Source organism: Rhodococcus sp. 15-2388-1-1a (assembly GCF_002259145.1).
Classification (GTDB): Bacteria; Actinomycetota; Actinomycetes; order Mycobacteriales; family Mycobacteriaceae; genus Rhodococcoides.
In genome coordinates this window covers 57,672-115,342 of the sequence record NZ_NPFP01000020.1, presented here as the reverse complement: position 1 = coordinate 115,342, position 57,671 = coordinate 57,672, and the positions used below count along the sequence as shown (strand labels likewise).

The following is a 57,671-nucleotide window of genomic DNA, read 5'->3' as shown; positions in this document are numbered from 1 at the left end:
GGCAACAGGTTGCAGCTTTCCTCGGAGATGTACCGAGACGTAGTTCCAGGTCGGTGCTACAGAATCGCGTTGGTAGACACTTGGGGTGACATACCCATGAGGCCCGGTGAAAATAAGTTGGGCATCCGCACCGTCGACGAGCGAGTCCCAGTGGGGATTGGCCCGGTTCATGTGCCCAAACAGTGTCGATCCTTCTAAGTCCTCGCTCTCTGAAGGGGCGCAGGGAGCACAGATGACTGGCAAATGGGTGGCGTACGGGGCCTTGGGGCCGTTTGAGATCAGAGCCGCAAAAGGGTACTGCGCAACCACGCGGCGCAGCCATGTCCGATCACTTGCCTTGTAGATCCGGGGGACGTACATGGTCATCTCCTGAGAATGGATTGGGCGATTTCACCGGATCTGACTGCAGTGTTGGACAGGAGACCAGCAGAAAGTCCATGGCTGTGTTCGGTACTGGCACCGTGCACATAGATACCGGCGCGCACCGCATCCGACGTCGTCACTCGGTAGTCGCGTCCCACGCTGAGCCGTCCCTGCTCGTCGTGCTTACATTCGCGCATCAGGCCCTGGAGTAGCGGTGCCGGGTCACTTGGCCGGTAGCCGGTGGCGTAGACGATCACGTCTGCTTCGATGGTATGGGTCAGACCGGTGGCCGAGGATGTGACCTCGACCCGTACGCCGTCTGTGTCCTCGTCGACGGATGTGACGCGCGAGGTGTTGATCATCCGTAACCGCTGTTTGCCCAGGACCTTCTCCTGGTAGCTCTTGAGATACAGCGACTGTGAAATATCGAGATCGACCACTGAGTAATTGGTGTTGGCGTGGTATTCGAGGAGCCTCTGCTTCTCGTCGGTCGGAGCGGAGAAGAACCGGTCAACTCCCTCCGGATCGAAAATTCCATTCGCATACGGGCTGTCATCGGCGACGCTGTAGCCGTAGCGGGACAGGACGGTGTGCACATTGGCGCGAGGGAAAGTCCGATGAAGGTAGTCAGCAACTTCGGCGGCACTTTGGCCAGAGCCCACGACGACAAAATTTTGAGGGACGTATGTAACTGCGGCTGCTCTGCCCAGCAGTTGGGAGCTGTGCCAGATCCGCTCAGATCTGTTGACACCATCGGGAAGTCGAGGCGTCAAACCCATTCCGATCACGATGTTCCGCGCCCGCTGAACAACGTCATCTGGGCCGACTACATCGACGTACTCCACCACGCCATTCTCGACTACTGGTCGGATGTCTTTGATCTCGGACCCGTACGAGACGTTTGACTGAAATTGGCTAGCTGCCCACTCCAGGTAGTCATGAAACTCCACCCGCAGTGGGTAGAGAGTTTTGCTGTTGATGAACTCAGCAATTCTCTCTTTCTCTCGGAGGTAGGACACAAACGTATACCGACTCATCGGATTGCGCATGGTGGCAAGGTCTTTGAGAAAAGAGACCTGCATGGTCGCATCCTCCATGAGCATCCCACGGTGCCAGCCGAAACGAGGCTGGAGCTCGTAGAACTTCATGCTGAACTTTGCCGGCACCGGTCCGGGCTGGATGGACTCTTGAAGAGCTATCGCGAGAGCGAGGTTGGAGGGTCCAAAACCGACCCCAACAACGTCCGCGACGGACGAGCCTGACTGTGCTCCCATCGAGCTACGACCTAATTTCGTTGTGGTAGGCATCGGCTGGGATGCCCTCAACCGAATTGGTCGTTCCCGGCCGCATAGTTGGTCCGACATTAGTTGTCTGGCTGCGGTTTTCGGCCTGAGCAATGGCGAGTGACTTGGGGCGCAAATCGGTCCAGTGGGTGTCGACGTACTCCAGACAAGCAGTCCGCTTGGCCTCGCCGAACACTCTTGACCAACCGGCCGGGACGTCGATAAAGACCGGCCAGAGAGAGTGCTGCCCCTCCTCGTTGGTGAGAACGAAATAGCTGCCGTCTTCATCGTCGAACGGATTGCTCATGGTCCTCGCTTACTCGGAGAGTTGCAGTACGCCTGCTGTGCATTTCGGTACCAGTCGAGTCTGCCTAGCAGCGAATACGTTGGTCCCCTTTGTGGCACGAAGGGAGTAGGTAATACCTCAGAAAACTACAACTTTGGATGTAGTTTTAGCGAAGACAAGTCCGGGCAGAAACCTTCGTGCACTGCGACAGCTAGGCTCCGGCTGTGTCAGATGGGTGGTCGTATCGGTGTGAGTCGGTCAAGCACGGCACACAGGTAGGTCGTCCTGGGGGCGCGTCGAGTCCCGCAAGAAATGCATGGTTGTGCTTCGTGGAGGCCAGACCGCAGGTCCAAGGTGTCTATCTGCTTCGATTCGCGGTTGGAATTGCCGGCGTATCAGCGACTGCAGGGCCTGTCGGTGTCGGACAATTAGCGGCCGGCGCGTTGACCTGGTGGGCCGTCGTGATATCGACGTACTTGTTCAATGGTGTGACTGACGTCCTTGAGGATGTGGCAAACGCGTCGCAGCGACCGATTGCGCGGGGGGAACTGGCAGTCCGTACAGCCCGGTGGGTCAGCGTGGCTACGGCGATCACAGCCCTGCTGATGGCTGCAGTTGCGGGGCGCGAGATGTGGTGCTGGACCTTCGCCTTCCTGACGCTTGGGTGGGTGTACTCGGCACCGCCACTGGCTGCCAAGCGTTGGAGTTTGTCTTCTTCTGTAGTGATATTCGGCCTCGGCTGGGCAAGTTATGCTGCCGGAGCGGCCGCCGGCGGCGGAGGATTTGGGCGTACGGAACAAGTCTTCTGCGCATCGATGGCAACATGGATGGCGTTGGTGGGAGCGGTCGTGAAGGACCTATCCGATGCCCACGGGGACGCCATTGGTGGGAGGCGCACTCTGGCAGCGCAACGTGGACTCAGCTCTGCACGGCGGCTGGCCATATTCGGAACGACTGTCGTTGGAGTATGCGCACCGATCGCCTCACTGCTATGGGCACCGCTCGCACTGTTCGGAACATTGCCGTTGACTGCTGGAGCTCTCTGGGTGATGGCGCTATGCGCGCGGGCGAACGACTATGACCTGAAGGCACGGCGCTGCGGGTACCGCGCTTTCATGGCCACCCAGTACGCAGCAAACCTCGCGATGCTCGGCACCCTCCTGGTGCGCGCGGTATGAAATTGCGGGCCGCTAGATGCGGCTGCCGAATAGCCTGTGCAACGCGTCCATACGGGACGACGCCCCAAGTTTCAGATAGGCGTTGGACAGATGCCGCTTGACTGTGAGCTCTGAAATATTCAGAGTGCGAGCGATCTGCCGGTTGGTCATCGCGAACGCCACAGCCTCCAACACTTCAAGCTCCCGGTTGGTCAAAGATGCGTCTGACGCGGCCTCAAGCACTCGAAGTTGCCTGTCCCTCAAATGGCCTCGGGTCTCCTCGTAGCTGAGCATGCCCGTGTGAAGGCGGCCACCGGCAGCAAGGCGAAAAGCGGCGTTGATGCGTCTCCAGACCCCAGGTCGGTGTGTCAAGGGTGCCTCTTTGGCGGCCAGCTCTATTGCAGGCTCAAGGGATGACCACAGAATCTCCACAGCTCGCACGGACTCCGAAGCCGGTATTGCCTGTAGGGCTCGATGCGAGCCGAGCAACCGGGTGTACTCGTCTGGAATCGCCGACCGAGTAGTCGAAGACGTGGGAAGGCCTAATGCATCTACGCACTCGTTGAGGATTGCCAGTGCTTGGCGGCGGCACTGTGACCACACCCCCGGATTGATCCCGAGGGGACTATTCTCGCGTAGCAAAGTGGTTCTGTACGCCGTCACTACCTCTGGAATCGCGGCCCGTAGCGACGCCGCAGCCATTGCGTAAGGCATATGTTCCCCGAACTCCTGTTCCCTAGCCCAGGATACAAGACCATATGGTCCGTTGCCGTGCAATAGCGAGCCATGGATGCGTTGAGGGTTCGACCTACTGTTTCGTGTAGATGAATGTCAGGCTTCGTGAAGGTCTTGACGTCACCGGGTGGGTAGGCGGAGCAGAGCGGTCACTGCTTCCGGAGCAGAATCTATCGTGTTGGCCAATCGTTGCTGTACTGCTCAGAGACCGTCTCGTGGTCACGATAGAGCTGTTTACGTTTGCGCTTCGAGAGGCGGTCGCCGAAAACGATACCGTTGATGTGATCGGTTTCGTGTTGGAAACAACGCCCGAGCGTGCCGCCTGCGTTGAGTTCGATCTGGTTACCGTACTGGTCCTGTCCTCGACAGATAGAGAACTCTGGCCGTGCGAGGTCGGTGTATGCGCCGGGGAGGGACAAGCATCCTTCACCGAAATCGATGAGGTGTCGATCGTTTCCTTCGGCGAGTTCGACTACCGGATTGCAGACGACACCAGTTCGCCGTGTCCCGGTCTCGTCACTGCAATCGTAGATGAACACCGCAAGGTCGATGCCTACCTGCTGAGCGGCGAGGCCGGCACCGTCCGCAGCAGTATTGGTCGCGAACATATCGGCAAGCAGACTTTGCAGATCAGGACCGAAGTCGGTCACCGGTCGAGCCGATGTGTGCAGGACAGGGTCGCCCCATCGGACGATTGGTCGAGCATTGCCGAGGCGCAGAAGTTCAGAGACAGGCATGACTCGTATGCTCCACCCTGGCTACGTTAGAAGCAACCGATGAGGTTTGTTTTGGGCGCGTATCACGTTTTGTGGCCGTCATCATGGTGCGGAGTGGCTCGACGAGAGCATCCGATCGCGCAGGGCCCATGACAAGTGACCGTCTCTATTCCGATTCTTCGCCGGTGTCGATGGCTCCGTCGATGGGTCCGGTCTGGGGGTCTTCGGCTTGGACGGCGCGAAAGTCGGCGCGCGGCATGATGTCTGGATGAAATTGCCATGGTGCGCGGCGTTCTCGTCGGTGTGGTGGCGGTGAGGCCTTTTCGGTGGGCATGTCTGTTTGTTCCTTTCGCTGATGGTCAGTCCGTGTCGATGTCTTCGAGTTGCACGACGAGCCTTTCCCTGACCCTCTGACCTGGTCGCTCGTAGGGGACGAAGTGCGAGTTGACGACTCGGTAGCGGGTGCCCCGTGGGAGGAGGTGGCTCGTGTCGTCGCCCTTGTCCGATGCTCCGAGGTACAGCCCTCGTGTTGTTTGGATCTCGAATACGGCGTCCGTCGGATGGCTGTGTGCGTCGAGTTCGTGGATCGAGTGGCGGGCGCCGGTGAAGCGGTCGAAAGCTATGACCGAGCCGGGTGAGAGGGTCTCGGGTAGCTCGGATGGATGGATGACGGCGTGGGGCAAGCTCACAACGGTGTAGACCAGGTGTCCACGTCCGGACTCACGCTCGTATCGCTGGATTGCGCGGTCGACTCTCTGGATGTGGCGGCGCTGGTCGTCGTCGAGCCGAACTGCATCACCGTTGACATCGGACAATGCGTCGTTGGTGCGTTTCCAATTTTCTGGATCTCCGATCAGTGTGCTCATCGCACGGTGCTGGGCTCGGGGAACGCTCTGCTCGACAGTCCTTTTGGTGGCTGATCGCGCATTGCGCTGGCGGGCGCTGAGGCTTCGACGGAGTTCGATCGCGGCCGGCAGCGAACGTCTTTTTCGTTCGTTCGTGATCGGCGCGGCGGTGTTGCGGGGGAAGGCGCGTTCGAGGTCGCGGCGCGCGCGTGTCAGACCGGGCAGTCCTTCGATGTCGGTATCGAGGCCGCGGGCATGCTCGCGATTCGCGGCTCGGTCGGCGAAGGATGCGTGCGGGAGCACCACCCCTTGCTTCTTCTCCAGCTCTCCGCTGGATCCTCGATCGGGGTCGAACGCGCCCCCGTCTGGGGTGACGCGGTTACGACTACGGCGCGCGGAGGACATCGGACCTCACCCGGAGGGGGTCTTGCGGTCCCGGATACAGAGTCGGTACTGCGGCCCCGCGGGGGGCGGCGGTACCGACTCGACCTGCAGCGCCGCCGAAGTATTCGACAGCGCTGCAGCAAGTGCACGCTCGGCGGACGCCTCCACCGAGCAGTGCGACAGCTTGGGTCATCGTCCCGGCCGGCCGGGCAGGTCGGTTCCGGTTCCTATCGTCCATGCGACATCGACGACGTCGGACAGGGTCCGGCTCAGGTGGCCACAACTCGTGCATACGCCGGGCAGCTTCTGTGAAATCAGATCGAAGAAGTGCTCGTCGCACGCGAGGTGGGCCATGAGCTGTCCGCCGGCGCAGCAATCTTTCATGGCCACCGCCCACCATGCGCCCCGCGGTCCCGCTCCCCCGTCCCGGGGTTCCAGCGCGCAGACGTCGCAGGCCAGCTCGATATGGGTGATCGCGTCGGTTCGGTCGGTGCTCATCGCACAGCCCCCTCTGGTTGTCGACGGGATGTCATGTCAGCTCGCCATGGCGTCGTGCTCGCCGTGCTCGTTGTGGTGATCACTCCGGTGTTCCTCCGACGCCGGTGCGGCATGGTTCTGCTGCCCACTGTCGTGCCCGTGGGGTTCGCCGCCGGTGGCGGCGGTTTCTGCCGGCGGGGTCTGCGTGGGTTCTTTCTTGCTGGTGGCCGGTTTTGCGACTCCCTTCAGTGATGGCCGGACGTAGCCGCCCTTCTTCAGTTGGGCGGTGGTGAAGCCTGCAGCTTTGGCGGCGTCGTAGGCCACGATGAATTCGGCGGTCGAGTCGACATGTTCGGCCTGCGCTTTGGCGACTGCTTCGGCCTTCTGCCGGCTGTTCTCGGCTGCTTCGACAAGGTTGCGCATTGCGGTGAACTGCGGGCCGAGGATCTCGCGGGTGGTTGCATCGGCCTGGTCGGCGGTCTTGGGCATGAGATTCCTTCTTTCATGTTGTGTGCGAGGGACTTTCATTTCCTCTTGGGGAGGAGATTTGTGTGGCCGATCGTGTGGTCAGTTCGCCGGTTCGGTCTCGCCCGCAGTTGTCACCGCGGTGTTGCCGAGACCGCAGAGTTGCGTGGCCGCGACAGCATCACCGCGGGTGATGGGCAAGGCGTATGTCTGCGCCACACGAAGATATTTCGCCGCAAATGCACATGCGAGGTCGTCGTTGCTCGGATGCCACTGAGAAAGCCCACGTTGGGCTCGATGTTCAACTGCCTGCGCGCTGGCGACGATGATGTTGGTCTGTACGTCGCTGACAAAGCGTTGCTGCTGTTCGGGTGCCCATGCAGCAGCACCCAACGCCCACGCCGCGTCCAGCGGGTAGACGTAATCGCTTGCTGCAGCATCTTTCTCAGATGCTGCATCGAATTCGACGGTGACACCGGTGTATGGATCATTCAACACGCCCTGTGCCACAACGCAATTGTCCGTTCCGGCAGCGAATGTGACGGCCTCGAGCTCCGCTGCCAATGCGATGTTCCTGGTGTCGCATCCGTGATCGCTGCCTGGCGGCCGCACGAGAAGTTCCGCCAAGCGCTGACCGTCGGGCCACCTGGCCGTGCTGTCGATATCGTCGACGACGGGCAGGGCGTCGAGAAGGCTCGCAACGGTGATGACGTCGTGGAAGACCTGGGGTGGTGGTGGCGCAGTGTCGGCCTCGTGGTGATCCGTCGTGATCACCACGGCAGCCGCGGCCGCCACAGCGACCATCACGGCTGCGGCAATGGCTGTCCATGCGGTCTGATGTGTCTTCGCCATGATGGCAATCACCTCTTCGGGAGCTGTCGAGTTCGGGGAGGGAAGAAAAAGCAGGACGCAACTGCGCGCAGGCGGATCAGGATGCGACGAGAGTGAGCGCGGTGCCGAGTGCGAGGTACGGGCCCAGCGCGATATGCGACCGTGCAGGCTCGGATCTGATCGCTCGAAGGACCCGCACGACTATCACTCCGACGAAAGCCGTCAGGATCGAGAACACCAGCGCCGCACCGAGGGATGTCCAGCCGACGTAGCCTAGGACCATCGCGAGTGAGACCACCAGTCGCGCATCGCCGATACCGATTCCGCCGCGCAGAAGCACTGCAAGCGCGAAGAACAATATGCCGGCGGCCAGGCCGGCCAGAAGGGCGCGACCGACCGCGCCCCAGGTGCCGTGAACGACACCGGTGAGCAAGATCATTGCTGCAGTTCCGCTGGCGGCCAGATACGCAAGAGCAGTCGGAATCCGTTGCACGCGTTGGTCGATCCACGCAATCCAGGGCACTACCAGAGCCAAGAACAGCATTGCCGCCGGCGGCGCACTCGTCGGAGTACTGACGAAAGCGGAGATGACGCCCCACACGACACCGGAGACGATGACGGGAATTTTCGTCCCCAGCGCCGCCTCGTCGACGGAGATCTCGACCCGTGCACACACCGCGATGACGGTGGTCCGCAGCGCGGCCGACAGAGCTACCCCGACGATCACTGCTATCGCGACAATCGAGACGCGGCCGACAGTCGCAGCAGTTGATGCCTGAGTGCTGGCCCAGGATGCCGACGACGCCGCGATCAAGGCCCATAGGACGCCTGCCGCCAGAGCGACCACGACACTTCTGACGTAGTCGCTACGCAACATCGGCTTCTCGTTCACCATCGGAGCGAGCGGCGTGCACGGCCATCCGGGCACGGTAGCGGACCTTCTTTTTCACCGCTGAGTCGAGATCGATTCCGAGTACGTCGGCCAGGTGCTCGGTTGACCACCGCCGACGGAGCGAAATTCCTACGATCTCGGCTTGCTCTGCAAGAGTGAGCGGCAGTCTCCATTCGCCGCACAGGCGACGGTAGACGGCCGCCTCGTCCACGCCGCGGATGCCTCGGGGCGAATGTGGACGTGCTCGGGGGTCGTCGATTTCGTCATCGTCCCAAGCAAGAGGCGTCGCCCATCCCTGCTCACGGGCTGCATTCCGGACCTGCTCGTCGGGGCCGGGTGTCATGGAGATCTGGTCGTAGACGTCGTTGATGACGGACCAGAGTTCACTGGGGACAACTTGATCCGATGGCAACGTCGAAAGCTTGGGCACCGACAGCCCGGTCAGTTCGGACAGCGCTTGCACCGAGTAGCCCATCGCGACGAGGGCCCGGATCCGTCGCTGAGCTCCGACACCTAAGGTCATCGCCCGTCCCCGGGTGGGGTGGAAGGTGACGTCGAGAATAGCTTTCGAGATGCTTGCGGTGGTCTCGAAGCATTTGTGGTTGGCGACTGTCTCCACATCACTGAGGCTGAGCTTCGTGAGATCGAGGATCATTTGGTCGGGCATACCGCCGAGCCGCAACGACAGCAGGTGGCGGCGGGCGGGTCCGGAGGGTACCGACGAGGCACTCCCGCGGCGGGATGTTCTGTTAGATCCCGCCGCGGGAGTGGAGCGACGTCGCGCACGCGCAGCGTCACTGCCGTCGCTCGTCGGGCCGAAGGAACCACCCCTCGGCGTCGTCGAGCGACTCCATGAACCGGTATTCCGGTCAGGATTCATTGTATTGCTATCGGGCACTGCATCACACAGTGCGGGGGAAAGATTGTTTTGCGTACGCGAAACCACGTCGACGTCAGTCATGGTGCATCCCTTTTCAGTTGATGCGGTTGGTCAGACCGCACATCAGATGTTGGGGACACTACCTCGCGGGAGTGCATCGCGTCCAGACCGTCGGGTCGTTTTTCTTCGGTGATGAGAGTTCCTCGGTCGTACAGTCCGCCTGCCGCGACGCCGGTATAGCTATCTGCCTCGGCTCTTGTGCGGCATGCGACGAAGGCCGCGAGCGGGCAGGTCTCGCACGATTCGAGGAGATGCGCTGCAGCGACGGTTGCTTTCCGGCGCCGTTCGAGACGTGGGATCCGTGACTGCAGCAGCTCTGCGACCGCCGTTTCGCGGGCGGCCCAGTTGCTGTCTCGGACACACTGACCGAGCGGCATCGTGAACGATTCTCTGCTCGCGATCGCGCGTAGTTCTGCGCGGCGACCACTGGTGGCTTTCGTTCTCATCCCCGGTCTCCTCGGTGCAGTCGAGCCTGTCGGGCTGAGTAGGCCGAGCGGCCGGCGCTGATCGCGACGGCACCGAGGGCGACGACGACGGCGAGAGCGATGATCAGTCGTCGACCGTCGAGCCCGGCACCGTCCGATGCTGGGATCTGCACCATCGGGGATGCCTCGCTGGCGATCAGAATGGAGTGCTCGACCAGCCAGGCGATTGCCGTCGACCACCACAGGCCTGCGGATCCGAGAGCCATGGTGGCTGCGAGTGGGGCGATCCAGATCAGCGCCATCTGATCGTCGTCGGAGAGGGCTTTGCTGTTGTTGCCGTGTTGGGACATGTGGTTGTTCCTCTTCTGATCGTGTGTGTCGCAGAGTGATTCAGGTGGCGAGGGCAAGGGGGCGACGAACTTGAACAGTCGCGTCGAGAGGAATGTCGAGCACCCCCTCGTCGTCGCCGTCGCCACGCCAGGTCAGCCCGACCATGTCGTCACCCGACTCGTCTCCGTAGATGTCGGGTTCGTTGTCGACGACGACCCAGATCCCGGCGTCCTCGTCGAGGAGAACTAGGTCGCCGGCAACGAGGTCGACCGGAGCAGTGTCTTCGGATTCGCCGTAGCCCTCCCAGTCGTCGACGTCGGTACCGGCGTCGGGGACCACCTGCAGGTGCGGGCGGTCCTTGTGCATCGGAGAGCCCGGGACGCCGGACACGGCTTTTTCTTTCGGCGTCTGCGCGTCGGGCTTGGGCTGGCGAACGGTGGGGGTGTCGAGATTGAGCATTGCCATCGGCGACGATGCGCGACGAGCTGAATCACTGTCCGCGCGCGTCTTTCGCCTGGCGACGGGATCGAGATTGGGATGGTCCGACGCGCGCGCCCAGGGCGCGCCGGAGACGTGATGGAAACGGATCTCTTCGTCGCCGTCCACGGTGCCGCCGGGATCCGGGTCGAGGATCACCAACCGCTCGTGCCGCACTTCGAGAGGACGCAGGCGGTCCAGCACCGCTGCGTCGTCGGCCCCGGGCTCAGTCTTGCGGGGGTCGGGAGTGAAGTAGGTCTGAATTTCGACCGCTTGGTTGTGGTCGTTGACACTGGTCGCCCGCCCACGACATCCGCGCGGGATACCGACTCCAGTGGTTGCCGATTCCCACATCATCAACGCGCCCTGCGGACTCAGACGGCCCATCGATACGCGCTGGCGAAAGTTGTCTCGCATGTCGCCGCCGAAGTACTCGGCATCGGGTCGCTGCGTTCCCAGCACCATGTGGCACTTCGCTGTGCGGCCTTTTCGTCCGATCGACGCCACTTCCTGGAGGGTCTTCGGCTTGGTGGGATCACCCTTACCTTTGATGCTCGAGTACCAGTTGAGCAGGTTGCCTCGGAAGTCGGCGTACTCGTCGATGAACAGAACGACGGGCTCAAAGTCGGCCTCGGTAGCTTCTCCGTTGACGATCAGCGAGTACCGGGTTTCCATGAGATTCCAGAACCGATAGATGACCGCGACCTGGTGCTCCATGTGGCTGGCGACGATCTGTACATTCGGCCAGTCCTGGAAGCCCAAGAACTCGACCCCTTTTCCGTCGACGACCCATACCGGCCAACCGTGCGCGGTGAGCTGTGTCAGCAGGGTGTGTGCGGTGACGGTCTTTCCGGTTCCGGATGCACCGACGAGCATGAAGTGTGGGTCGATCGCCGGCCGCCACACCATGGGGTTGCCGTCCTCGTCCTCGCCGTACGAAATCGCGACCGAGTCGTAGTCGGAGTGCGCGAGGTCGCCGAGATCGGTCGTGGATTCCGCGTCGCCGAGGCCGGCCGGGTTGTAGAGCTTCTTCGGAAAGGTCGGGCGCACCTCGAAACGCACCCAGTCCGTTTCGAGGTTCCAGCGAGCACGCCACCGACCGGGCAGATTGACGCTCACTACTCGTTGTACTCGGGCCCGATAGCCCTCGGACTCGAGTCGATGTCCGACCTCATGGGTGGCTTCGACAGCTACAAGATCCCCGGTGCTCGGGTCCGTCTCGTGTCTGGTGATCTTTCCGGTCGGCCCTAGCAGCGCGAGAATCGTGCGCGTGGCTTTGACGAGTTCGGGCGAGACATGCGTCTCGGAGACGGACCGTGTGTCCGGGACGAGAACGAGACGGCGTTTGCGTGTGTTGTGCTTCTGGATCCGGTACCGGCCCCAGCTCTGCTGGGAGAGCAATTCGACGACGCGGGGCTCCCACTGTTCGTCGAGAAGGAGCGCGGCCGACTGGTAGCGGACGGTGATTCTGCCCGGACGGCCGGGCCACTGGCCGCTCCACCGAGTCGCCGTCAGGACATCACGGGTCGGCGGTGACGCGGTCAGCCGGCAGAGCTGCTCGATCGCACGATCGGTCTCTTCGGCTCGGATCGTGGCGCGATAGCCGTTGTAGCTGACGGCCGCGCCCGCGCCGACGCCGAGTGCTGCTCCACCCCATGCGATCGCTGTGTCGAGGTTCAGGATCGGGCCCAGTGCTGCCGACACGACTCCACCGGCAACGTAGAGCACACAGTTGCGGATCCACGGATTGTTCTGGGGGTCGAGCGAGGGTGCATCACGTAGCGACCGGTATCCGTCGAGGGGTGCCTGAGTCGGGTTGGGTAGCGCGCACATCATGCATCCCGGGTGATCGTGATCAGGATCCCGTCACCGGAAGTTGGGCGCATCGTTGCGGTCAAGGCCACGCTGCGTCGGCCGACTTCGTTGTTGAGATGGGTCGGGTTGTAGTCGAGGGTGAAACGGCACGCGGCGTGAGGCTGGCAGTGCGCAGCGCGGAGAGCCGCATCGACAAGTCTGATCAATCGTTCGTCTTCGGTGTCGACGAGCAGGTTGCTCGAATTCCACTCGACGACGAGCGACCAGACCTCGTCGGTGGTTGCGAGGGTCACGATCCGGTTGGTGGGATCGTCGAGCCTGAGGGTCTCGATCCGAGCGAAGTTCGGCAGCGCTCCTCGATCGATGACAGGACTCAGGGGGCCGGCCGTAGATCGACTGCTCCTCGAACGTGCCCTCGCTACGTGTAGTCGTGTCGGTGCGCTCATGGGGACTCCCTGTCTCGTCGTGCCTTCTCGAGAACAGGTAGATCCAGGTGCGTCGACTTCTGTGACAGCCGCGGTGAATCTTTTTCCGACAACCTTTCATCTCGCGCTGCAGCGCATGCGTTCATGGCCCCATCAGTGGCGCACCGATCGGTCACCAGTGCTCTATCGGTGAGGGTGCGATTGGGGACGGGCAAGTCGCGTTCCGTGTTGCGACTGACCGTCGCGGGAACAGCTATGTGCGCTCGACACCCCTTGACATGGGGGGTACGCTGCAAACGGCGATGCGAAGCGAGTAAGGCTTGCAGCGACCTTCCCACATCCGGGGCATATAACCACCAATTCGCGGCAGCATCGGCGCCTCATCAACTGCTCATCGGATGCGGTTCGATTCCTCTCTTACGCACCCTCGGGCAACGTCCATCCGCCAACCCCAGCGTCGGCGTGACTGCCACGAGATTCGGTATACGCAAGCCACCCCGACCGGCCTGGGGTGGGGCTCCTCCTCGCGGATCCGCGAGCTAAGGGCCGACGGAAGCCGGTTGTCACGTAGCGCGACAGGGCTATGAACGGCGGCACCGATCACGGGAAATAGTGCGTTCCATGTTGCCTGTACAGGGCGATCGGTTCAGTGGCCGGCGACCCTCTCCGGGTCATGTGCGGCGAGGGTCAGAAATCGAGAGTGTCCACACTCCACCCGGCTGCGGTCGGCACTGCCGATACCCACACGGTCGTGGTGGAGTCGACGGGGACCGTGGCATCCGAGGTGACGGCCGATTGCGTTATCTCCGCGACTCGATAGATGCGCTCGGCGGTATCTGCCGGGCATCCGGAGCAGCCGATCGAGACGGTTGCGGTGATTTCGGCGTCTTCTTTCTTCCACTGTTCCCACTGGGCACCGGGGCCTCGCTCGGTCGTTGCAGGGGTGGAGAGTTTTGCAGCGAGGTTGTCGGTGAACCATCGGCGGGCGCGTAGAAACGCGTCGGTCGAGCTCGTGTCGGTGCTGGGGTACCAGGTGAAGGCGGTCGTCAGTGCTTGACGGATTGCGGTCTCCGCGTCTGTGGCGGCGCTGCTGATCGGAGCGGGTACAGCGGTTGTCTCGGTTGGCTGTGTGTTGATTTCGGGTAGCGACGGCGCGGTTGGCGCGCTCGTTGTCTCCGGTGCCGATTCCGGCTCATCGGTGGCGGGTGAGCTGCAGGACCAGGCGATGGTCACCACGGCTACAACGACGAGGAGGACGGCTATAAGACGTCGGCCGGCAAGGGACATCAGATCCTCCGGGCTTTCATTCCAGCCATGAGTGGAGCTTGTTTGACGACGTCTCCGGTGGTGGGGGCGTGGATCATCTGACCGCCGCCGATGTAGATACCGACGTGCCCAGGGCCGTTCGCCTCGAACGATCCGAAGACGAGATCACCGGGCATCGCTTGATCGATCGGGATCTCCGAACCCACTCCCCATTGGGCCTCGGATGTGCGGGGCAGGGTGATGTGCTTGCCCGCGAAGTAGGCGAAACTGGTCAGTCCTGAGCAGTCGAATCCTCCTCGGGAGGGGCCGTTGATATCTCCGCCGCCCCAGACGTAGGGGGTTCCGAGGTACTGGCGTGCAGCCTCGACGACATTGTCTCCGTCAGCTCCGGTCGGCACGAACCGGCCTGTGGAACCTTCGGATGTGTACTGCGCTTGGCCGGCCAGAATCTTCGCCACATAGGGCTGTGTTTGTGTGGTGTAGTCACCGCCGGATGGCATTCCACCGGCTGCGAGCACCGCGGCGGGGCCCGCGTTGTAGGCGGCAATCGTCAGTGCAGTTGGGTCGCCCTTCACTTTTCTCGCGGCGATGGCTGCGGTGATATCTCCGTTGATGGCGCACATGAAGTGGGCTTGTGAGATCACTGCATCTCCGATGGAGTTCGGGTCGGCTCGCCCGTCTCCGTCGTAATCCTTGCCCCACGTTGCCCAGGTTCCCGGCATGAATTGTGCGGGCCCCAACGCTCCGGTGCTCGATACCGGAGCGGACGGGCCGTAGCGGAAACCGTTCTCGGCGGAGAGTTGGGATGCGATCAGGGGAGCACCCACGCCTGGGCACACGGCTCCTGCTTTGCGGATCCACGGCTCGAACTCCGGCGGCACGGATCCGGTTCGGAGATCTCCGCCGGCCGTGCCGAAGCCACAATCGACAGCGGTACCGGCGCCGGTCGGTGAATCAGCGCCGGACGATTGGGGGCTTCCCGCCTGACCGAGTTTGCTCATCGGGTCGATAGCGGTTCCGCCCTGTAAACGGCCGCCTTCCCAGTACTCGAAGTGCAGATGTGGTCCGGTGGAGCCGCCGGCGTTGCCGATGTCGGCGATGTGGTCGCCGACCTTGACCTGTTGTCCCTCCTTGACGAGGACGCCGTTGGGATACATGTGCCCGTACACGGTGGAGACCGGTTTTCCGTCGACGATCGAGTCGAGGACGATCCACATTCCGAAGCCTTGAGCGGGTCCGGCTTTGACCACAGTGCCGTCGAGGGCTGCGTAGATCGGGGTGCCGATCGGGCCCGCGAAGTCGACGCCTTGGTGCATCGTGCCCCACCGCTGCCCGAAGGGGGACGTCATCGTGGTCGTGCCATCGCGGGTCGGCTTGCCGATGGGACCGGACGGGGTCAACGGCGATGCATCATCACCACCGGTACCGGACGAGACCGTGGGGGCACAACCGCTGGAACCTGACGATGTGACGAGTACGACGACCATCAATGGAATGACGACGAGTACACCGAGAGCGGCGATACCGACCGCCAGGGCGAGTTTCCACCATCGACGTGGCGCTTTCGAGTTCGGCGACACCGCTGTCTCAGGCGGGGCCACCAAGGTCATCGCCGTGCGCCTGACGCAGCTCGATGGAGGATTTCCGTCGGATTCGTGGTGGCACCTGGTTGGACGGTCGGTCGGGCACGACGCGGAGCACTCGACGGCCGCGTGGACCGGTCGGGAAGCAGAAGCGGCGAGCCCTCATCGGTGGAGTACTCACGGAATCGTCCGCCTCCAGGGCCGGTCACCGTGGCGCGGCTGGCCCGAACTTCTCGGTTTCCTGGAGTCGACAGTGCGGGAGCGGTGGCCACCGGCCGCTTGATACCGGGTGCGTTCGTTGTCTTGTCGCCGTGAGAGCGGACCGCCGATCGGTCTCCGACGGGGCTGGAGACCGGAGTGTGGGAGTGACCGGAGCCGACGACCGACTGCGTCGGGGGAAGGTCGATGTTGATCGGTTTGCGAAGGCTGGGGTGGGTTTCGGAAGCATTGGTGGTGTCGGTGGCCGCCTGGGTAGCTTTGGCGTCGCTCCGTCGACCGACGACCTTCTTGACGCCCGCGGTTGCAATCTTCCCGGCCGAGTAGACCACGGCAGCAGTTCCAAGTGTGGCTGCGCTGCTGGCGGCTGCCGTCCCGTCGACGAGAGCTTTACTCGCCTTGGCGGTTCGGGCCGTTGCATGGCTGGCTGTCTTGGCCAGTCCCTTTCCACCTTGATAGGCCTGGCGGGCCACTTGTCCGGCGTAGGCAGCTTGGGCGAGGGGGCTGGTCGGTGTCTTGGTCGATATCGCGGTGGGCGCGGCTCCTGGTCTGCTTCCGAGCTTGCGTGCGAGGGCGTCGGAAGCTTTGCGTAGTCCTTTCACTGCGCGGCGGTAGAGAATGATGCCCGCGATCAGAACGATGTCGGTCAGGATGAATTTCATCATCAGCGGAGAGTCGCCGTCTCCTCTGAACAACTGTCCGATCACGATCATGTATCCGACGAGGAACACCACCGCGAAGATAACGATGACCATCGACATCAGCACCGCGGCGAGGGCTTTCCACAATGCTCCGCGGCCGGATCCGGGCAGAATTCCAACGACGGTCACCACAATTCCCTTGACGGCCGATGCGAGGGCGGTGAGTACCGCGAGGATGAGGGTGAACGCCAGAATTGTGGCGAATCCGAGCAGGATGACACCGGCCAGTAGCATCGCGACCCCGGACCCGACCTGTCCCGGTCCGGGGTGATCGGCGAAGTCCTTCATCTGTTTTGCGCCTTCGCCGCCGCAGCCTTTGATGTTGTCTTTGAGGGTGTCTCGTGTGTTGCCGTCTGCTTTTTCGTGGCCGGCGTCCCAGGCTTGAGTGCAACGTTCTCCGTCGGGCGAGCCGTCGATGACTCGGCCGAAGTTCAGCAGTTGGGTGGGTTGCCTGATGAACGTGTCGGCCATCTGTTCCGAGATCTGGTCGATGAGTTCGTCGGAACTCGACGTCGTGTCTCCCTTGTTGGCCAGGCCTGCCGCAAGCTGCACGCCGGCGTCGCGCGCCTGCATGATCAGGCCGTTTTGTCCTGCGACCCGTTCGACTGGATTGGACAGGATCCCCACTGCCGCAGCGGCGATCGCTGCTGCCATCAGGAGTTCGTACACTCCCGTCGTCCACCGTCCGCGAATGACCCACCACGCTCCGATGCCTGCAGCAGCGGTGAGAAGAAGGCCCGTGAGCTGGAACTGATCGGTGACCGTTTGCATGGCATCGCCGATCGAACGGAACGGCGCAGTCAACAATTCGAGCCACTCGAACCGCAAGGCGTAGGTGACGAACCAAATCGCGAAGCCGGTCACCCCGCGGTACACCTCGTACTCGAGCATGATGAAGGTGGAGAACACGGTGTACATCGGGTGCCCGACCGAGCCTTCGTCGATGGACATGAAGTAGTCCCAGACCAGAATTCCGTGAGAGTCACGGACTTCCATCCAGCTGAATGTGCTGTTGGTGGGCAGGGTTTCACCCGGGTCGGCATGAGCCGGTGACGCCAGGGCGATCGCCAGCAGACCGATCATGTGCCAGACAGCGACACCTGTGACGATCGCGCGGCGGATTCGAGATGCCACTACCCACTTGAAGACAGGGCCGAGGAAGCGAGCGAGAACACTGCACCACGACCGCGGGATCCACGACCACAGCACGAGCTCGAGAACCATCTTGACGCCGCCGCCAATCGAACCTGGCCGGCGCACAACTCGTTTCGACATCACCATGTCGCCAACTCCGCAGCGCGCTCGGTAGTCGATTCTTTCGGAGTCGTACTCGCCGCTTGGTATCTCGCTTCCGATGCCGGAAGTAAGACCTTGATGCGGCCGACGTTGCCGGCGGGATCGCGCATGTAGCCCTCTCCGCGGCGATGCGGTGCGACGTATCCGTCTTTGCCTTCGACGGGCGATGTGTTCTCCATCAGCTCTTTGAGCAGTCCGAGATCGTCTTCCCCGACGCCGAGCCACTTCAACGATTTTTGCGCTAGTCGTCGATCCGTCTGCCGGAACACGAGCCGGGTGGGGATGAGCCCTCGCAGCGTCTCGGAGCCGAAGTCTGCTTCGGGGTCGTGCGATCCGAGCATCACCGCGGCGTCGTGTTTGCGGCCGTCTCGAATGAAGTCGATGATGATCTCGACACCTTCGCTCGAGCGCGTCAGGTGATGGCATTCGTCGAGCAGGAAGACCGCGAGGGTGTTGGGGTCCGCGAAGCAAATGCCGCGGGCGATCTGCGCGATGAGGGTGTACATCATTCGCCCTACCCGCTTCTGGAGCGACATCTGCTTGAACAGATGCTCGTTCTCCACTTCTCGCTCCGAGGGCAATTCCAGTGTGTGAGTGCGGAAGACGATGGCTCCTGCGCGTGGATTGAACGGCTCTAGGTCCGGCCGAAACAGCGCTGCTGCATAGGATTTGGTCGCGTAGACCTTCAACTTTCCGGCAAGCTCGGCAGCTCCGTCGAGGGTGCAGTCCTTCTCGAGGTGCGAAACCAGGCCTGGGGTAGTGAAATTGCCGAAGCGAGCGCGGTATTCCGGCTCGAGCACTTGAGACAGCAGTACCCCCAAACGGTCGTCGGGCTGAAGTTGCAACAGCGGCAACAGAATAGACACCGCAACTTCCCCTCCTCGTGCGGGCGAGAACAGCCGAAGAGGGTCCATCGTGACGTCCGGTGCTGCGGTATCGACGACCACCGCGTCGGTGATCGCTTCGGCCCACAGTGCGTATTCGCCCAGAGGGGTCCGGTCGACCACGATGACTTGGCCGCCGCGGTCGACGACCTGGTTACCGGTTGTTTTCAAGTAGCCGGACTTGCCTGATCCCAAGTTGCCACACACTCCCACCGAACCCGAAACGTCACGTGACGCTTTCTTGGCGATGTCGTGGTGCACGACGCCAGTGCGGGCCGAGGAAATGTTGAGTGCGATCAGCGGGCCGTCTCCGTCGCCGAGATCGTTGCGGGTGACCGGTACGTACGCGGCGAAATGTTCGGATGTGGTGATCTGCGCGAACTCGTTGCAGATCGCCGGCGTCGGCACGCCGGGTGTCATTGCCCAGAACAGCTCCTCCTGGAATCCGATCGGTGACTGCAACCTGTAGGTCGAACCCTCGAACTCCTTCGCCAGCTCGCGCTGATATGCGATGGCCGTCTCTTCGTCCGCGGCGGCGACACAGAAGACGGTGGTGGATTGCACTTCCATCTCCATTGCGTCCGCCTCCAGAAGCGCGTTGTATTCCGCGAGGGCGACGGCAGCGTCGTCGAGGACGCTGCCGGTGCTCAATTCGTCTTCTCGCTGGGTGTATTGATCGTTCATCTGCACCAAGGCGCGGCGGTTCTTCTTCAGAACCTCCGATGCAGCGGAGTTCTTGAACCGAATTGCCCAGTCGACATCGACGCCGCCCAGGTTGTCCGCGAGGGTCAGGTACTCCGAGCCTGGAAACAGCGTGCCGCCCGAAGGAGTGGCGGCGAGCACCAGGAAGCACTGATAGCTGGCCGGCGGTGGCGTTACCTCCCACGGCTGGTCGACTTTGAGCACACGCGACAAGGTCGGCGCCTTGGCCCGCCAGCCCGATTCGGGGCGATCGCTTTGAGCCCCTTCGTCGAGCCGCGCGGCAGTGAAGGATCCTCGAGCAGTGCCTGCCGGATGATCTAGAGCGGTGGGCATGTCGGTATCGAGGCCGAGGCCGCGCTGCAGAGCATGTTGGTGCAGCCACACCATCTGGGAGGGGGTTGCGGGGGTCGCATCGTAGAAGGCAGGGATGGCCGCGGCGATCTGCGCGGCCTGAGCTGCGCGGCGTTCTCTCTCCTCGACGGGAATCGACGAGGGCGGCATCCCCAGCAGATCGGCCACCGAGGACCATGCGGCGGACGTTGCGGCCTTGACGGTGTCACCGAAGCCGTGGTTGGCCAGGGGGATGGACAGCCAGTAGATTCGCTGGCCGGGTCGGATCTCCTCCAGGCGGTCGATCGTGGCGTCGCATTCGTCTGCCCACGCGGGATGGAGATCGAGATCGACACCCCGTTCCATGCGCTCGACGATGGTCATTGGGTCCAGACTGACCGCGACACTGAGCAGGAGAGATTCGCCAGGAAGAGCGCGCAGCAACATCTTGTGCATCGCCCGCGCGGTCTGTCGGTCTTCGATCGGCCGGTACCCGTACGGGATTCCGGTCAGGACGTAGTCCGCCCAGACGACTCCGGAGCGGGTCCAGCGCAAGTTCGAGGTGACGAGCCGGTTCGGTTGTTGCATTACGCCTTCTCTCGGGTCGGGGTGGGGGCCGCTGCAGCCATGGCAAGCAGCTGCTGAACGCTGCTCGCCGGTGCCAGGTTGGCGACGCCGAACGCTTCGGCCAGGGCTGGACTCTGCGAGCGCTGGCGTTCGCCGTCCGATCGCGGCCGGGCTGGCGCTGGTGCGATCTTTCGCTCCGGCCGCGGTTGGGTCAGAGGTCTGAATGCTGGTGCGGCCGGCGCTGCGTTGTCGTCGAGCTCCACCGGTGCCGCGGCGTTCTCTACTCGATCGCTGGATGCTCTGATGACTGCTGGTTCACTGATAGCAGCGTCGTGGCTTGGCGGGGTGTCGAGGATGATCACCGACCCCAGTACCGCGTGAGGGCGTTTGATCCGGATCGGCTCGCCATTGATCCTCGACGGTGACATCGCCCCGGTAGCCGCGCGCCCGACACCCCGGACTACTGAGATCGGATTCCGTGCTCCCTGCGGCAGCCTCCCCAACGCCCACAGGGTGCCGCCGGTGACACCGAGGAAGATGACACCGTTGGTGATGACACTGCCCTGCGCCCACAGCGACTGGGTCAGCCACAGCAGTCCGCCTGCAATACCCGCGCCGACGAACTGGGTCAGGGTGTAGGGGCCACCGGGGATCTTTCGGCCGTCTGGCGCTTTGCCGATCAGCTGCGGAAAATTGCGCGCTTTGGTGAACATCTTGACCACGCTCCGCGAGGAGGCCTGCTGTTCGGTCATGGTCGGTCACACTCCTGCGGGGGTCGTTGAATCGAGGTGTTCGTGAGTTGGCCGAGCAGTGTCAGATGAACGCCGCGATCGGATCGGGCACCACGACGACCTCGCTGCTTTGTGGCGAGGCGGAGCCGGGAAGCTCGTCGCCGACACTGTCTTTGACGGCGGTGATGTTCCACATCACCCAGATCAGTGCCCCGCCGACCACGATCGCCACCAGTGTTTTGGCAATGGCGAAGTGACTTTTGAAAGCAATCGCGGCGATGAACCCGGCGACGCCGACGCCCACGAGAGTGCGGATGAGGCCCTGCACCTCCGCACCTTTGTTGTTGGCCCATTCGATGATTCCTTCGGCGACGACGGTCGACGACGGATCGGCCAGGATCGAGGTAATGGTCATTGTTCGTACCTTTCGGATAGGGGGAGCAGAGCGTCAGTTCGGTTGAACGGGCGCTGCGGGAACGGAGGAGGTAGTGCTGGCACCAGTCGAGGTCGGCACCGCAATGGTTGGGGTTGCTGCGCTGAGTCCGGTCGAGTTCGCGAGCAACGGCATCGGGTCGAGCGCGGATACTTCCCACCGGCCACCCCGGGCGATCGCTGTCAGCGGGTATTGCACGGTCGAGGTCTGCGCTCGGTCCGTGGCTGTGACGGTCGCGGTGGCGAGCACCCGTACCGTCGCACCATCTGCCGGGGATCCGGACGCACCCGCCGAGAAGTCGGTGTCCGAGACGAGGTCGGTGATCTGGACACTGGTGTACGGCGCGGGGGTGACGGCACGGATCGGTGTGCCGGGTGAGGTGTAGCGAGAAATTTCTCCGGCACCGGCAACCATTGCCGAGAGGAACTGGCTGATCGACTGGGTGAGCGAGTGATCGAGGCCGACTCGGAATCGGTAGCCGAGTGTGAGGTCACCGCCGGTTGCCGGGGCCGCCACAGCAGCAGGGACTGCTGCAGCCCGCGCGTCGTCTCCCACGAACACGACAGGGACCGAGAAGTATCGACGTTCCGGCTTCGTCGCCGGGTCTGCCCCGATCGGAACCACCGAGACCGACACAACGATCGCGTAGTTCTGGCCGGCCGCCTGTAGCGGTCCTCCTTGCGATGTCGATCCTGTGGGACCCTGATTTCGCGCCGGCGGGTCGATTGCTTTCACGCTCGCGATTCGAGGTTCGGACGCGGTATAGCTCGCCTGAGCCGGAAGCGACATGCCGTCGGTGCGGACGAAGCGCGCGAGGGCTTTCTCGTCTCCTCGCTTGGATTGCAACCACGTCAACACGAAGTCCTGCGCGAGGTCGGTCGCTGCTGCTTCGCGGGCTGTGTCGATGACCGTCTGAGGGTTTGCCTTGCTCTGGATCGGCGTCGTGGACCCGACGCCGGCCAAGACGAGAACCAGTGCCACCACTCCGGAGCCGATCGCCGCGAACAGACCCCACTTCATCGCCTTGGTCGCGACCGCTTGCTTGCCGGCCCACTGATGAAGCTCGGTGGCCGGCGCAGCTTCTGTCGGCTTGTTCGAGCCCTTCTTACGGAGATGGATCTTCATGAGATCTCCTCGTGCCGAGACGGCTCGACCGTGGCGGGTACGAAGCCCTCGTCGACCAATCGCAGAGCGCCTCGACCCCGGGTCGCCATCATCCGTTCGAGCGCTGCCCGCGCCTGCTCGGCCGGCTCACCGAGCACGACCTCGCGGACGCGGCTGGCGATCTCTGCGCTGAGCGGATTGTCGCCGAGTTGCGCCGCGAGGCCGCGGATCTCTTCGGACACCGAGTGCACGCGAGCGGTGTCCGAGAGCAATGCGGCCGACGGATCGTGGTCGTCCATCCGGGGTCCTCCTGTCGGTAGCCCGCCGTGTACGGGCTTCTGAGAACAGGTAGATCCCTTCGCGGGCGGGTCTGTGACAGAGGCGACCGGAAATTTCTCGAACTTTTTTTCACCGCCCCGCTGCGATTCGTCGGGCTGTTATCACCGTCGCCGTGTAACCGCAGGTCACAGCGGTCTATGTCGAACGCGGGGCGCTGCCGTTTTCTGGTTCCGCCGGACCCGGCGGGTATAACAGCTCCGCCTTTTCGAGTAAGAATCCGCAGCTCAGCGGATATAAGGCGCTGTTTGTGTCAGAGGCGATCGAACTTCAGTTGCCTCTATCAGGAGCGCCCCAGTGACCTCGCCGCAGCCTTCCTCGCATTCCTCCACCCCACTCGGATACAGCACATCGCTGTTTACGACGATCAACGCCGAGTGGACCAATCTCTGTGTCGACGCTCTCGCAGGCCGCGAAGTCCGCACGTGGGCCGATCGACACCCCGCATGGTCGTCCGCTCGCTCCGTGGCCGACATCGCTGAGCTTGCCGCTCAGGACAGTGACGCCACCCTGTCCCTTCTGCTCACCGAGCACAGTGCAGGCAGCGCCCTCGCCGGCACAGTTTTGGTCCGGTTGATGCTCCCCAAGCTGGTCCGAATCCATCGCTACGCGCGGCTGGACGGAACCGATCACAGCCGCGAAGAACGTGCCTCGCGTACCATCGCCGCGTTCTACGAGGTGATCGCTTCGCACCGTCCCGGCGGCACTGGGATTGCCGGGGCACTCTCGCTTCGGACGCTGGGTCTGATCACCAAGACCTGCGAATCTGCGGTGGAAACGCCGGCCGAACCCGACCAGCTCCACCGGGTTGCCGACGGATCCGATGACCGCACGACCAGCAATCCGGGGGAGGTATCGGCACGGGAATTGCATTCGGTTCTTGCATGGGCAGTGCAGTCCAAGACCATCACTGCCGACGAGCACTCACTTCTGATCCGTGCATATCTCGTCACCGAAGGTGCCGATCTCGCATCGCTCGCCGTCGAGGAGAACTGCTCACCGGCAGCCCTTCGACAGCGCTTGAGCCGCGCTGTCGCGCGAGTCCGCGACGGAGTAGCAGCACGCACCGGCAACACTCCCTCGCCGGGAAAGCGGACGTTCTTCTACACCCGATCACACCATGAGTCCGCCTTGGCGAGCTGAAGTCCACCTGCACCAACCCCGCTCTCACCTACAAAGGACGCACATCATGACCGCATCTCGTACACGCAAGAGGATCGTTGTCAGCGCAGTCGGGCTCGCCGTCGCTGCCAGCATCGTCGTCATTCCCTCCGCCATTGCCGATCCGCAAGCCGGTGCTCCGGCATGCCCGGACAACATCTTGGTGGCCATACCCGGCACCACGGAAACCAACGAGCAGGCCGATCCGAATGTGCCGGTCGGAATGCTCCGCAACGTCGTGGACCCACTCGACTCCGAGTTCTCATCCCAGGAACTGCAGACATACACAGTTCCCTACGTCGCGACGATCGTGAACGACAAGGCCCAGACCTACGGAACCAGTAAGAAGGAAGCGATCGATCGCGCATCGCAACACATCTCCGAGAAGGCAGCCGAATGCCCGAGCACCAAGTTCGGGCTGACCGGCTTCTCCCAAGGGGCCGACGCCGCGGGAGATCTAGCCAGCAAGATCGGAAACGGCGAGGGCCCGGTGAGCGCCGATCGCATCTTTGCCGTGGGCCTGATGGCCGACCCCGGCCAGAGCCCGACCGCCGGCGTTCAACTCGGAACCAAGACCACCGGCAACGGCTTCGTCGGTGCGCGACCCAAGGGATTCGGAGCTCTCAACAACGTCACCGCCAGCGTGTGCGATCCCGACGACACGTACTGCAACACCCCCGACGACGCCATCGCCACACAGTTCATCGGGCAACTCGGATCGAAGATCGACGCCACCGATCCCGCGTCTTCGGTCGCCGGAGTCGTCACCACGCTTCTCGGTCTCGACGGCCAACCCCTGACCGACACGCTCGGCAAACTGAACACCGCAGTGACCACAGGCAACATGCTCACCGTGCCGCAGCTCGCACTCGACCTCGCCGGCAACGTCTCAACACTGAGCGCAAAGGTCGCAGAAATGACCATCCCCGGGGCAGACATCGCCCCGATGGCCACCACCGTCTCGCAGCTCACCGATGCAATCCACCGCGGTGACATGTTCGCCGTTCCGGCACTGCTGGCGACCCTCACACCCCAAGTCATCAGCTTCGCGAGCCAATTCAGTTCGATGATCGGGACCGTGGTGTCCAAGCTGCCTATCAACGAGTACATCGCGATCGGCACCACCGCAGCGCGGATCTCCACCAACGCCGCGGCCCAGAACTATGTGGCTCTACCGGCCGATCTCGGCAAACTCGTGGGCCAGGTCAACAACGCGGTCCGCAAGACCCTCCGCGCACTCCCCCTCGACGAGTTCCCCCTTTTGAACCGGCTGGCCGATAATCTCACCCCAGGCCGCGTGCTCGACGAGGTGCTCAACTACGCCACCTCGCTCGCCACCGATTCGCACAACTCCTACGCGAACGAACCGATGGCCGACAACGGTCGAACCGGAGCGGACGAGCTCACCAACCTCTTCCGCACCCGCATCACCAACCCCACGGCACAGATTGCTTCGTAGCCGACCCACCTCCCTACTCGAACACAAGGAACCGTCACGATGCTGACAGAGCTGGACGACCCCGACACCGACATCGCTGTCCGCATCGACGTGCACGACGCTGGGGGTACCAAAACGTGGCACCCCCAGCGCGACGGTCATCTCCTCCTGAACGCCGATCCCGCGGCGTCGACGCACCTCGCACACACCCTCGCCGACACCCTCAGCGGCCACTCTCCGCACGTATGGATGATCACTGGCCCGTCCAGAACCCCCACGTTCTCGACCACCGCGGACACCGACCCGGACCCTGTCGACATCATGGATTCCGTTTGGCGATTCACAACCCAACGCAAAACTCTGATCGACAACGGTCAAGCCACAACCCACGACTTCACCCCCGCATACCTCGTCATCGACTCCCTCGAAGGCGTCGTAGACACCCTCCGCCTCACCTGCAACCGCAGTCTCCAACTCCTGTCCGTCCTCGCTCACCGCGGACACCGCGCCAACGTCTACCTCGCCACGATCACCGATCTCAACGCCCCACGCATCTCCGAAGCGTTGCGGAATTTCGCTGAGCCTCGTCTGCGAGACCGGGACTGTCTGAATAACGGTTGATCCGCTGACCTTGCGTGGCGCGGCCTCACGGAACCGGTGCCTGGTCAATCACGCCACGGAACGAAGGTGGGATTCGAGCGTTCTGATCCGTTCCCGGCCTCGGCCGATGTCGTAGCGGGAAGCTCCGTGCGGCAAAGCAAACTCGATGTTCAGTCGACCGCCATACCCATGGACGATGTAAACAGGAAAGGAAAACCCAGCTGGCGCGGGCCGGCAGTCCTCGAGTTTGAGTCCTGCGGGCGATCGCAATGGTGGAACCGTGCCTCCATTGGTGCAACGAACCTCGTTGGGTTCAGGCAACAGCACTGCCATCTTCGCGGCTGTCAGGGCTTCACTTTGGAGGTGGCCGGCGGCGAGATCGATGTGCAATTCCTCATTTAAACTGCGAGCCAGATCCACGATTTCTACGGACTCGGCCGTAGCCCGATAGACGGGGAAGCCGACAATATTTGTTCCCGCGGTGGAATCCACTGCAGGTGTGACGTGAGGCCTGAGGTCCACAATAAAATGGTAGGCGATGTCGGCGAGCCGAACACTTCTCAGATCTGACTCGGTCCGCATGATAGCGGCAGATACTAGGCCGTTTACCGTAACTCCATGGTGACGTCCGAAGTCGATGAGCCCGGTCGTGACTCGCCTGCTCAAACGACAACGCAGTTGGGTCATCGCACGATGTGGCTCGGTATAGCCAGCCGTCGGCGGCCTGTTTAATGCCGACTCTAATGGTTCGTCATTGCCGACATCGGGTGTGTCGATTCCTCTCTCGGAGAACAGCTTTTCCAGCGACTCGGGATAGCCATGAACAACCGCGTCAGGGGTCTTTCCTTCCACAATGTCGGTGTAGAAAGACCACAGATCGCTGAGCAAATCTACAGAATGGCGACCGTCGGCTATGCAGTGGTGGGTTAGTAAAGTCACACTCGCGCAGGCGGAATCGCCGACGACGTGTAGCCCGGAAAGGGCGCGGCCCGCACTGAGGTTCACCCCGCTCAGCGGCTGACCGGGATCCCCTGTGTGCACGCTGAGGCCGGGCAGCGGACCGGATGGTTTGACGATCATATGGTCTCCATCGATCGTCTCCACGTGCGCAGCCAACACAGGATACGAGCGTCGCAATGTCGCAAATGCCGCCGAGAGCCCCGATATGTTCAAATCGCCGCGAGCCCGCACCGAATACCCGATGAAAACTCCCAAGTCGACGTAGAGCGCCTCACTGGGAGCGAGCCCCCGAATAGAGTAATCCACAGTCACCACAAATTCCTGTCACTTAAATTGCTGTTCGATAGGGGACGTGCAGCTCGATGATCACGAGCCCGGCACCACCAGGAGCGTTTCTGATCATGGGATGGCCTCGGGAGATGGCGCGAACGAGCACCAAAACTAGAACTCACGAAGGTTGTCACGTAGATACACCGACGAATATCCCACCCGCGTTCGCCCAATTCGTTGTAAAGCTGGCACGAGGCCGTCGGTAATCTCAGCGATGAATCGGCGGGTGAGCGAGTTCGACCCGGTATAAATCAAGAATCCGTCACCGCCTACCTCGTCGACGATCTCCCCCATGCGCTCCGCTACGTGATCAGGCGTCCCCACCAGTTCGATAGACGGAGCGAGGTAATCAATGGTCAGCTCGCGCAGAGTTTTACCGCTACCGTGCTGCAGGAAGCTCTCCAGTGATGACTGCTCGCCATTGGTTGTCAAGTCTTGCGGAGGTACTTCGTCGAGCGGAAACTGAGAGAAGTCGATGTCGGTGACGAAAGACAGTTGCAAAAGAATGTTTTCGATGGCCCGGTCGCTGGTCATTCTCCGTTTATTCGCGGCCTGAGCCTCATCCATAGTGGCACCGAGTACTGGCATCGCGATGAAGAGAACCTTGATGTCGTCAGGGTCTCGACCGTGTGCCTGCGCCCGGTTACGGACATCGTCACGAAACTCCCGCATCGTCTCCACGGTGTTGACGTTGGCAACAATCGAGTCGGCGTACTTCGCGGCGAAGTCGCGGCCCTTGGGGGATCCGCCAGCTTGGACGAAAACTGGTTGCCCATTGGGTGGGTGCACCGTGTTGAGCGGACCCGCCGAACGGAAATGCTCCCCAGTGTGGTTCACTGCCCGAACAGTGCCGGGCGCAACATAAGTCCCTGACTCGCGGTCACGGACGATGTTGTCTCGATCCCAGGAATTCCATAGATCTCGGACAAGGTCGACGTACTCATGTGCTACCTCGTAGCGCTTGTCGTGCGGCAGCAGACGATCCATGCCGAAGTTGCGCGCGGCCTGATCTTGACCGGTGGTGACGATGTTCCATCCAAAGCGCCCACCAGCGATGTGGTCGACCGTAGAGACAGTGCGTGCCAGCATGTATGGGGGATAGAAGGCCGTCGACATCGTAGCGATTACGCCTATGCGGTCGGTCGCGGCCGCGATCACCGACGCCAACGGCACTGGGTCGTGTTTCGGCACCCACAGGGCGTGTTTCAGGTACGCATCGAAGGATCGCCCGTATGCATCGGGTACCGACACCGTGTCCTCGAACATCATGTAGTCGAATCCTGCGCGCTCTAGCGACTTCGCCATCTCGACATAGAATCGGCCATCCCATGGCTCTTCAGGCGGCGAGAAGTCGCCGGTGAAATCGTTAGCAAAGAAACCGACAAACCAGCCTAGGTGAAATTTTCGTACAGACATCGACGTGCCTCCAAATTTCGTATACGGACGAACTGGGTGGAACGTGAGCGATATAGAATGCACCGAGGACGGAGCAGATCTACCGGCCAGGCAGAAGTCCCACTAATTAGGGTGAGCGAATGGCCGCGATAGCCCCCTCGATGTCTTTGCAGACGATTACGCGAGACCGGGTTGCGGGGGTGATAAATCCTTCGACGGCAGCGTGCTCGATGTAGGAGAGCAAGGGGCGGTAATACTCGTTGTCGTTCAGCAGTACACAGGGTTTATTGTGAAGCCCCAGGTGTGACCACGTAAGGACCTCGAAGAACTCTTCTGCGGTTCCGACACCGCCGGGGAGGGCAATGAATGCGTCACCGAGTTCGGCCATGAGAGCTTTGCGTTGGTGCATGTCATGGACGACGTGTAGTTCTGTCAGTCCATGATGCGCAGCCTCGGGTATCGCAGTGAAGCTCTCAGGGATCACGCCAACGACGGTTCCGCCGGAGTCCAAGGCCGCGTTCGCGAGGGTGCCCATGAGGCCGACTCGGGCGCCACCATAAACGAGGCGCAGCTTCGATCTAGCAATCGCACGCCCCATCCCCTCTGCGAGCTGTCCATATTTGGTCCCGCGCCCTGGCATAGCTCCGCAGAAGACCGTGACGCTCTTGGGGGTCGGGCGGGCCTGTGCCGAGACCGTAGTCGCGGGCATTGGTCGAAGGTTCATCAGTCGAATGACATTCTGTATCCAGGGGCGAGGATCCTGTATGGGTCGAAGCGACGCTTAGCCCGTGCGATGGCCTGCCATCGCGAACCGAAGTGCGTACACCAATCTCCCGGTGACATGGGGACAGCATTGACTGCGTAGGCCACCCCGCCTACATCCCGAGCCTGTTCATAGAGCAGGCGGTTGCTGGCAATCATTCGGGCTTCGGCCCCTGGGGATGCTGTTCGAAGTACGGCCAACATGAAGAATGTGTCGCAGTGAGGAATCGGAATGAACGGTGCGGTGATCGGTGTTGTTGGAATCGGGTAAACCATGATCAGCCCGGAGTTTCCTAGGTCATCCGTCAATGAGGAGCTGGTAGTTTCGATGAACTGCTCGATCTTGTCTGCCGGGATCAGCAGGCTGGCCCATGGATGTGGATAGAACCACTCACCTGTGTGCCGAAGATCAAGCTCCTGATCCGCCATACGGTTGATAAAGTCACCATAATCTACGTCCGAGTTGTATTCGGCGCACGAATCGTATTGGAGCGATGACAACAGCGCATCGTCGTCTGGCCTTCGTGGTGGGGTGAAGTACTTGGCTAGGTCCAGTCGATAACGTAAGTGGCCGTCGGCATCGACACGAATTCGTCCTTGTACATGGTCGAATAGTCTGTTGGACATGGCGCGGAGTTGGTCGCCAAGGAATACGCCGAGGTTGGAATACTGCAATTTGTACTGTCGAACCGACTCGTGAGCAGCGGTCAGACGGATTGTCGCGTTGACGATTACGCCGAATTGACCGAGGCCGCCGCGCACGGCGTCGAAAAGTTCACTGTTCGATACGGCGGAGCATTCCCGAAAATCTCCCGATCCGGTAACTACAGCAAGAGAGTCCACGTTGTCGGTTTGCAAGCCAAAGCCGTGACTCGATCCCCCGAAGCCTCCGACCGAAAGCGTTCCGCCGACGGTGGTCCCGAGATAGTCGGTGAGTACCGGAGGGGCTTGCTGGCGGCTGAGCGTGGCAGCGACCACGTCGCTCCATCGCACACCCGCATCGATCGTGGCCTGCCCCGATCGAACGTCGTGGACGGTGTTGAACCTTTTCATGTCCAGCACGACTCCGCCATCTGCCTGGCATTGCCCGTAAGTCGAGTGTCCGGATCCGCGCACCGCGAGCGATAGGTTCCGCGCCGCGGTGTAGCGCAGGGCTTCCTGCACGTCGGCCACGGTCCGTGGCACGACAACGACGGACGGTTTCGCATGGATGCAGTTTCCGAAATCAGCCCCGGCGGATGTCAGGTGCACGTCGTCGGTGTGCCAGATCCCGCTCATCTGGCGGTCACACCTGGGGCACCGAAGGTTCTTAAAAATATTTCCTGCTGAAGGACGCCGTGCTCGACATACCGGCCACCCATTGATGCCGCCAGTTCGTCGAGCACCTCCGTGGTGAGGTCTCGGTTGGCCAACTCCTCTGGTGTTACGGAATGCGTGGCGCACCAGTCGAGTACACAGTCCAGACCCGCAACCGAGGCTATGAAGTTGTGCTGATCGCCTAGAACCCACGCTTCCGCCAGTTCGGTGAGTAAATTCCTGCCCGTTGAATCTCCCCGTAACATTTGTCGTGCCCTTGCGCACTGCTGGGCAAAGTAGTGTTGCCTATCAGGAATAGGCATAACATTCACGACAGCTGGGAACGGTAGGTTGGATATCGTTTGCGCGAATCGAAGAATGAGCGATATCGAACCGCCCTCCATTACCACCGCTTCGCCGCGATCAACGTACGAGGTCAGTACTTTTATCAGCCGGTCAAAGGCCTCGTCCGGATCGAAGTTGCCCTGATGTATGGTCCGGTTGTCGAGCCAAACGCGGTTGAGCCCTTCCACTTTCGCGTCGAACGCTCGACCACTGGTGACCAGGAGATCGGAGTAACACTGGATACGGTCGGCAACAACAATCGGAGCCGAGTGACTCAATGCCAACTTGCTCGCTTCGGCGCTCTTTCCAATTCCGGTGGCACCGACGATTGCGTATACGCCGGGTTCCCATCGCACCCGATCAAACCTTGCTTGCGTCTGTGCCATGGTTGATTCCTTCATCCCGATTCCTTTCTCTCGCGGGTCGTGCTCAGCCGAGGAAGGAATTGATCGAATTACTCAGGGAACGGGCGTCAAGTCCGTGAATGTGGTCGTGGTCGTCGGGGGTTCCGTAGTGGCGATCTTCCATCTCACGTCGAACGCCCAGGGAGAGCAGCCGATGGGGATGGCTGACGAGACTGGACGAGACTTGGTGCGCCGAGGTGCCTGCCAGATAGGGCTCGACCAACACGACGTTCGGACGGTTCACGGCTTGCACCGCGGCACACAGGCCCGTGGCGTCGAAGGGGCGAATCGTCGCCGCGTAGAGGATGGTTACGTCGAGCATGGAGGTTGCCGACAGCACCGCATCTAAACAGGGCCCGACTGCGAGGACGACTCCGCGGGTGCCGTACTTGATAGGTGTGAACGATGTCCCTCGGACCGCATGGGGGTAACGGTTGACCTGACTCGACAGCCGTAGGTAGACCCGTCCATCGCCTGGTAGCGATTCGAGGAGAAGATCGGCGGCCTCCTGTGGATGGCCTGGCACGTGAACTGTCCAGTTGGGCATCGAATCGATGACGGTGATATCGCCCGGGGTGAAATGGGAGAAGGCGAACTCCGACAAGTCGTAGGAGGCTCCCCAACTGACCAGGACTGCGCCGACATCTTGCTGGGCGAAGTTCAGCTTTATTTGTTCAAGAGGCCGCTCGACGAGAAAGGCGGCGACTGTGTGTACCACGGGTCGCATGCCACACATGGCGAGCCCGCCGGCTACCCCCATCATCAGCTGTTCCCTGATCCCTACGTTGATCACGCGGTTGGGATCTGCGATCGCGGCCGCTTTGAAGAGGTGGGCTCCGATGTCGGCCAGCACAACTACGGCGCGGGGGTCTGTTTCCAATGCACCAGACATGGTCGTTCCGAATGCGGTCCACATGTCAGTGTGGTTGAAGGACTTTGGTTCTTGCGTGTCTGCGGAATTCATGGCGATTCATCTCTGCTGAATGGACGAACGGGCCGATTGCCGAGTAACGGTGGCGACCACCGCGAGCGGTCTGTCGTTGTGATCTCGATTCAGTGCCGCAGCGATCTCCTCATGGTCAGCACCGTTGATGTTGATTGTGTCCCAACCCTCACCGTCGAACCGTTTATCGATTCCATGCGGCCAACCCATACTTGCCGTGCCGTTGTCCAGGACGATGACCGTCAGTTGGTTCAAGCGCGCGCGTCCTGCAAAAGCCATCGCCTCGTGGTTGCTGCCCTCATCGAACTCTCCATCGCCGATGAGCACGAAGACTCTCGGTGCGTGACGATTTTGTATACGGAGTCCCATCGCGACGCCCACTGCGAGCGGCAAGCCATGGCCGAGCGAGCCACCCGACATTTCTACACCCGAGATTTTGGTTCGATCCGGCGCGAAGCCGAGTGGTGAGTTCTTTGTCGCCCAGGTATCGAGGAGCTCTGGTCGGAGGAACCCTTTGGCCGCAAGTACCGCGTAGTAGGCCATCGGGCCGTGACCTTTGGACAGCAAGAAGCGGTCCCTGTCGTCGTCGTCGGGGCTCTCGGGGGATACGTTGAGGATTTCGTCGTAGAGTACCCACAGCACGTCCATCGTCGATGAGGATGAGAACGAGTGCCTTTCGTCTCCCCGCATACGGGAGATCAGAGCAGGCAGATCGTCATAGCTGAATTCGGTTGGCTCTTGTCGCATCGCATTCTCTTCGAAGCGGATAGCAGTAGCTGGGCAGGAACGTGCAGCCGCGCGTACCAGCGAATGGTTGTCTGGGGAAGGTTTGTCCACGAGCAATGTGACTGTGCCGTCGTTACTCTGCTCGAAGACCTCGGGCGCGACGAGCACGCACTGACCGGAGCCGAAACACCTCCGCTCGTTCACGACGACTTTCATGACCGCTCGCTTCTCACCACGTCAGCTGTAGTTCTTCGAGGCCGAGAACAATGCTGGCGGAGCGGAGCCGAACGTCGTGCGAGGGTGAGAGGGCTAGGTCGGGAAAGCGCCTCAGTACCGCCGGCACGGCCGTGCGCAGGGTCATCCGAGCGAGTGAATGCCCAAGACAGAAATGGACGCCATGCCCGAAGGCGAGGTGACCGGCTACTCCCCTGGTGATATCGAGGTCGTCGGGTCTGTCCGTCAGATTGCTGTCGCGATTAGCGGCCAATAGGGACGGGATGACGAAAGATCCTGCCGGAATGGTCACCCCGGCGATTTGCACCTCGGTTACTGCCATGCGCGGTGGCTGCGAATGGGCGACCGACAACCACCGCAATAATTCCTCAATTCCGGAATTGACGCAGTTCGGGTCCTCGATCATCATGGCGGCTTGTTCCGGGTGATGCAAAAGGGCCAGTACACTGAGGCCGATCATGCTTGCTGTGGTCTCGTGTCCACCGAGCATGATCAGACTGATGATGCTGATAAGTTCGTCGGTGCTGAGGTTGTCGCCAATCTTGCGCGCCAGAATTCCCAACAAGTCGTCACCGGGTTGTTCCTGCGCACGGGTAACCAGGGTGGCCATGTATCGACGGTCTTCTCGCTGGGCAACCGCTCGTTGTTCTGCAGATGCCGACAGATCCAGGAGGCGTGCTGTTCGATCTCGCAATTCGTCGCGATCGGCATAGGGCACTCCCAACAGCTCACACAGTACGAGCAAAGAGACTGGTAGCGCGTAACGGTCCATAAGGTCGGCGGGTTGCCCGGCTTGCTCGAGACCATCCAATGCACTGTCCACTATCTCTGCGATGCGCGGCTGCAGGCGACTGAGCCGGTGCACTGAGAACTCCGCAGCAAGGATATGACGCAAGCGGGTGTGGTCGGGGGGATCGAGTCCGATGAGGTTACCGGCGCGCATGGCGGCTAGTTCATCTTCAATCACATCGCCGCCGCTGGGTATTGCGAACATTGGCGTGTGGGCGTTGCTGAACCGGTTTGAGTCTGCGAAGATTCGCCGGACGTCTTCGTAACGGCAGACGAGAAAAGCCGGGGCCCCGTAGAGTTCTCCTACTGGGATAACACCGTCGCGGTCACGGACCTGGGCGAGCTCTTCGGTCGGGTTCAGGCCGTTGCGTCGCATTTCTAAAGGTAAATCAGCCGTTCCGGCCATACCGGAATCCCTTCGATTGTTTGTAGAAGGACGAAGTGGCGCGCCGATGCCGAGGATCGCTGGCGCGTGGATAACTCGGATATCTCAGGCCACCGCTACAGACGCTCGCACGCGATAACCAAGTAGTCGATGCTGCGTTCGCGGAAGCCCTGGAGGAATGGTTCCTCGACACCTGTGCGCAACGCTGCCTGGTTGCGCAGGTCCCAGTACGGGATGGCTTCGTCGGTGTATCGCTGAACGTGATACGGCACCAGACCATTTGCTGCCAGAGTTTGGAAATAAGTACTGCGGGTGTGCATAGCGCACTGATATTCTTCGTCGATCAACCGTGATGCCTCGGAACGCTCAGCAACTACGTCGTTGCGGCACCAGGTGACTGCGACATAGCGGCCGCCGGGGCGCAGCAACCGGGCGAACTCGGTGAACGCCTCCCCTAGGTCGACACACATCGTGGTTTCGTTGGAGACGATGTAATCGAAGGTGTTGTCCTCGAAGGGGGCCTGAACCATGTTTGCGAAGTGGAATTGCACACGGTCCGAGCTCCCGCGTTCACGGGCCAACTTCTCTGCGAACTCGACATGGTGAGCGCAGTAGTTCACCCCGTCTACCCGGCAGCCGAATCGATCAGCGATTGTGAAGGTCGTTCCGCCTCGCCCCGATCCCGCGTCCATGACACGAGAGCTCGGTGAGACCTCCCCTAATGCATCGACGATAAGGTTGATTTCCAGCGACTCCATCCGGTGAAGTTCGCGCAGGATCAGTGACTCCCGCAGCTCCGCAGGTGCAGCGAGTACAGAGTGATCGTAGTCACCGATTCCGTAGTGGTGGTGGTACAAGCCGTCTTCAGTGCCCAGCAGCAGGTTGATATCGTCGGATTTTTTGGCATCCCAGTAGCGGCGCTGCTGTACGTCATGCTGGCCGAGGACTGCCACGTCGAGGTTCGGCATTTCAGGCTCCTTCAAGTTTGTGGTTTCCGGGTGGATGTCTCAGATGCGTTCGGCCGCAATCACTAGGTAGTTCAGTGAACCGTCGCTGTAGCCGCTGAGGAACGCATCCTCAACGCCGGTGCGGAGTTTGCTGTTGTTGCGTAGCTCCCAGTACGGCATAGCTTCGTGTGTGTACTGAGCCACGCGGTACGGAATCAGGCCGTTTGCCGCGAAGGCCTTGAAGTAAGTGCTTCGGCGGTGCATTCGGCATACGTAATGTTCATCGATCTGCCTTGTCGCGTCCGAGCGTGGGTCGACTGCGTCGTTGCGGCACCAGGTGGTCATTACGTAGCGACCGCCCCGTCGCAGTAGGCGGGAGAACTCGGCCATTGCTTCGTACGCGTCGGCGTACATCGTCGTCTCGTTTGAGACCACGAAATCGAAAGTGTGATCAGGAAATGGTGCCTGCAGCATGTTCCCGAGGTGGAATTGAACGCGGCTATCCCAACCGCGTTTGCGTGCGATCTGCTCGGCGAACGCGACGTGATGTTCGCAAAAATTGACGCCGTCGATTCGGCTCTCCGTCGCTCCAGCGAGACGAAAAGATGTTCCCCCGCGACCTGACCCGGCATCCATGCCGCGAGAGTTGGGCGGCAAAGGACCGAGGGCGTCGAGGATCAGTCCGACTTGATCATTCTCCATTCGATGCAACTCTCGCAAAATCGCGTTCTCTCGCTCCTCACCTACGGAATCCAGAATAGAGCGGTCGAAATCGCCAATCGCGTAGTGATGGTGGTAAAGATCATCATCAGCGCCCAGTAGGAGATTGATGTCATCGGTTGTTTTAGCGTCCCAGTGAGCTTTCAACTCACGTTCATAGCTATCGCGCGCATATTGATCTGCCGAGATCATCACAGTCTCCTTCTTCGGTTCTCCCCATCATTTCTGTATCTCAAGTCGACATGTCGAATGAACCATTGCGACCTGCAAGGTCGGCGACTTGATGATGTCTTCGACGCTACTTATCGAAATTAATTGCGGAAATACCTCCACAGCTCTTCGTCGCGAAGCGACAAAACTTTGGCACCGTGCGACAAGTGGGGTCGAAGTCCCCTACGGGGTCCAGTGCAGGTAGGCACCCATCTGCGCCGGCCGTGAGGAGACCATGGAAGCCGCAACCGGCCAACGATCAAGTCCTCGGAGTCGGGCCCTCCAAAGTCGACAACGACTACAGCCACGTCTACCGCGAGAACCCGCAGATCAATCGTCTTATGCCGTGAAGGCGATGCCCCGATCGGCGCGAGTGCGCGCGGACGTGACGGAGTTGCGTGGTAGCTACCGTGGACGGATAGCCGGACCGTCACTACCTCGAGCAAGGTCAAGAATTTTGTCTTGATGAATCCGTCACCCGGTCGTGTACTTGTTGCCCAGCGAGTTCGATCACGTCGACGCGGCGCGCCGGTACGAGAACCTTCGTTCCGGTCTTGACCACTCGGAATTGATCGGTGGATGTGTTCTCGAATTAGCTGGGTTCCGCGTAAAACCTTCTGAATTCCGAAGGCGAGCAACCCTTCAACTCGCGAAATAGCCGAGAAAGTCTCGACTGGTCACTAAGCCCCCACCGCGCACTGATGTCGCCTATCGGTATCTGTTGTAAGCTTGGGTCGATCAAATCGGCAGCGCACCTTTCAATGCGCTCATATGCTATATAAGCGGACAGAGTTCGCTCCTCTCGCTCGAAAGCGCGATGCAGCTGACGAACCGATACATGTAGTTTGCGCGCGAGTAGGTCGGGATTGAGCGTGGGATCAGAAAGATTCTTCTCGATCATCAAGCGCGCCGTCGCTACGAGGCCGGATTGCTGGTCAGGCGGTGCGTGGCCATGGGGCGGGTGCATTCCTTCCCACGCCAGTAATCGAACGGCTGAGATGACATTATGAGCCGTGAACGTGTTCAGCATTCCAATTTCTCTCGAAGTAGAATGTAAAGTATCTGAGAGTATTTTCCCCGTACCTTCAGCGTTTGGCACAACGCGAAGACCTCGACCCGAGGCGGCGTCGAAGTCTTCTCTTGAGCCCACCCTCTGCCGTAACGTGACTACCGCTAAACAGCTGGCACGGGTTACAGTCATTGTATAACTGTAATCGCTATAGTATAGGCCAATGCCTCCACTCTTCAGCGATATTTGGACGCCGTTCTGCGACAGAATTACTTCGCCCGATAAGACGTATTGAATCCTCACGGAGAATCGTGGATCGGCTTCGAGATCAACCTGTCGACGAGTAATTTCTCCTGGTCCGCACCGAATCGACGCTAAGCTGTCCCCATCGACTATTCGCGCAGTGAGTCGTGTCATACACTGTCGTTCAGGCGCGTGACACGCGGTTCCGTACACGGTGTACAGCTCGTGACTACGCTCTTCGCTAGATGCGTGGTCGGAAGTTTTGATCAGAGTTGTGGCATTGCGGTCGTTATGGGCATTGTCTCGGAACCTTTTTGAAGGTTCTCTATCGGTTGCAGCCATTTTCGCCCCCCGGCGCGAATCGTGTTCGGTCTTTAATTTGCTCATGTCCAGAGTCCGGCAGAACCGGCAACATCAACGGCCACAGGCGACGTGCTGTAACGGCTTCGACAGGTCGAGGCGTCGAGGCCGGATGCCCACTCCACGTTACTGCGGCCTGTTGGTGAAGTGATTGGAGTGATCTCTATGTGGTGTAGTCCGCGTTTATTCGAATGTATTCATCGGTGAGGTCGCAACCGAACACTCTCCAGGTGTCGGTGCCGATTCCGAGGTCTACGTTGATCTCGACGGTGGCAGTTGCAAGGTGTTCACGAACCACCTCGACGGTGTCGTGCTGGTCGAGTGACGAGCTCGGATACACATCGATGTCCGCGAATGCGACTCGGATTCTGTCGGGTTCTATGTCCACCTCGTTGCTACATTTTCCGATAGCCATGAGAACTCGACCCCAGTTGGGGTCTTCACCGTGGATCATCGTCTTGACCAAGGGAGAGTTGATGATCGACTTCCCGACCACGCGCGCTTGGCGCTCGCTCGATGCACCCGAGACCGTAGTGACGATCAGCTTGGTCGCACCTTCGCCGTCGCTGGCAATCATTTTCACCAGATCCGTGCACACTTCCTCGAGAGCCTGCTCGAACTCGGTATCGGGTACCGGGCCGGCGGCACCATTGGCGAAGACCGCCGCTGTGTCGCTGGTGGAGGTGTCGGTGTCGATCGAGACCGAGTTGTAGGTGCGGTCGACAACGTCACGAAAGATTCGGTTGAGCGTGTCCTGGGGGACGTCGGCGTCGGTGAAGACAAACGACAGCATGGTCGCCATGTCCGGTTCTATCATCCCGACGCCCTTCGCGATTCCAACGATGGTGCTGGTGCCGACGGCTCGTTCGGAGACCTTGGCGCGGGTGTCGGTGGTCATGATCGCTCGGGCCACCGCGTGCGCGTCGAGTGGTGTTCCCTGGCCGAGCCCGTCGAGTCCGGCGCGGATGGTGTCCATCGGATATTGCACTCCGATGACTCCGGTGGAGGCCATTATCAGGGCATCGGGTTCGATTCCTACGGTTCGTGCGACGGATGCGCGTATCTCGCTGGCGTTGCGGAGCCCTTCCGCGCCGGTCGCGACGTTGGCGTTCTTCGCCAACACGAGGACCCCGCGCGGACTGGTCTGCTCGATCGAGGTCTTGCTCAAGGTGACGCAGGGGCCCGCGAACAGTGACTTCGTGAAAACGACCGACGAGGTGCACGGCCTGTCGGAGATGACCATGGAGAAGTCGTCTTTACCTTCGTCTGCCAGTCCTAAATGGGTTGTCCAGCAGTGAAACCCTTGTGGGGACGCGGCGCTCATGTCTGCCCTTTCTGATCCGTGTGATGTCGAACTCAGGACGCTCTGCACCATGCCAGCAATGCGCGCCGGTCGGGCTTGCCGACAGACGTTTTCGGCCAGTCGGACATCAGAGTGATCTTTCCGATGAGACCGCAGCTGTTCATCACTTCGGTGACGCGAAGGTGGATTCGTCCGAGGTCTGCCCCGGTGGGTGCCAGGCGGCACAGTACTGTCGTCGGTGTGTCTGCTCCTGTGGCCGTTGGGGCGAAGACGACGACCTCGTCGACCTCGTCGAGTGCGGTGATCTCGTCGACCAGGACGCCTGCCGAACAGAGTTGACCGTGGTTGTTTGTCCATACGTCATCGATGCGGCCCAGGACGTTGATGGCACCGTTGTCGTGGACCATCACCGCGTCCCCGCTTCGATACCAGCCGTCCGTGAATGCGCTCTGTGTACGGTCCGGGTGTCCCCAGTAGCCTTCGGCTCGGTGCGCTCGGCGGAATTCGGGCTCGCCCACTCGATAGGTATCTGCGTCGATTCCGTGGATGGGGCGCACTCGCATCTCCACCCCGGGTAGGGGCCGCAGTTCGGCCGCGCTCTGCAACTGTGGCCGCAGATCTGCGCACATGATGCCGCACTCGGTGGCCCCGTAGAGCCTGCGTAGGTGGACCCCGCACCGCTGGTGGATCAGTCGCGCAGTGGTCGGCGTCAGGAGAGCCCCGCCCGTCAGTGCGGTGGTCAGGTGTTCACCCATTCGCTCCGATGCCGCCGGTGACGCTGCGATCGCGTCGTAGTGCGAGGGAAGGGCGCTCATATAGGTACCGTTCCAGTCGCAAATCGCTCTCGCGTGGGCAGAGGCCGGGAGACCGGCGTCGAGGTGCACCGTGGGTGCTCCCGAGAGCAAGCCCGCGAGAACGTGAACGTCCATCCCGTGCGCGAAATCGAGGGGGTGGATGTTGATGATCACATCGTCGGCTGTCAGACCGAGCTGCTGGCACCAGTCGGTGCGGTCGGCGAACAGCGATTCCTCGGTCCAGTACACCCATTTCGGCTCACCACTCGATCCGGATGTTTCGAGGATTCTTCCTCGCACGGTGTCGTGCTCGGTCACGTCGCATTGACGCGTTGGGTTGCAGTATCGGAGCTTTCGGGTTGCTGCATCGAACACGGAGGCCAGTTCGGGCAGGTCGGGGTCGATGTCGTGGTCGGTAATGGCGTGCCAGCGGCGGCCCAGTGCGCTCAGTCGGTCCCATGCTGGATGCCGCGTCCGGCTCGCCAGGTGCACGCCGCCGGCGGCCATCGTTCCCAGTAGTGCTGCAACGAAGTCTGCGGCCCCGGGGTGATGATCGACGACGACCACGTCGCCTTCGTCGATCACCGGTGCCAGTGCATCACGCCATGCCATCGCCGCGGCCGACAGCTCCCCGAACGTCGTATGGCGTCGTCCCTGGTGAAGTGCGTCCTGATCCTGTTGGGGCATGCTGTTCAGTGCGGCGAGGAACCCTCGCGCGTCAGACATTGATCTGTCCTCGGAACAAGTGTCTGACGCTGCCCGGTTCGATCGTTGTCCGCCCGTGCAGAACCTGTTCGTTGTCGAGGACGAGAAGATCACCCGGGGCCCAGTCGTGCGAGTAGAAGCTGGTACTGCCCCGCAGGTAGGAGTCGAGCCGTGCGAAGACGGCCCGGCTGTCTTCTTCGGTCGAGCCCGCCAGACGGACCGACCATCCTGCGGGGGTGGTCCGTTCCTCGGTGAACGGGAGTGCCACGTTCAACCGCGTTGTCCCCGTTGCTGATCGCACTGCAGGTGGAATCGACAGCCAGCGGTGCGCGACGTCGGGAAAGTGGGATTGGTCGGTGACGTAGTACTCCCAATCCACGTCGGTCACCGTGCTCAGGTCCGGTGGGAGTGTTGCATCGAGTAGATCCGATTGCAGACAGAGTTCTGTGCGTCCGGATCCTGTGGGCTGATCGACTGCATTGCAATACAGCGCAATGTATTTGGGACAGGTCCCGACAAGTGTGCCGTCGGTGTGCAGAGGCAGGGCACTGCGCCCGGTGACGACGCGGTCCGGTAGCGGGCTTGCGTCGAGATCGAGCAGACCTGCGCTTCCGGTGCCGAACCGATGTGTGGCGAGAGTCCCGAGCCCCTGCACGAAGACCTCGAAGTCGCTTCTGCCGAAGTCGACGTCGCCGACCAGAGCGAATCCATCCCGGGTGGCCACTGCCGCGAGATCTCCGGGATCGGTGGCCGTCACCGCTGCTCACCGCCGACCGCAACATCGTGGTTTCCCAGAGGGACCTCATCGAGGGTCTGTGCCCGGATTTGGGCACAGACGGCAGCCAGTTGTTCTCCGAGCGCGCCGTCCAACCCTGCTGACAAACCCGCCCCTTGGTGGATTGCGACTTTTCTCCCGAACGCAGTCTCACGGGGCAGTTGGTAGGCCGCGAGCTCGCGGAGGTAGTACTTTTCGATGCCGTCGACGGTCTTCAGCTGAGCGGGGACACTCTGTTGAAGGTGCAGTAGAGCAGGACTCCAGTACGGGTGGTACATGCGCGGCCCTGGGGTGAATTGGCCGGTCACCATCATTCCTGATGCGCTGGCGTCGTCGATACGTTCGTTCAGATCGCCGGCGACTGCGCCCATACCGAAATCGCTTCCGGCGTTGAGCAGATCGCTGCCGAGTCCGGTCACGAGGTCGGCACCACATGCTCGCGCCAACTCGAAGGCCACTGTCACCAGCAGATGCACGGTGATGACTTCTGCATCATCGGATTGAGTGTGCTGCATGCACGGGTAGATCGCCGCTGTCGATTCCTGTGCGGTGACGTCGATGACGTCGAGCGGCAGACCGACGTGGCGCGCTGTTCGAGAGGCACCGTCGATTTCGTCACCCCAGGGTGTGCGGAGGGTCAGTGCACGGACGTCGGCACCGGCCCTCCACAAGTAGGAGGCGAGGAGTCCGGAGTCGACACCACCGGAGAGCAGTAAGCGAATGGGACGACCCGACGATGCGATTTCCGTTGCTGCAGTGCGTAATCCATGGTCGAGCCACCCCATGGCCTGTTCGAGCGAACACCCTGGGACACCGCCCGACGGCGACGATCGGGGGACAGCGCGGTGCACCGACAACTCTCCGTCGGCGGAGCAGACCAGAGTCGTCCCGGGGCGAAGTGCCGTGGTGGTTCCTGCGCGGTGACCGACACTCGCGGCGGTCGCCGCGAATTGCGCTCCCACCGCCCATGTCCGTGCATCATCGGTGCGGGAGAGAAAGACTCGGCATTCGCCGTGCAGCGGCGTCGTGATCATGACTGTTCCGTCGTTGCGGTTCAGAACGGGGCCGGTATGTCCGCCAACACGGCGGATGCGGCCGCTGTGCGAAAAGACGACCCACCCATGATCGGTTGGGGTCATGGGTTGTCTCCGACAATTGTGCGCATCTTCTGTTGGGCCGCATCGCCTGCAGCGAACCCCGCTCGGTGGCCGGCTATTGCTGCAATACGGGCTCGTTCCATGTCGAGCAGCAGATCGTGGTTGACGAACGCCTTGGTGCGGGCAAACGGCACCGATTGGTACTCGGCCAGTGCCTGTGCTCGGGTGCATCCTGCAGCGAGCGGGTCACTATGGGCTGCAACGAGTTCATCGAGGAGGCCGTCGGAGAGTGCGGTGGTACCGAGCCATCGATCGCACCCGATGATCATTCGATTCGCCACGGCAGGCCCTACTCGGCGTTGCAGGAGCGGAGCTCCGAGTATGCAGGAGATACCCAACTTGAGCTCGGGCATACGGAGGTCCGACGTCGACGTTCCGATGCGCCAGTCGGCGCACAGTGCCAACTGAAGACCGATGCCGATGCAGTATTTGTCGATGACTGCCACGGTCGGTTTCGAGATCGACAGAACTGCTCGATACATGTCCACGCAGGCGTCGATCCATCGGTTGACCTCGGAGCCTCCCGTGAAGTCCTTGACTTCGTTGAAGTCACCGCCGACACCGAAGGATCGACCGTCTCCCCCGTACAGAACCAGCCCCTCGACATCCGGGGTGTCCCCTAGCTGCCAGACCAACTCGGTGATGCCGCGCATCTTGTCTGTGGAGAACGTGTTGTGTCCTTCACCGTCGAATTCGATGATCGCCAAGGGGCCGTTGCGAACTGCAGTACCGCCATGGGCTTCGGGCGACCTGGGCCGATCGTGGGGCTCGTGGGTGGCGGAGGGTGAGTGCAGTGTTCTCACGCTTCGACCAGCTCCCCACGCTTTCGGCGGTCTGCGTCGAGGGCGCGGCGTGTGTAGAGACGTTGTCCCCATTGTTCGCTGTGATCGGCGCTGATAGCGGTGCCGTTGCATATTGTGGTGACGATTCGATGGAATTGAGCCAGTGCGGCGGCGGCGGTGCGTTCGCTCAAGCTCGTCTCGGATTCGCCTGGGACGATGTCGAATCGGTCGACTGCGATGATCGGACCGCCATCTACCTTCGGGGTGATGATGTGGCAGGTGGCCCCGAATTGCGTCTGGTTGTCGTCGATCGCGTAGCGATATCCGCCGATCCCTCGGTAGTTCGGGGTCGCCGGGTGGAAGTTCACGGCCAGTTCCCGCACTCGATCGAGTGTGGCCTCGGACAGGATGAAGTCCGATTTGAAGGACAGAAGCAGGTCGCACCCGTGCCACTGATCGAACGATCGAGTTACTGGATCGCCGTAGTCCCAGGCAAACCAGTCGACGTCGGCGAATCTGCGGCGGAGAAAGTCGTGGGCGAGTTCGCCCCACCGTGATCCGTCGGAGATGAGCAGAACAGAGCGGGTGTCTTTCATCGAGTGACAACTCCTTCGGTGAGTGGGAGAGCCCAGCAGTACGCGAATCCGGCACCTGCTTCGTGTAGAAAGGTGTCTGCCTCTTCGTAATCGGCCAGAGCCGAGCTGTATCGGCCGTATTTCGGGGACGTCCGGCCGATGCATCGAGCGGAGCCCTTGTACAGCTCGACGGTCACTGTGCCCGTCACGCGGTGAGCCAGACGGGCGCAGTAAGCATCGAGTGCTGCACGCAGATCGGTGAACCAGTAGCCGTAGTAGACCAACTCTGCGTACTGGTCGGCGATGGACCGCTTGTGGTGGAGCGTCTCTCGGTCCAGTACGAGTGCTTCGAGATCGGTTCGTGCAGCGAGAAGAACTGTTGCAGCGGGTGCTTCGTAGATTCCGCGGCTCTTGAATCCGACGATGCGGCTCTCGAGAATTTCGGTACGCCCGATACCGTTCGCGGCCGCTGTGTCCCCGAGTTCGCTGACCAGGTCGATCAGGTCGAGCTTGCGGCCGTCGAGAGCGACGGGGATGCCTGCTTCGAACTCGATCGTGATCGTTGTTGGACGATCCGGTGCCTGCACCGGCGCGGTCGTGATCTGCCATGCATCGGGCGGTGGAGCGTGGTCGATGAGGTCGAGATCCCCGCACTCGATGCTGGTGCCCCAGATATTGGTGTCGATGCTGTACGGCGTCGTCTTGCTGACACCCACATCGATACCGTGACGATCGGCGTAGGCAATTTCGCTACCGCGGGAGGTCATTTCCCAATCGATGACAGGTGCGAGGATGTCGAGCTCGGGAGCCAACGCCCGCACGGAGGTGTAGAACCGGACCTGATCGTTTCCCTTGCCCGTGGCACCGTGAGCGACTGCGGATGCACCGCGTTCGCGAGCGATGCTGACCAGCCGCTCGGCGATCAACGGTCGAGACAACGGTGCAGCCAGAAGATATTTTCCCTCGTATGCAGCGCCGGCGGCGAGAGCCGGGATTGCATAGTCGTGGAGGAACAGGTCTCGGACGTCTTCGACGATAACTTCCGACGCGCCGGCCGCGGTTGCGCGCTTCGAGACGGCCTCGAGGTCCTCGATTTGGCCGAGGTTCGCGCAGTACGCGATGACCTCGGTCTGATAGCGCTCTTTGAGCCAGTGCACGGCAACGGATGTGTCCAATCCGCCGGAATATGCCAGGACGATGCTCATACCCCGACCTCCATCGCGAGTTCGGGCACGCTCACGCCGCCGACGACGGATCGCGCTGCTCGTAGGCATTCCGCCTTCGCCTCCCAGAGGCGGGTTCTGGCTTGCCGGATTTCGGCGAGTCTGTCGGTCACGTCGGCCAGGCCTTGCTCCTGCTGTTCGGAGACCCGCGTCGGTCCGGTGGATCCGGCAGAGATGTAGCTGCGCAGTGTGTGGAGCGGATCGCATATCTGCTTCATGTCGACCTCACTGATGTCGATGTCGTGTTCCTCGCGGAGGAAAGTGGTGGTGAACGCGACGTTGCGCAGGGTGTGACCGGCTGCGAGGGCGGCGTTGACGAGGTCACCGGTGATGCGGTGGGCTGTGCGGAAAGGAACGTCGAACCGAGAGACCAAGATGTTGGCGATCTCTGTCGCGGTCGAGAAGTTGTCCCAGCACAGGGCTCTGCCGCGAGCACCGTCGAACGCGGTGTGCAGGTTCTGGCGTCGGCACAGGCGAATGGTGTCGAGGTACGTATCGAGGGCGCCCCAGTAAACCGGTTTGTCCTCCTGCAGGTCGCAGCTGTACCCGAGACCGACCGACTTCTCCATCACCAGCAGTTGCACCAGCGCACCCACCGCGCGACCGGACTTCCCTCGCGCCAGTTCTGCAACCACCGGATTCTTCTTCTGCGGCATGATCGAGCTACCGGTCGCGAACGAATCGTGCACTTCGGCGAGAGCGTATTCGTTCGAGCTCCAGGTGACGATCTCTTCCTGCATGCGAGATAGATTCACAGCACCGCTGGCAGCTGCGCCCGCTACTTCGACTGTCCAGTCCCTCGTCGACGTCGCATCGAGCGCATTGACCATCGGTGCATCGAACCCGAGAAGCCGGGAGGTGTAATCGCGGTCCAGGGCGAATGTAGTTCCGGCGAGCGCACACGCGCCGAGCGGATTGATGTTGATGCGCTTCCAGGCATCCATCAGTCGGGAGGCATCACGCAGCAAGGCCTGTGCGTGCGCAGCCTTCCAAAATGCTACCGAAATCGGTTGCGCTGCCTGCGAATGCGTGTAGCCGGGTAGAACTGCTTCTCGTTCCGACTCGGGGCACCCGAGCAGATCCTGCACGAACATGAGCAGTTCTTCGCTGGCATCGAGCAGCCACTCGCGGGTGACCATGCGTGCGTCGGTCTGCACCTGATCGTTTCGGGACCGTGCGGTGTGCATGCGGCCGCCGACGGGTCCGATCCGTTCGATGAGCATGAATTCGGTGTTGAGGTGCACATCTTCTTGTCGGACGTCGAGCTGCAATCCACCGTCGGCTCGGCTGCTCTCCATGTCGAGCAGCCCAGCGAGAAGCGCTTTGGTGTCGGGTTCGGTGTTGATTCCCGCGCGACCGAGCATCAGAACATGAGCGATGTTCTGCCACAGGTCGTGTTCGAGCATTCTGCTGTCTACCGATGCTGTCTCTGTGTAGCGAAGTACATCGTCGGTGATATCGGTGGAGAATCTTCCACCCCAGAGCTTTTCGCTCATTGATCGGTACCCCTCTGTGTGCGTGATGGTTCGGTTTCGGTACAGGAAAGTTCGGGTTAGGGCACGGCAAAGCCAAGACCTGGCGGGATTGGACGGCCCGGGGCGCGGACCCGGGCCAAGGCGTCGTTACACAATCAAGTCAGGTCGGGCTCGGGTCGAGTAGTTGAAAGAGCGAAGGGAGAAGGGCTCGGACGGCGGGGGTGTTTACTCGAAGGCCAGCCGGACGCCGAATCCCACCAGAACAACACCCAGTCCACGCTCGAGCCACGCCCCCAAGCGGCCCTTCTCCAAGAACCGGCGAGCGGACGAGGCAAGAAGTGCGTACGAGGACAGACATATCAGCGCCACCACGAACTCGATCGACATGAGCAGCATGGACCAAACGAAAACGTTCCCGTCGCGCGGAATGAACTGCGGCAGCACCGCCAGGTAGAACGCACCCATTTTCGGATTCAACAGGTCCGCGACGAAACCGGTCATGAACGCTCGCGACCACTTCGGCTGGTGCGCGTTGTAAGTCGCGGCATCGACGTCGGTGAAGCTGCCCTTGCGCTGCCAGATACTCTGAATTCCTAGAAACACCAGGTAGGCGGCACCTGCGATACGTACCGCGTCGAATGCCCCGGGGACGCTGGTGAGCAAGGACGCCAACCCCACGGCCGCAGCGATGCCCCAGGCCATCGACCCCGTCGCCGCACCCAAAGCTACGGCGATGCCGTGACGCACACCGCCGGTAAGCGAGTGCTTGACCGCCAACATGACGTCAGGACCTGGGATTATTCCGAAGACGATAGCGACGGGGAGATAGGCCAGAACGGGGTTGTTCACGGCAAGAACGGTACGACCGCTCCAGCATCGATGCACGTTTCCTAAGTATCGCTGATCTAGGTTTAGTATTTGTGGATGTACAACCACGATCAGCTCGCCACACTTGCCGCGATCTGCGATTCAGGGTCGTTCGAGGGAGCTGCAACGGCGTTGCACATCTCGTCTTCTGCAGTCAGCCAACGCATTACCGCGCTCGAACGAGCGTCGGGGGCCGCGCTGCTACAGCGAACCAGGCCGGTACTACCCACCAGAAACGGGCAAGCCCTGCTCCGACTCGCGCGGCAGATCGAAGTCCTCACCGTCGACGCCGACGCTGAGCTACGCGGCGGCTCAACGACAACGAATACTGCTGCACCGCTGCGCTTTTCACTTGCTATCAATGCCGATTCGGTCTCGACGTGGTTCCAACCGGTGATGAAAGCGATAGCCGTCGACCGACGGATACTGCTGGACCTCCACATCGAAGATCAGGACCATACAGACGCTCTACTGCGTCAAGGCGCGGTCATGGCCGCCGTGACGACCTCACGCACCGCAGCACCTGGCTGTACGGTCGAACCGCTCGGAGCCATGGTCTATTGGCCCGCGTGCGCACCCTCACTCATTCGCGACGCCGACTCCGACGGTTGCGATCCCAGCCGCCTCCCGATGCTGCGATTCGACAAAAAGGACGACCTGCAACACGCCTATCTACGCAAGATCAAGGCGCACCGTGAGCCCCCGATCCACTACCTCCCATCGAACCGCGAATTCCTGACTGCAGCTCGACTCGGACTCGGGTGGGGCGTGCTACCGGAAGGACAAATCGCACGCGACCTCGCCGACGGGACACTCGTTCACCTCGACCCCGACCACAACGTCACCATTCCCCTGTATTGGCAACGATGGCACCTGCCATCCGAAACCCTCGACAGAATCACAGGCTGGGTACGCGATGCTGCACATAACGCATTGATCGACACACCCAAAGAACGAAAAACAGCGAACCGTCCCCCAGGTCATGCGGTGACCGGCGCGGCAACACCGGAACCTGCGTGAGTCCGGCGGTCATCGGTCCAGCTGTGACGGCTAATTGCACACCCTGATTGGACCAAAGTTGCGGCGATGCACGCCGGTCGCATGGTCCGCCGCCGGGTGCGCGCCTAAGGTCGCCGATCGCTGACCGAGCATACGACGCGGGGCGTTGAGCCTCGACCGAATGCTCCACCACGCATCGAAGTATCGATCGGCGCGGATCCCATAGTGTACGAAAAGCAGTGATTGCTGGCAGCACAACTGAAAAACGTCAAAACAGCTACTGCTGCAGCTTTTTTCAGACTGGGAGTACGCACGGCCTGCGGCGGCGCGGGTCTCTGTTCCGTCAGGGTGAGGCGAGTGCCTCGGACAGGTAACGAATCAGTGCCGCCTTGAGCTCGGTCACGAGCTGGTCCTTCTTGTTAGTTTTTTCTGCGGCGATGACGGGCATCATTCCGCGGGTGATCTGCAAGGCCACCAGCGCGTGGAGGTCGATGCGTTCGCTGGACAGGGTCGGTGCGAGTGCGGCCAAGGTCTGGGCGACCCTCTGGGAGAGTTCGCTCTGCAATGGTACGACTGCGGTATACAGGGCAGGCTGGGTATCTGCTCGCGAGAACAGTTGCAGGAAAGCCGGATTGGCCGCATTGAAGGCGACCATATTGTCGACGGCCCGGTCGATGAACTGCGGTAGAGATTCCACGAAGCCGTCCGGTCGCGGATCGACCGCGGCCGATTGGGCGTCGGTCAACTCCACGACGTAGCGTTCCGCCAATGCTGCGGCGATGTCTTCCTTGTTTCTGAAGAACTGGTACAGCGAACCCGGTGACATGCCCGATTTGCTGGCGATAGCGTTCGTGGTCGCTGCGTCGAACCCGACTTCTCCGAACAACTCCTCCGCACCGTCGAGGATCGCAGCGATGCGCTTGAGTCCGCGATCCTGACGCTTGGGTGCAGGAGAGGTAGTTGGCGTCGAGGTATTCGGCATGTGAACTCCAGGCTTTCCGGTAGACAAGACGAGCTTTCGCTCGTATTCTCGCAAATCACGAGCAATCGCTCGTATCCACGGTAGCAGGGGGACCCGCGATGCCCACCCGATTCGCCACAACTCGACCCGGCCTCACCCTCGTAGTGGCCGGCGTCCTCTTCCTCGTGCTCGCAGCAGTCGCTGCCGGTGCGATGAATGCACTGTCCCTGAACAGGTTCGAGGCGACCAACGCCCCGTCTGCGGCAGCCGAGGCGCTGCTCAACGACACCTTTCAGACCGGCACACCCAACATCACCATCCTCGTCACCGCGAAGACCGGCGACGTCGACAGCTCGGCCGTCGCCGCGGACGGGTTACGTCTGACCGAGTTCGTCGACACCTTCCCCGGCATCGACGACACATGGTCCTACTGGACCGAAGAGGTTCCGACCCTCGCCGCCGGGGACGGCAGCTCGGCGCTGATCCAGGCGTGGGCACCGGGCGACGCCACCGAAATCCGGCAACAGGTCCTTCCCGCTCTCGACGAGGCACTCAGCCGGTCGGCTACCTCGAACATCGACATCGCTCTCGGCGGCAGCGACGAGGTGTTCCGCTCCGTCGCAGAACAATCCAGGACCGACTTTCTCCGAGCAGAGCTGATCATCGCCCCGCTGGTGATCGCACTGTTGTGGGCCGTCCTACGGCGGCTCCGTCTCGCCGCAGTGGTCTTCGCAACCGGACTGTTCTCCGTCGTCGGCACCCTGGCCATCATGCGCGTGGTGGCAGCCTTCACCGAAGTATCGACCTTCGCGGCGAACATCGCGCTGGTGATGGGCATTGCACTCGGCGTCGATTACGGACTGTTCCTGATCTACCGCTTCCGAGAGGAAGCCCGCCGCACCGCTGACCTGACGTTGGCCGTGCAGCGAGCAGCGCAGGCAGCCGGACGCACCATCATGTTCTCCGGCGCCACCGTCGCCGCGTCACTGGCCGTTCTGCTGGTCTTCCCGTTCCCGTTCCTGGCCTCGTTCGCCTACGCCGGGATAGCCGTCGTCGCCACCGCCGTGCTCGCCGCTACGGTCGTACTCCCGGCCGCATTGGTGCTGCTCGGGCACCGCGCCTTACGGCGCAAGGAACCGGACACCGACGGAAGTACCGTGTGGCGGCGGATCACCGTGGCCACGACCGGCCGACCTGCAGTGTTCGCGATCGCCGGTGTGGTGATCTTGATACTGCTCGGAGCGCCGGTACTAGGCGTTCGGTTCGGCGCACCGGACGATCGCATCCTGCCGCAGTCGGTTCCGGTCCGCGCCCTGTACGACACCATCCGCGACGACTACGCCAGCGAGGATGCAGACGCAATTCTGCTCGTCGCACCGACCATCGCACCGGACGGCCTCGCTCGGTACGCCTCCGATCTCGCAGCACTGCCCCAGGTGCTACGAGTGGACAGCGCACTGGGCACCGTCGAACCCGACAGGGCGCTCACTGCTCCACCGAACGGCGCCGTCCGTTTCACTCCCGACACCGCAGGCAGCTACCTCTCGGTGGTACCGACTCGCGAATCACTGGACGACAGAGCCGGATTCGTCTCCGCGGTACGGTCGGTGGAGCCTCCCGGCCAGGTACTCGTCGGCGGCTCACCCGCGATGCTCGACGACTACACCGACGGCGTCACCGCCCGGCTCCCGCTCGTGGCCGTGCTCATTGCACTGATCACCTTCGCCATTCTGTTCGTGATGACCGGATCGATCATCGCCCCCATCAAAGCCACCATTCTGAATCTGCTGTCACTGACGGTCATGTTCGGTGTCCTGGTGTGGGGTTTTCAGAACGGCAATCTTGCTGGGCTGCTGGGTTTCACCCCTACCGGTGCCATCGAGCCGAGCATCCCCATCCTGATGTTCTGCATCGCCTACGGCCTGTCGATGGACTACGAAGTCTTCCTGCTCTCGCGCATCAAAGAAGAATTCGACCGTACCGGAGACAATCGCCAATCCATCATCGATGGCATCTCACGCTCCGCACCCGTCGTCACCGCAGCAGCTCTCATCCTGGCCGCATCCTTCGCCACCTACGCCACTTCCGGGGTGACCTTCCTTCAGCAACTCGGAATCGGCATGGCACTGGCGGTCCTGATCGACGCCACCGTCATCCGAGCGATCCTCGTCCCCTCCATCATGGCCCTGACCGGCCGCTGGAACTGGTGGGCACCGCGCCCACTGGCACGCCTGCACCAGCTCATCGGCATCACCGATGCTCCACGCGTCGATACACCTGGTACCGAAGTCGACCCTGGAAGACCCAAAACCCCTGTATGAGCACTGCACTCGCACGCTCCCAGCCACCACATCCCCGCCCCGATCGGAGTACCCCATGCTCGACAGCCGCCATCACCCCCTCTCACGGCTCCTCGCCGCGATTGCGATAACCGTCGCGTCGACCGCCATCTTTCTCGGTGGAACGGCCATCGCCTCCGCGCAGCCGACCCGATCGGACGTGATCGACGTACCGGTGTCCTTCACAGTCCGCAACACCAACGACACAGCCGTCCCGTGCACCGCCGACGGCGGAACCTACACCATCCGTGGCCATCTCACCGCTCCCGCAGAGGGTTTCGGCAACGCCATCACCCTCTACGAACACGGCATCGCAGCCGGCGAATGGTACTGGCGTCTTCCAGTCGAGGGATACCACCACACCTACGAAATGGCCGCTCGCGGACAGACCTCACTGACGATCGACAGACTCGGATACGACACGAGCGACGCTCCGGCAGGCGGGGCCATGTGCGTGGGGTCCCAAGCAACGATGGCCCATCAGATCGTCCAAGCGCTGCGTACCGGCACCTATCAATGGGATGCATCCGGAACGGCCCCCACCTTCGGGCACATCACCCTCGCCGGCCAGTCGAACGGCGGGCAGATCGTCCAGATCGAGGCCTACACCTTCGACGACGTCGACGCTCTCGTCGTCATGGACTGGGCCGATCGCGGACTGACACCCGAGGCCTACGTCAGATTCTTCGCCGCCACACCACGCTGCCTCACCGGAGGCTCGGCATCGGAAAACAATCCCGCCGCCAAGGGCTACACCTTTTACGACCAAGGAACCACTGAATTCGTGACAGGAAACTATGCCGATACCGAACAACAAGTAATCGATACAGCAGCGCCCTATCAGAACCAACACCCGTGCGGCGACATGCTTTCACAAGGCCCCGGAATTCTTCTCGACCTGGCCAAAATGTCGAGCATAGACATTCCAGTTCTCGGCCTCTACGGACAGGACGACGCACGCGTGCAATTCGGTGACGAACATATTGCATCGTTCACCGGAACATCGGACAGAAAGGCGATCACGATTCCTCACGCAGGCCATTACATGGGCCACGCACGGAACGCCGCCATCGTCTTCGACTCGCTCGACCAGTGGCTCGACGCCCGACAACCCCACTGACCGCATCAGATCGGCATCAAATAGCTGAACGCACTATTGCGAGCCTGTGCACTTAACCGTGTGCACAGGCTCACAATAGTGCTCGAATTACTGGCGGTATATCTGCGCTCGAACTGAAATTATATTGTTACGGGAATCACTTTCCGAACATTTGGAATTAACGTGAAAAGAATTGACTTATCGAAAACGTGGCGCTGTACTTGAAACCACGTACCGATCGGTGCGTTTCGCACAAAGCAGAAAATCTGCGACCACCTTCCTGGGGGAAGAAATGACTGTCACCACACCACCGTTCGATATCGCCAGTGAACTGACATTCGATCGCACTGTGCCGCGAAGCCTCGTCCACCGCGCAGCTGTCAGCGAGGTCTTCCTCACCGACGCTGCTGCGACGGGCGAGAACCGATTCGTCGTCGCCGCGCAGCTACCGCGAGGGCATGCCCTCTACAGCGACCGACTCGACGACCGGTACGACCCCATGATCCTCGTGGAGGCATGCAGGCAGGCCTCGATCCTGATCAGTCACCAGTTCTACGGAGTACCCAAGGACTGGGCGTTCGTCTTCCGCAAGGCCTCGGTGTCGGTGACCGACCTCGCTGCCCTCCAGGTCGGGGAAACACCGGGCCGGTTGGTCATCCGAGTCGAATTCGAGAAGCGGTTCCACGTCGAGGGGTACCTGACCGGGGCGGTCGGTAGGTACCAGACCGTTCTCGACGGCGTGCCTGTCGGCGAATTCGTCGGATCCCTGAGCTTCATGCCCAAGCAGATGTTCGCCGAGATGCGCGCGGCCGGGCGGGCAGCGAAGAACACCCCCGATCAGCCGTATACCTCTGCCGCCGTGCCGCTTCCGCCTGCACGCGTTGCCCGGCGGGACTCGAAGAACGTCGTCATCGCCTCCACCGGCACCGAACACCCCGACACGACGTACGAGGTCGTCGTCGACAACAACCACCCGTCGCTCTCCGATCACAAGGTCGACCACGTCTCGGGGATGCTCTTGACCGAAGCGTGCAGGCAGGCATCGGTGTGCGCCGTCCTCGACACCCACTCACTGCCGGAATCGTCGGTCGGTTCCCCGGTGCGCTACGACATCCAGTTCCTCGACTTCGCCGAACACGAGCTTCCTGTCTACTGCCGCTTGATCGACACCGCACCCACCGAGTCCGGGACTGGGATCGTCGCATCTTTCGAACTCGTCCAGGGTGACGTCGTCATCGTCCGCTCGCAGGTCGAGGTGGGATGACGATGTCCGACAACAGTATCGACACCGGTCCCCTCGTTCTCGTCGTCGACTACGGCGGCGTCCTGACCAACCCCATCGCCGACACCATCGCGGCGTTCACCGAGTACATGTCCGTGCAACCGGAGGACCTGATGGGTGCCCTGTTCACCGCGCACGATGACCCGGACGAAACGATCATGGCCCCGCTCGAACGCGGCGAAATCACCGAAGCGGCCTTCCTCGACCGAGTCGGATCGGCACTGGAAACCATGACCGGACGCGCTATCGACCTGTCACAGTTCCGGCCGGCATGGTTCTCCGGCCGGGTCCCCAACTCGGAACTTCTCGACTACTTGCACACGCTGAAATCCGAAGGACGAACTCTGGGACTGTTGACCAACAACGTCCGAGAATGGGAACCCGAGTGGCGAGGAATCGTCCCCACAGGCCTGTTCAGCGTCGAGGTCGTCTCCGCGAACGAAGGTGTCCGCAAACCCGAACCCGAAATCTACCGCCGGACGACCGAACGACTCGGCGTCCCTGCCGCTCGATGCCTGTTCGTCGACGACGACCTACGCAATTGCCAAGCCGCCCGAGCGCACGGAATGCAGATACATCACTTCACCGACACCGCGGGAGCCATCGAGGCAATCGACGCCTGGTTCGGACGCCAGCAGCCGGCCGCGCAACCCACCGCGGACGCGCTCCTCGAGGAGTCCGCATGAGCACCCCCGAACCGCTGCAGTCGGCCCCCGAACGCTGGTGGACGCTGACAGCGGTCTGCCTCGGAACATTCATGCTGTTCTTGGACCTCACCGTCGTCAACGTCGCACTGCCCGCGATACAACGAGACCTCTCGGCCAGCTTCGAGCAGTTGCAATGGGTGATCGACGCCTACGCCCTGGCACTGGCCGCGTTTCTGCTCACCGCCGGCTCGATCGCGGACAGACTGGGCCGCACCCGGATCTTCGCCGTCGGCGCGCTGGCCTTCACCCTCGCGTCCGTGGCTTGCGGTCTCGCTGGGTCAGCAACTCTGCTCAACGCAGCACGTGGAGTTCAAGGCCTCGGCGCGGCCATCATGTACGCCGTCGGCCCAGCGATGATCGCAGCGACGTTCCACGGCCGCCAACGAGGAACCGCCTTCGGCATCTTCGGGGCCACCTCGGGCATCGCCATCGCTGCGGGACCGTTGATCGGAGGCATCCTCACCGAAGTGGACTGGCGATGGGTGTTCTACCTCAATATCCCTGTGGGACTGATCATTCTGGCCGTCGTCGCTCTGAAAGTCCGGGACCACCAGACATCGACCGCGCGCCGCGGTCTCGACCCCCTCGGTCTGGCACTGTTCTCCGCAGGTCTGTTCGCGTTGATCTTTGCAATCATCCGGGCACCCGTCGTGGGATGGACCGACCCACGTACCGCGGTAGCGTTGGCGGTCGGTGTGCTCGCCCTCCTCGGCTTCGCTGTGGTCGAGCGCCGCGTCCGCAATCCCATGCTCGACATGGTCCTGTTCGGAAACCGTTCCTTCAACGGCCTGTCCGCGGCAACGTTTGCGATCAACTTCGCCGTCACGGCCACCATCTTGTTCTCGGTGCTGTGGATGCAAGGCGTGCTGGGCTACTCGGCTATCGAGACCGGATTGAGGTTCCTGCCGCTTACCGGCGTCCTGCTGATATCCGGTGCCGTGGGCGGAATACTGAGCGCCCGGATCTCGACATCGATTCTGATCGGAATCTCGCTGTTGTGCACAGGAATCGGGTTTCTGTTGTTTCGATTCGCGGACGTCGGTGACAGCTGGACGGCGTTGTTACCGGGGTTTGTGATCGCGGGACTCGGTATGGGACTACACAATCCACCCCGTGCGAGCGCGGCAGTGGCTCTCGTTCGGGCCGAAGACTCAGGGATGGGAGCTGGGATCAACGAGACATTCCAGCAGGTCGGTGCGGCATTGGGCGTGGCGGTACTCGGAGCTTTGGCTCATCGCACCATCGAATCCGAACTCGACACCGCGTACGGATCCGCCCTGACTCCGGCCCAGCTCGACGCCACCGTCGACGCCGTGGCCTCCGGGGCCGTCGCGGCGCTGCAAGAGACCGGGCAGGACGTTGGGGTGGCAGCAGAAATCGCGTTCATCTCGGCGCTGCATCAGGTCACGACGATCGCGGGAATCGTCACCCTCATCGGTGCGATCGCGGCATTCACCCTCATCAGACGCAAGGACTTCCTCGTCGACCCCGCGGCAGCAGACCCGCACGCAGCGGCCTCTCCCCTACCCCGCGACGCGCCGTCCACCGGATACGAGGACGTGATCTCGGCCGAACAATCCAGCCTCGCCCCGCCTCGCCCGTCAGGAGTCCGGACATGACCGAGCACACCGTCCTCATCGTCGGCGCGGGCCCCACAGGTCTGACGCTTGCTTGCGAGCTCGCCCGCAGGAACGTCGACCACATGATTATCGACGGCAAGTCGGGGCCCTCGACCGAACCGAAAGCCCTCGTACTCTGGAGTGCCGCCCAGGAGAGCCTGCGCATCCTCGGTGTCGATCCCGCGGTATTCGATGCCGGCGTCACTCTCGACCGAGCGTCGTACTGGTCGAAAGGGTCACAGATCGGCCACGTCGACTTCACCGGCCTCGACCAGCCCGGCCTGCACAAACCACTGTCCCTTCCGCAGCCCCTCGTCGAGGCAGCTCTCCTCGAGCTCTACCAGGCGCTGGGAGGTACGGTCCGCTGGCGGCACAAGTTCCTCGGTGCCCTCGATCCGGACCCTGCCGGGCCCAGCGACGGGGCGAGGGCGTCATTGGTCGGTCCGAGCGGAATCCGCTTCACCACAACAGCAGAGTGGATCGTGGGCACCGACGGTGCACACAGCACCGTGCGGAAAACAGCGGCCATCGACTTCGACGGCGACAGCTACGACGACGCTTTTCTGCTGGTGGACGGCACCCTAGAAACCGATGGGTCGGTCGGGGAGGCTCAGTACCATCTCCACCCGGACGGGGTGACGGTCGTCGTCCCGCTCCCAGGTGGTGGACACCGGGTATTTCTCGGACACCGTCAGTCCGCTTCCCCTGCGCTCATACCGCCGACTCAGATCACCGATCGCGCCAACATCATGCTCGG

General features: G+C 61.7%; 55 protein-coding genes (2 of these 55 cut by a window edge). 11 read left to right on the top strand and 44 right to left on the bottom strand.

Going from position 1 to position 57,671, the window contains the following annotated elements; genetic code table 11:
• The 3 genes in view from CH302_RS13375 to CH302_RS13365 are tightly spaced (at most 4 nt apart) and all read right to left on the bottom strand, a layout consistent with a single transcriptional unit that may run on beyond the window.
• On the bottom strand, positions 1-366 hold the 5' portion of the coding sequence (locus CH302_RS13375) for an FMN-binding negative transcriptional regulator (protein WP_202902192.1). The gene continues 297 nt to the left of window position 1, outside the view; 366 of the gene's 663 nt are visible here — the first part of the coding sequence; its start codon is at positions 364-366; its stop codon lies beyond the left edge, outside the window.
• Entirely contained in the window at positions 363-1,637 is a 1,275-nt protein-coding gene (locus CH302_RS13370) for a lysine N(6)-hydroxylase/L-ornithine N(5)-oxygenase family protein (RefSeq protein ID WP_015586166.1), read from the bottom strand. The genes CH302_RS13375 and CH302_RS13370 overlap by 4 nt, the downstream gene beginning before the upstream one ends.
• Before the next feature lie 4 nt (positions 1,638-1,641).
• Entirely contained in the window at positions 1,642-1,953 is a 312-nt protein-coding gene (locus tag CH302_RS13365) for an MbtH family protein (protein WP_015586165.1), read from the bottom strand.
• A 203-nt stretch (positions 1,954-2,156) separates the two neighbouring features.
• On the opposite strand from CH302_RS13365, the gene CH302_RS13360 reads away from it, so the two are divergent.
• Positions 2,157-3,110 carry a UbiA family prenyltransferase gene (locus CH302_RS13360; RefSeq protein ID WP_080730065.1) on the top strand — a complete coding sequence of 318 codons (954 nt, stop codon included), beginning with the start codon at positions 2,157-2,159 and terminating at the stop codon, positions 3,108-3,110.
• 12 nt (positions 3,111-3,122) lie between these two features.
• Here the strand turns inward: CH302_RS13360 and CH302_RS30615 are convergent, their stop codons facing one another.
• From CH302_RS30615 to CH302_RS13260, 20 genes are all read right to left on the bottom strand, one after another.
• A complete protein-coding gene (locus tag CH302_RS30615; protein WP_080730074.1) occupies positions 3,123-3,383 on the bottom strand; it encodes a helix-turn-helix domain-containing protein in 261 nt (86 codons plus the stop codon).
• A gap of 611 nt (positions 3,384-3,994) precedes the next feature.
• Positions 3,995-4,561: a peptide deformylase gene (gene def / locus CH302_RS13350; protein ID WP_015586162.1), complete on the bottom strand. Its 567-nt coding sequence runs from the start codon at positions 4,559-4,561 to the stop codon at positions 3,995-3,997.
• A 145-nt stretch (positions 4,562-4,706) separates the two neighbouring features.
• The gene (locus CH302_RS30045; RefSeq protein WP_155289036.1) at positions 4,707-4,874 is read right to left on the bottom strand and encodes a hypothetical protein; all 168 of its coding nucleotides are present in this window, start codon (positions 4,872-4,874) and stop codon (positions 4,707-4,709) included.
• Between the two features lie 25 nt (positions 4,875-4,899).
• A complete protein-coding gene (locus tag CH302_RS13345) occupies positions 4,900-5,790 on the bottom strand; it encodes a hypothetical protein (RefSeq protein WP_015586160.1) in 891 nt (296 codons plus the stop codon).
• 168 nt (positions 5,791-5,958) lie between these two features.
• Positions 5,959-6,267, bottom strand: a complete 309-nt coding sequence (locus CH302_RS13340) for a hypothetical protein (RefSeq protein WP_015586159.1) — start codon at positions 6,265-6,267, stop codon at positions 5,959-5,961.
• Between the two features lie 36 nt (positions 6,268-6,303).
• Positions 6,304-6,735 (bottom strand): hypothetical protein, encoded by a 432-nt coding sequence (locus CH302_RS13335; RefSeq protein WP_015586158.1) that lies wholly within the window; start codon positions 6,733-6,735, stop codon positions 6,304-6,306.
• 78 nt (positions 6,736-6,813) lie between these two features.
• On the bottom strand, positions 6,814-7,563 hold the full coding sequence (locus CH302_RS13330) for a hypothetical protein (RefSeq protein WP_015586157.1): 750 nt from the start codon (positions 7,561-7,563) through the stop codon (positions 6,814-6,816).
• Between the two features lie 76 nt (positions 7,564-7,639).
• The gene (locus tag CH302_RS13325; protein WP_141216645.1) at positions 7,640-8,419 is read right to left on the bottom strand and encodes a hypothetical protein; all 780 of its coding nucleotides are present in this window, start codon (positions 8,417-8,419) and stop codon (positions 7,640-7,642) included.
• Positions 8,409-9,089, bottom strand: coding sequence for a hypothetical protein (locus tag CH302_RS13320; RefSeq protein ID WP_052049379.1), 681 nt, complete (start codon positions 9,087-9,089; stop codon positions 8,409-8,411). Before CH302_RS13320 ends, CH302_RS13325 begins: the two co-directional genes overlap by 11 nt.
• Positions 9,090-9,816: 727 nt before the next feature.
• Positions 9,817-10,149 carry a hypothetical protein gene (locus CH302_RS13310; RefSeq protein WP_015586153.1) on the bottom strand — a complete coding sequence of 111 codons (333 nt, stop codon included), beginning with the start codon at positions 10,147-10,149 and terminating at the stop codon, positions 9,817-9,819.
• Between the two features lie 40 nt (positions 10,150-10,189).
• Complete coding sequence (locus CH302_RS13305; protein WP_052049378.1) at positions 10,190-12,439, bottom strand: FtsK/SpoIIIE domain-containing protein; 2,250 nt, start codon at positions 12,437-12,439, stop codon at positions 10,190-10,192.
• On the bottom strand, positions 12,439-12,867 hold the full coding sequence (locus CH302_RS13300; protein ID WP_015586151.1) for a hypothetical protein: 429 nt from the start codon (positions 12,865-12,867) through the stop codon (positions 12,439-12,441). The genes CH302_RS13305 and CH302_RS13300 overlap by 1 nt, the downstream gene beginning before the upstream one ends.
• A 666-nt stretch (positions 12,868-13,533) precedes the next feature.
• Positions 13,534-14,133 (bottom strand): hypothetical protein, encoded by a 600-nt coding sequence (locus CH302_RS30610; RefSeq protein ID WP_015586149.1) that lies wholly within the window; start codon positions 14,131-14,133, stop codon positions 13,534-13,536.
• Complete coding sequence (locus tag CH302_RS13290) at positions 14,133-15,599, bottom strand: peptidoglycan DD-metalloendopeptidase family protein (protein WP_072692242.1); 1,467 nt, start codon at positions 15,597-15,599, stop codon at positions 14,133-14,135. The genes CH302_RS30610 and CH302_RS13290 overlap by 1 nt, the downstream gene beginning before the upstream one ends.
• Before the next feature lie 119 nt (positions 15,600-15,718).
• Positions 15,719-17,836 carry a hypothetical protein gene (locus CH302_RS13285; RefSeq protein ID WP_141216644.1) on the bottom strand — a complete coding sequence of 706 codons (2,118 nt, stop codon included), beginning with the start codon at positions 17,834-17,836 and terminating at the stop codon, positions 15,719-15,721.
• 50 nt (positions 17,837-17,886) lie between these two features.
• The gene (locus tag CH302_RS13280; RefSeq protein WP_015586146.1) at positions 17,887-20,412 is read right to left on the bottom strand and encodes an ATP-binding protein; all 2,526 of its coding nucleotides are present in this window, start codon (positions 20,410-20,412) and stop codon (positions 17,887-17,889) included.
• Positions 20,412-21,143, bottom strand: a complete 732-nt coding sequence (locus tag CH302_RS13275; RefSeq protein WP_015586145.1) for a hypothetical protein — start codon at positions 21,141-21,143, stop codon at positions 20,412-20,414. The genes CH302_RS13280 and CH302_RS13275 overlap by 1 nt, the downstream gene beginning before the upstream one ends.
• 61 nt (positions 21,144-21,204) lie before the next feature.
• Positions 21,205-21,537 (bottom strand): hypothetical protein, encoded by a 333-nt coding sequence (locus CH302_RS13270; RefSeq protein WP_015586144.1) that lies wholly within the window; start codon positions 21,535-21,537, stop codon positions 21,205-21,207.
• Between the two features lie 33 nt (positions 21,538-21,570).
• Entirely contained in the window at positions 21,571-22,680 is a 1,110-nt protein-coding gene (locus tag CH302_RS13265; protein WP_015586143.1) for a conjugal transfer protein, read from the bottom strand.
• A complete protein-coding gene (locus CH302_RS13260) occupies positions 22,677-22,958 on the bottom strand; it encodes a hypothetical protein (protein ID WP_015586142.1) in 282 nt (93 codons plus the stop codon). Before CH302_RS13260 ends, CH302_RS13265 begins: the two co-directional genes overlap by 4 nt.
• Positions 22,959-23,292: 334 nt before the next feature.
• On the opposite strand from CH302_RS13260, the gene CH302_RS13255 reads away from it, so the two are divergent.
• Genes CH302_RS13255 through CH302_RS13245 form a run of 3 tightly spaced genes read left to right on the top strand, consistent with a single transcriptional unit; the run spans position 23,293 to position 26,215 of the window.
• Positions 23,293-24,138: a hypothetical protein gene (locus tag CH302_RS13255; RefSeq protein WP_015586141.1), complete on the top strand. Its 846-nt coding sequence runs from the start codon at positions 23,293-23,295 to the stop codon at positions 24,136-24,138.
• Positions 24,139-24,184: 46 nt separating this feature from the next.
• On the top strand, positions 24,185-25,615 hold the full coding sequence (locus CH302_RS13250; protein ID WP_015586140.1) for a cutinase family protein: 1,431 nt from the start codon (positions 24,185-24,187) through the stop codon (positions 25,613-25,615).
• 39 nt (positions 25,616-25,654) lie between these two features.
• A complete protein-coding gene (locus CH302_RS13245) occupies positions 25,655-26,215 on the top strand; it encodes a hypothetical protein (protein WP_015586139.1) in 561 nt (186 codons plus the stop codon).
• A gap of 48 nt (positions 26,216-26,263) precedes the next feature.
• Here the strand turns inward: CH302_RS13245 and CH302_RS13240 are convergent, their stop codons facing one another.
• The 20 genes from CH302_RS13240 to CH302_RS13145 form a co-directional block, all read right to left on the bottom strand.
• Positions 26,264-27,466: a phthiocerol/phthiodiolone dimycocerosyl transferase family protein gene (locus tag CH302_RS13240; protein WP_032365006.1), complete on the bottom strand. Its 1,203-nt coding sequence runs from the start codon at positions 27,464-27,466 to the stop codon at positions 26,264-26,266.
• 129 nt (positions 27,467-27,595) lie between these two features.
• Positions 27,596-28,900, bottom strand: coding sequence for an NtaA/DmoA family FMN-dependent monooxygenase (locus tag CH302_RS13235; protein WP_015586137.1), 1,305 nt, complete (start codon positions 28,898-28,900; stop codon positions 27,596-27,598).
• A 106-nt stretch (positions 28,901-29,006) separates the two neighbouring features.
• Entirely contained in the window at positions 29,007-29,588 is a 582-nt protein-coding gene (locus CH302_RS13230; RefSeq protein WP_202902193.1) for a TIGR00730 family Rossman fold protein, read from the bottom strand.
• 14 nt (positions 29,589-29,602) lie between these two features.
• Entirely contained in the window at positions 29,603-30,919 is a 1,317-nt protein-coding gene (locus CH302_RS13225; protein WP_037192296.1) for an FAD-binding protein, read from the bottom strand.
• A complete protein-coding gene (gene fas4, locus CH302_RS13220; RefSeq protein WP_015586134.1) occupies positions 30,916-31,683 on the bottom strand; it encodes an adenylate dimethylallyltransferase Fas4 in 768 nt (255 codons plus the stop codon). Before fas4 ends, CH302_RS13225 begins: the two co-directional genes overlap by 4 nt.
• A 28-nt stretch (positions 31,684-31,711) precedes the next feature.
• Positions 31,712-32,650 carry a transketolase family protein gene (locus tag CH302_RS13215; RefSeq protein WP_015586133.1) on the bottom strand — a complete coding sequence of 313 codons (939 nt, stop codon included), beginning with the start codon at positions 32,648-32,650 and terminating at the stop codon, positions 31,712-31,714.
• Between the two features lie 6 nt (positions 32,651-32,656).
• On the bottom strand, positions 32,657-33,571 hold the full coding sequence (locus tag CH302_RS13210; protein WP_080730063.1) for a 4Fe-4S domain-containing protein: 915 nt from the start codon (positions 33,569-33,571) through the stop codon (positions 32,657-32,659).
• A 13-nt stretch (positions 33,572-33,584) separates the two neighbouring features.
• Positions 33,585-34,784, bottom strand: a complete 1,200-nt coding sequence (locus tag CH302_RS13205; RefSeq protein WP_015586131.1) for a cytochrome P450 — start codon at positions 34,782-34,784, stop codon at positions 33,585-33,587.
• 95 nt (positions 34,785-34,879) lie between these two features.
• Positions 34,880-35,731, bottom strand: a complete 852-nt coding sequence (locus CH302_RS13200; RefSeq protein ID WP_032365004.1) for an SAM-dependent methyltransferase — start codon at positions 35,729-35,731, stop codon at positions 34,880-34,882.
• Positions 35,732-35,770: 39 nt separating this feature from the next.
• The gene (locus CH302_RS13195; RefSeq protein WP_015586129.1) at positions 35,771-36,622 is read right to left on the bottom strand and encodes an SAM-dependent methyltransferase; all 852 of its coding nucleotides are present in this window, start codon (positions 36,620-36,622) and stop codon (positions 35,771-35,773) included.
• A 610-nt stretch (positions 36,623-37,232) separates the two neighbouring features.
• The gene (locus CH302_RS30875; RefSeq protein ID WP_368665489.1) at positions 37,233-37,541 is read right to left on the bottom strand and encodes a helix-turn-helix transcriptional regulator; all 309 of its coding nucleotides are present in this window, start codon (positions 37,539-37,541) and stop codon (positions 37,233-37,235) included.
• 874 nt (positions 37,542-38,415) lie between these two features.
• On the bottom strand, positions 38,416-39,576 hold the full coding sequence (argJ, locus tag CH302_RS13185) for a bifunctional glutamate N-acetyltransferase/amino-acid acetyltransferase ArgJ (RefSeq protein WP_032365003.1): 1,161 nt from the start codon (positions 39,574-39,576) through the stop codon (positions 38,416-38,418).
• Between the two features lie 32 nt (positions 39,577-39,608).
• Entirely contained in the window at positions 39,609-41,075 is a 1,467-nt protein-coding gene (locus CH302_RS13180) for a class I adenylate-forming enzyme family protein (RefSeq protein ID WP_032365002.1), read from the bottom strand.
• On the bottom strand, positions 41,068-41,811 hold the full coding sequence (locus CH302_RS13175) for a TauD/TfdA family dioxygenase (protein WP_015586125.1): 744 nt from the start codon (positions 41,809-41,811) through the stop codon (positions 41,068-41,070). The genes CH302_RS13180 and CH302_RS13175 overlap by 8 nt, the downstream gene beginning before the upstream one ends.
• Positions 41,808-42,863: an asparagine synthase C-terminal domain-containing protein gene (locus CH302_RS13170; protein ID WP_033188359.1), complete on the bottom strand. Its 1,056-nt coding sequence runs from the start codon at positions 42,861-42,863 to the stop codon at positions 41,808-41,810. The genes CH302_RS13175 and CH302_RS13170 overlap by 4 nt, the downstream gene beginning before the upstream one ends.
• Positions 42,864-42,964: 101 nt before the next feature.
• Complete coding sequence (locus tag CH302_RS13165) at positions 42,965-43,789, bottom strand: enoyl-CoA hydratase/isomerase family protein (RefSeq protein WP_052047791.1); 825 nt, start codon at positions 43,787-43,789, stop codon at positions 42,965-42,967.
• Positions 43,786-44,364, bottom strand: coding sequence for a formyltransferase family protein (locus CH302_RS13160; protein WP_032364999.1), 579 nt, complete (start codon positions 44,362-44,364; stop codon positions 43,786-43,788). The genes CH302_RS13165 and CH302_RS13160 overlap by 4 nt, the downstream gene beginning before the upstream one ends.
• Positions 44,361-45,548: an argininosuccinate synthase gene (locus CH302_RS13155; protein ID WP_015586121.1), complete on the bottom strand. Its 1,188-nt coding sequence runs from the start codon at positions 45,546-45,548 to the stop codon at positions 44,361-44,363. The genes CH302_RS13160 and CH302_RS13155 overlap by 4 nt, the downstream gene beginning before the upstream one ends.
• The gene (gene argH / locus CH302_RS13150; protein WP_052047792.1) at positions 45,545-47,062 is read right to left on the bottom strand and encodes an argininosuccinate lyase; all 1,518 of its coding nucleotides are present in this window, start codon (positions 47,060-47,062) and stop codon (positions 45,545-45,547) included. Before argH ends, CH302_RS13155 begins: the two co-directional genes overlap by 4 nt.
• 204 nt (positions 47,063-47,266) lie before the next feature.
• Positions 47,267-47,890, bottom strand: coding sequence for a LysE family translocator (locus tag CH302_RS13145; protein WP_032364998.1), 624 nt, complete (start codon positions 47,888-47,890; stop codon positions 47,267-47,269).
• 75 nt (positions 47,891-47,965) lie between these two features.
• On the opposite strand from CH302_RS13145, the gene CH302_RS13140 reads away from it, so the two are divergent.
• Entirely contained in the window at positions 47,966-48,928 is a 963-nt protein-coding gene (locus CH302_RS13140; RefSeq protein ID WP_015586118.1) for a LysR family transcriptional regulator ArgP, read from the top strand.
• A 322-nt stretch (positions 48,929-49,250) separates the two neighbouring features.
• On the opposite strand, the gene CH302_RS13135 is transcribed toward CH302_RS13140, so the two are convergent.
• A complete protein-coding gene (locus CH302_RS13135; protein ID WP_015586117.1) occupies positions 49,251-49,889 on the bottom strand; it encodes a TetR/AcrR family transcriptional regulator in 639 nt (212 codons plus the stop codon).
• Between the two features lie 98 nt (positions 49,890-49,987).
• Between CH302_RS13135 and CH302_RS13130 the strand changes: the two genes are divergently transcribed.
• From CH302_RS13130 to CH302_RS13105, 6 genes are all read left to right on the top strand, one after another.
• On the top strand, positions 49,988-52,189 hold the full coding sequence (locus tag CH302_RS13130) for an MMPL family transporter (protein ID WP_052069823.1): 2,202 nt from the start codon (positions 49,988-49,990) through the stop codon (positions 52,187-52,189).
• A 55-nt stretch (positions 52,190-52,244) separates the two neighbouring features.
• The gene (locus CH302_RS13125) at positions 52,245-53,327 is read left to right on the top strand and encodes an alpha/beta hydrolase (RefSeq protein ID WP_015586115.1); all 1,083 of its coding nucleotides are present in this window, start codon (positions 52,245-52,247) and stop codon (positions 53,325-53,327) included.
• Between the two features lie 271 nt (positions 53,328-53,598).
• The gene (locus CH302_RS13120; RefSeq protein WP_015586114.1) at positions 53,599-54,570 is read left to right on the top strand and encodes a ScbA/BarX family gamma-butyrolactone biosynthesis protein; all 972 of its coding nucleotides are present in this window, start codon (positions 53,599-53,601) and stop codon (positions 54,568-54,570) included.
• 2 nt (positions 54,571-54,572) lie between these two features.
• A complete protein-coding gene (locus CH302_RS13115) occupies positions 54,573-55,274 on the top strand; it encodes an HAD family hydrolase (protein ID WP_052047793.1) in 702 nt (233 codons plus the stop codon).
• Complete coding sequence (locus CH302_RS13110) at positions 55,271-56,914, top strand: MFS transporter (RefSeq protein ID WP_015586112.1); 1,644 nt, start codon at positions 55,271-55,273, stop codon at positions 56,912-56,914. The genes CH302_RS13115 and CH302_RS13110 overlap by 4 nt, the downstream gene beginning before the upstream one ends.
• A protein-coding gene (locus CH302_RS13105; RefSeq protein ID WP_015586111.1) for an FAD-dependent monooxygenase crosses the window boundary here: on the top strand, positions 56,911-57,671 show its start. The gene runs 901 nt beyond the window's last position; the window shows 761 of its 1,662 coding nt (coding positions 1-761); it begins with the start codon at positions 56,911-56,913; its stop codon lies off the right edge, out of view. The genes CH302_RS13110 and CH302_RS13105 overlap by 4 nt, the downstream gene beginning before the upstream one ends.

Coding starts and splice junctions, on each gene's coding strand:
- CH302_RS13370 (WP_015586166.1), bottom strand. CDS start 1,637: ATGGGAGCACAGTCAGGCTCGTCCGTCGCGGACGTTGTTGGGGTCGGT.
- CH302_RS13365 (WP_015586165.1), bottom strand. CDS start 1,953: ATGAGCAATCCGTTCGACGATGAAGACGGCAGCTATTTCGTTCTCACC.
- CH302_RS30615 (WP_080730074.1), bottom strand. CDS start 3,383: ATGCTCAGCTACGAGGAGACCCGAGGCCATTTGAGGGACAGGCAACTT.
- def (WP_015586162.1), bottom strand. CDS start 4,561: ATGCCTGTCTCTGAACTTCTGCGCCTCGGCAATGCTCGACCAATCGTC.
- CH302_RS30045 (WP_155289036.1), bottom strand. CDS start 4,874: ATGCCCACCGAAAAGGCCTCACCGCCACCACACCGACGAGAACGCCGC.
- CH302_RS13345 (WP_015586160.1), bottom strand. CDS start 5,790: ATGTCCTCCGCGCGCCGTAGTCGTAACCGCGTCACCCCAGACGGGGGC.
- CH302_RS13340 (WP_015586159.1), bottom strand. CDS start 6,267: ATGAGCACCGACCGAACCGACGCGATCACCCATATCGAGCTGGCCTGC.
- CH302_RS13335 (WP_015586158.1), bottom strand. CDS start 6,735: ATGCCCAAGACCGCCGACCAGGCCGATGCAACCACCCGCGAGATCCTC.
- CH302_RS13330 (WP_015586157.1), bottom strand. CDS start 7,563: ATGGCGAAGACACATCAGACCGCATGGACAGCCATTGCCGCAGCCGTG.
- CH302_RS13325 (WP_141216645.1), bottom strand. CDS start 8,419: ATGTTGCGTAGCGACTACGTCAGAAGTGTCGTGGTCGCTCTGGCGGCA.
- CH302_RS13320 (WP_052049379.1), bottom strand. CDS start 9,089: ATGATCCTCGATCTCACGAAGCTCAGCCTCAGTGATGTGGAGACAGTC.
- CH302_RS13310 (WP_015586153.1), bottom strand. CDS start 10,149: ATGTCCCAACACGGCAACAACAGCAAAGCCCTCTCCGACGACGATCAG.
- CH302_RS13305 (WP_052049378.1), bottom strand. CDS start 12,439: ATGTGCGCGCTACCCAACCCGACTCAGGCACCCCTCGACGGATACCGG.
- CH302_RS13300 (WP_015586151.1), bottom strand. CDS start 12,867: ATGAGCGCACCGACACGACTACACGTAGCGAGGGCACGTTCGAGGAGC.
- CH302_RS30610 (WP_015586149.1), bottom strand. CDS start 14,133: ATGTCCCTTGCCGGCCGACGTCTTATAGCCGTCCTCCTCGTCGTTGTA.
- CH302_RS13290 (WP_072692242.1), bottom strand. CDS start 15,599: ATGGTCGTCGTACTCGTCACATCGTCAGGTTCCAGCGGTTGTGCCCCC.
- CH302_RS13285 (WP_141216644.1), bottom strand. CDS start 17,836: ATGGTTCTCGAGCTCGTGCTGTGGTCGTGGATCCCGCGGTCGTGGTGC.
- CH302_RS13280 (WP_015586146.1), bottom strand. CDS start 20,412: ATGCAACAACCGAACCGGCTCGTCACCTCGAACTTGCGCTGGACCCGC.
- CH302_RS13275 (WP_015586145.1), bottom strand. CDS start 21,143: ATGACCGAACAGCAGGCCTCCTCGCGGAGCGTGGTCAAGATGTTCACC.
- CH302_RS13270 (WP_015586144.1), bottom strand. CDS start 21,537: ATGACCATTACCTCGATCCTGGCCGATCCGTCGTCGACCGTCGTCGCC.
- CH302_RS13265 (WP_015586143.1), bottom strand. CDS start 22,680: ATGAAGATCCATCTCCGTAAGAAGGGCTCGAACAAGCCGACAGAAGCT.
- CH302_RS13260 (WP_015586142.1), bottom strand. CDS start 22,958: ATGGACGACCACGATCCGTCGGCCGCATTGCTCTCGGACACCGCTCGC.
- CH302_RS13250 (WP_015586140.1), top strand. CDS start 24,185: ATGACCGCATCTCGTACACGCAAGAGGATCGTTGTCAGCGCAGTCGGG.
- CH302_RS13245 (WP_015586139.1), top strand. CDS start 25,655: ATGCTGACAGAGCTGGACGACCCCGACACCGACATCGCTGTCCGCATC.
- CH302_RS13235 (WP_015586137.1), bottom strand. CDS start 28,900: ATGTCTGTACGAAAATTTCACCTAGGCTGGTTTGTCGGTTTCTTTGCT.
- CH302_RS13230 (WP_202902193.1), bottom strand. CDS start 29,588: ATGCCCGCGACTACGGTCTCGGCACAGGCCCGCCCGACCCCCAAGAGC.
- CH302_RS13225 (WP_037192296.1), bottom strand. CDS start 30,919: ATGAGCGGGATCTGGCACACCGACGACGTGCACCTGACATCCGCCGGG.
- fas4 (WP_015586134.1), bottom strand. CDS start 31,683: ATGAAGGAATCAACCATGGCACAGACGCAAGCAAGGTTTGATCGGGTG.
- CH302_RS13215 (WP_015586133.1), bottom strand. CDS start 32,650: ATGAATTCCGCAGACACGCAAGAACCAAAGTCCTTCAACCACACTGAC.
- CH302_RS13210 (WP_080730063.1), bottom strand. CDS start 33,571: ATGAAAGTCGTCGTGAACGAGCGGAGGTGTTTCGGCTCCGGTCAGTGC.
- CH302_RS13205 (WP_015586131.1), bottom strand. CDS start 34,784: ATGGCCGGAACGGCTGATTTACCTTTAGAAATGCGACGCAACGGCCTG.
- CH302_RS13200 (WP_032365004.1), bottom strand. CDS start 35,731: ATGCCGAACCTCGACGTGGCAGTCCTCGGCCAGCATGACGTACAGCAG.
- CH302_RS13195 (WP_015586129.1), bottom strand. CDS start 36,622: ATGATCTCGGCAGATCAATATGCGCGCGATAGCTATGAACGTGAGTTG.
- CH302_RS30875 (WP_368665489.1), bottom strand. CDS start 37,541: ATGATCGAGAAGAATCTTTCTGATCCCACGCTCAATCCCGACCTACTC.
- argJ (WP_032365003.1), bottom strand. CDS start 39,576: ATGAGCGCCGCGTCCCCACAAGGGTTTCACTGCTGGACAACCCATTTA.
- CH302_RS13180 (WP_032365002.1), bottom strand. CDS start 41,075: ATGTCTGACGCGCGAGGGTTCCTCGCCGCACTGAACAGCATGCCCCAA.
- CH302_RS13170 (WP_033188359.1), bottom strand. CDS start 42,863: ATGATCACGACGCCGCTGCACGGCGAATGCCGAGTCTTTCTCTCCCGC.
- CH302_RS13160 (WP_032364999.1), bottom strand. CDS start 44,364: ATGAAAGACACCCGCTCTGTTCTGCTCATCTCCGACGGATCACGGTGG.
- CH302_RS13155 (WP_015586121.1), bottom strand. CDS start 45,548: ATGAGCATCGTCCTGGCATATTCCGGCGGATTGGACACATCCGTTGCC.
- argH (WP_052047792.1), bottom strand. CDS start 47,062: ATGAGCGAAAAGCTCTGGGGTGGAAGATTCTCCACCGATATCACCGAC.
- CH302_RS13140 (WP_015586118.1), top strand. CDS start 47,966: ATGTACAACCACGATCAGCTCGCCACACTTGCCGCGATCTGCGATTCA.
- CH302_RS13135 (WP_015586117.1), bottom strand. CDS start 49,889: ATGCCGAATACCTCGACGCCAACTACCTCTCCTGCACCCAAGCGTCAG.
- CH302_RS13130 (WP_052069823.1), top strand. CDS start 49,988: ATGCCCACCCGATTCGCCACAACTCGACCCGGCCTCACCCTCGTAGTG.
- CH302_RS13125 (WP_015586115.1), top strand. CDS start 52,245: ATGCTCGACAGCCGCCATCACCCCCTCTCACGGCTCCTCGCCGCGATT.
- CH302_RS13120 (WP_015586114.1), top strand. CDS start 53,599: ATGACTGTCACCACACCACCGTTCGATATCGCCAGTGAACTGACATTC.
- CH302_RS13115 (WP_052047793.1), top strand. CDS start 54,573: ATGTCCGACAACAGTATCGACACCGGTCCCCTCGTTCTCGTCGTCGAC.
- CH302_RS13110 (WP_015586112.1), top strand. CDS start 55,271: ATGAGCACCCCCGAACCGCTGCAGTCGGCCCCCGAACGCTGGTGGACG.